This is a genomic window from Thioclava sp. NG1, assembly GCF_003122275.1.
In the GTDB taxonomy this organism is placed as follows: domain Bacteria; phylum Pseudomonadota; class Alphaproteobacteria; order Rhodobacterales; family Rhodobacteraceae; genus Thioclava; species Thioclava nitratireducens.
This window is the reverse complement of record NZ_QFBB01000006.1, coordinates 1-56,541: the sequence shown is the minus strand read 5'-3', so window position 1 is coordinate 56,541 and position 56,541 is coordinate 1. Positions and strand designations below refer to the sequence as shown.

The window sequence follows — 56,541 nt, the reverse complement described above, 5'->3', positions numbered from 1 at the left end:
GTCGTCTGGATCTTCTCGGTCGCGATCGTGTTTCTGGGCCTCGCCGCGGCCTTCGCGGGCAAGTGGCTGGAAGACGTCGGGCCGCGCATGGTCGGCGTGGTGGCCGCGTTCCTTTGGGGCGGCGGTTTCATCATCGGCTCGTTCGGCATCGCCGCGCACCAGCTTTGGCTGATCTATCTGGGTTACGGCGTGCTGGGCGGTTGCGGGCTGGGGCTGGGCTATGTCTCGCCGGTGTCGACGCTGATCCGCTGGTTCCCCGACCGGCGGGGCATGGCGACGGGCATGGCGATCATGGGCTTCGGCGGCGGCGCGATGATCGCGGCTCCGGTGCAAGGCTGGCTGCTGGGCGTGTTCCAGAAGGCCCCCGACTTCCTCGGCGCGCGAGACGCTGTCGCGACCGTGGTCGAGAACGGTCGTGTCTTTGCCGAAACCGCCGCGGGCAAGGTCGAGGTCGTGGTGGCCAGTGCCGCGCAAGCAGCGGATTTCGGCGGTCAGGCGGGTGTCTATGTCGTGGGCACCGGCAATACGGGTGCGGCACAGACTTTCATGACGCTGGGCATCGTCTATTTCATCGTCATGATCCTGGCCTCGTTCCAGTATCGCGTGCCTGCCGAAGACTGGAAGCCCGCCGGATGGCAGCCCAAGCCCGTCGCCTCGGGCATGGTGTCTCAGAACAACGTCCATATCGATCAGTCGCTGAAGACGCCGCAGTTCTGGCAGATGTGGCTCATGCTGTGCTTCAATGTGACCGCCGGTATCGGCGTGATCGGCGTGGCCAAAACCATGATGTCGGAAATCTTCGGCACGGTGATGCCTTTGGTGGTCACGGCAGCGTTCGCCTCGACCTACGTGCTGATGATCTCGGTCTTCAATATGGTGGGGCGTTTCTTCTGGGCGTCGACCTCGGACTACATCGGGCGCAAGGCGACATACATGTGCTTCTTCGTCTTGGGCACGATCCTGTATCTGTCGATCCCCTATTTCGCCACAGCCGTGGCCACCAACCCGTCGATCGTCTACCTGATCGGCTTCTACGCCGCGACGATGATCATCTTCTCGATGTATGGCGGCGGGTTCGCGACGATCCCGGCATACCTCGCGGACATGTTCGGAACCATGCATGTGGGCGGTATCCACGGGCGGCTGCTGACGGCGTGGTCCACCGCAGGCGTGCTGGGGCCACTGGCCATCACCTCGCTGCGGCAGATGTCGGTGACGAACGCGATCCAGGATCTGGCCGCCAAGGTCGATCCGGCGGCCTTTGCCGAGAAATTCGGCGCCCCGTTGACGCAATTGGATCAGCTGGCCGCGGCCAAGACCGTGACTATCGCCAAGCTGATGGAAATCGCGCCCGCCGGCACGATTGACCCGACCCCGTCGCTCTACAACACCACCATGTATTGCATGGCGGCGCTGTTGGTCGTGGCGTTCTTTGCCAACCTGATGATGAAGCCCGTCAAGGAACACCACCACCACGACGAACCGGAACTGCAAGCCGTTCCGGGTGAATGATGAAATCGGGCCGGGGCGTGCGTTGCGCGCCCCGGCCTTCTATGTGAGCGCCGCAGGAAAGACCGCCGATGCTGGAAAAGCTGGAAATGTTCATCGCGCTGGCCAAAGAGGGGCATTTCGGGCGTGCGGCCGAGCGGATGAATATCGCGCAACCGACGCTGTCCGCCGGGATCAAGCAGCTGGAAGCGCAGCTGGGCGTGCAGCTGGTGCATCGTGGCTCGCGGTTTGGCGGGCTGACACCTGAAGGCCAGACCGCCTTGTCCTGGGCCAAGCGCATCGTCGAGGATGCGCGGCAATTGCAGGACGAGATGCGGAACAGTCGGCACGGCTTGACTGGCGAGGTGCGGCTGGCGGTGATCCCCACCGCGCAGACCTGGGCCGGGCGGCTTTGCACCACCTTCGCCAAGCGTCATCCGGGCGTGCGCTTCACCATACTGTCGCGCAACTCGCGCGAGATCCTGCAAATGCTCGACGATTTCGAGGCCGATGCCGGGATTTCCTACTTGGAAAACGAGCCTCTCGGCCGGGTCGATACCGCAGAACTCTATGACGAAAGCTATATACTCGTCTGTGCCCGCAATTCTCCATTTGCGGATAAGCCCAAGATGTCGTGGTCCGACCTGAAAGGGCAGACGCTGGCACTGCTGACACCTGACATGCAGAACCGGCGGATCATCAATCGGCTCTTTGCCGAAAGCGGCGTCACCCCGGCGACCTGTATCGAGGCGAATTCCATCATCGCGCTCGTTGCGAGCGTGGCGTCGGGCCACTGCATGACCGTGCTGCCCCAGGACGTGGCCGAGTTCGTCGCGGGCGGCAAGGACGTCGCGCTGGTGCCGCTCGAAGGCGCGTCGCGTCCACAGAAGGTCGCGCTGATCCTGCCGCAGCGTGACCCGCGAACCCCCGTTCTGTCGGCGCTTCTAGCCGAAGCCCGGCGCCTGCCCGCCGCTTGATCCAAAATCCCTATCGCCCCACGGAACGCCGTTATTGATCAGGGCTCCCCACCGTGTGCCAACGTATGCCAAATTGGAGGACGACAGCCATGGCCCAGCCTGCCACCGTTATCGACGGCGACGAGATCGCTCGGATCGTCGACGCCCACCGCGCCCTCGAAGGGCCGCTTCTGCCGATGCTGCATGCTTTGCAGGAGGCGTTCGGGTATATCCCGACGCAGGCTCACGGGCCGATCTGTGATGCCCTGAACATCACCCGCGCCGAATTGCATGGCGTGATCACTTTTTACCATGACTTCCGCGAAAAGCCCGCCGGGCGTCATGTTCTGAAAATCTGTCGCGCCGAGGCCTGCCAGTCGGTTGGCGGCGCGGCGGTGGCCGATGCGCTGCTGGCCAAGCTGGGGCTCGAATGGCACGACACCACCGCCAATGGCGCGGTGACGATCGAGCCGGTTTATTGCCTTGGGATGTGTGCCTGTGCGCCCGCCGCGATGGTGGATGACCGGGTGGTGGGGCGCGTCGATGCCGCGAAACTGGACAAGCTGCTGGCGGAGATGGACGCATGAAAATTTACGTTCCGATGGACAGCGCGGCCAAGGCACTGGGGGCCGAGGAAGTGGTTTCCGCCCTGCGCGCTGCGGCCCCCGAGGCACAGATCGTGCGGACCGGCTCACGCGGGATGATCTGGCTGGAACCGCTGGTCGAGGTCGAAGTGGATGGCGTGCGCCACGGTTTTGGTCCTGCCGAGCCGTCCGATGTGGCGGGGATTCTGGATGGTAGCGGCGCCAAGGCGCTTGGCCCGGTCGAAAACCTTGACTGGATGAAGCGCCAGACCCGCCTCACCTTTGCCCGTGTCGGCGTGATCGATCCGCTGTCGCTGGCCGATTATCGGGCGCATGGTGGCCTTGCCGGGCTGCGCCGCGCGCTGGCGATGACCGGGCAGGAGATCGTTGACGAAGTCAAGACGTCCGGCCTGCGCGGAAGGGGTGGCGCTGGCTTCCCGACCGGCATCAAGTGGCAGACCGTGCACGATGCTGACGCGCCGCAGAAATACATCGTCTGCAACGCTGACGAAGGCGACAGCGCGACCTTTGCCGACCGCATGCTGATGGAAGGCGACCCCTTTACCCTGATCGAGGGCATGACCATCGCCGGGATCGGCGTCGGTGCCACCAAGGGCTACGTCTACCTGCGCTCGGAATATCCTGACGCGATTGCCGTGATGACCCGTGCGGTGGAGGTCGCCCGGGCCGAGGGGCTGCTGGGCCCTGACGTTCTGGGCTCTGGCCGCGCCTTCGACATGGAAATCCGCAAAGGCGCGGGCGCCTATGTCTGCGGCGAGGAAACGTCATTGCTCAACTCGCTCGAAGGTAAGCGCGGCGTGGTCCGTGCCAAGCCGCCGCTGCCCGCGCTCGAGGGGTTCCTTGGACGCCCGACCGTGGTTAACAACGTCATCAGCCTCGCTACGGTGCCGGTAATCTTCGAAAAGGGCGCGCAGGCCTATGCCGATTTCGGCCTTGGCCGGTCGCGTGGGACCGTGACGCTGCAGATCGCAGGCAACGTGGCGCGCGGCGGGCTGTTCGAAACCGCCTTTGGCATCAGCCTCGGAGAGGTGGTCAACGATCTCGGGGGCGGCACTCTGTCGGGCCGTCCGGTCAAGGCGGTGCAGGTTGGCGGGCCGCTGGGGGCCTACATGCCGCTCAGCAAGTTCGACACACTGCTGGGCTACGAGGAGTTCGACGCGGCGGGCGGGTTGATCGGCCATGCGGGCCTGACCGTCTTTGACGACACCACCGACATGCTGGGCATGGCGCGCTTCGCGATGGAGTTCTGCGCCGTCGAAAGCTGTGGCAAATGCACCCCCTGCCGGATCGGCGCGGTGCGCGGTGTCGAAACCATCGACCGCATCGCACAGGGCGACGCCGACGCACTGCCGCTGCTGGCCGACCTGTGCGAGACGATGAAGGACGGTTCGCTCTGCGCACTGGGGGGCTTTACGCCGTTTCCGGTCATGTCCGCCGTCACCCATTTCCCCGACGATTTCGCTCGCCTGAAGGAGGCCGCCGAATGAAGGATTTCATCATTCCAGTCGACCGCGACATGGGCACACCCGCCAGGAAGGGCAAGCCGGTCACCCTGACCATCGACGGGTTCGAGGTCACGGTGCCCGAGGGCACGTCGGTGCTGCGCGCCGCTGCCGAAATCGGCATCCAAATCCCCAAGCTCTGTGCTTCGGACAATCTTGAGGCGTTCGGATCCTGCCGCCTTTGCGCTGTGGAAATCGAAGGCCGCCGGGGCACCCCGGCCTCCTGCACGACGCCGGTCGCGCCGGGCATGGTGGTGGACACCAACTCGACCAAGGTGCGCAAGATCCGCAAGGGCGTGATGGAGCTTTATATCTCCGACCATCCGCTGGACTGCCTGACCTGCTCGGCCAATGGCGACTGCGAGTTGCAGGACATGGCGGGCGCTGTCGGGCTGCGCGACGTGCGCTACAAGGCGCCGGAAAACGGCGGCTTGGCCAATCACTTCTCCGCCCGCAACACCAGCGGCGAAGCCAATCCCGAATGGCTGCCCAAGGACGACTCCAACCCCTATTTCAGCTACGATCCGTCCAAGTGCATCGTCTGCAACCGCTGCGTCCGCGCCTGCGAAGAGGTGCAGGGCACCTTTGCTCTGACCATCGCGGGGCGCGGGTTTGACAGCCGCGTGTCGGCGGGTGGCGCCGGCGATGACTTCCTGTCGTCGGATTGCGTGTCCTGCGGAGCCTGCGTGCAGGCCTGCCCGACCGCGACCTTGCAGGAAAAATCCATCATCGAGATGGGCACGCCGGATCGGTCCGTCGTGACCACCTGCGCCTATTGCGGCGTGGGCTGCTCGTTCAAGGCGGAAATGCAGGGCGACGATCTCGTCCGGATGGTCCCCTACAAGCACGGCAAGGCCAATCGTGGGCACAGCTGCGTCAAGGGCCGCTTTGCCTATGGCTATGCCAACCACCGCGACCGCATCCTCAACCCGATGATCCGCGACACCATCGACGAGCCGTGGCGCGAAGTCAGCTGGGACGAGGCGCTGACCTTTGCCGCGAACCGCCTGCGCGCGTTGCAGGACACCTATGGCAAGAAGTCCATCGGAGTGATCACCTCCAGCCGCTGCACCAACGAGGAAACCTTCCTCGTGCAGAAACTGACCCGCGCGGTGTTCGGCAACAACAACACCGACACCTGCGCCCGCGTCTGCCATTCGCCGACCGGCTACGGGCTGGGCCAGACCTTTGGCACCAGCGCTGGCACACAGGATTTCGACAGCGTCGAGCAAACCGATGTGGTGATCGTCATCGGCGCGAACCCGACCGACGGCCATCCGGTCTTCGCCAGCCGCCTGAAAAAGCGCCTGCGCGCCGGGGCCAAGCTGATCGTGATCGACCCACGCCGCATCGACCTTGTGAAATCGGCGCATATCGAGGCCTCTCATCATCTGGCCCTGACGCCGGGCACCAACGTCGCCGTCGTCACCGCCCTGGCACACGTGATCGTCACCGAAGGCCTGATGGACGAGGCGTTCATCCGCGAACGGTGTGACTGGGACGAATTCCAAGTCTATGCCGAGTTCGTCTCGGAGGCCCGACACAGCCCCGAGGCGACCCAGCTTCTGACCGGCGTTCCCGCCGAGGAACTGCGTGCTGCGGCCCGCACCTTTGCCCGTGGCGGCAACGGCGCGATCTATTACGGGCTGGGCGTGACCGAGCATTCGCAGGGCTCGACCACCGTTATGGGGATTGCCAACCTCGCAATGCTGACCGGCAATATCGGCCGTCCCGGTGTGGGCGTGAATCCGCTGCGCGGGCAGAACAACGTGCAGGGCTCGTGCGACATGGGGTCCTTTCCGCATGAGCTGCCGGGCTATCGCCACGTGAAACTGCCCGAGGTGCGCGAGATTTTCGAAACCACCTGGGGCGTTCAGATCGACCCGGAGCCCGGCCTGCGCATCCCCAACATGCTGGATGCGGCAGTCGAGGGCAGCTTCAAGGGGCTCTATTGTCAGGGCGAGGACATCCTGCAATCCGACCCCGACACCAAACATGTGGCGGCCGGGTTGGCGGCTATGGACTGCGTTATCGTGCATGACCTCTTCCTGAACGAGACGGCGAATTACGCGCATGTCTTCCTGCCGGGATCGACCTTCCTCGAGAAGGACGGAACCTTCACCAACGCCGAACGCCGCATCAATCGCGTGCGTCGGGTCATGGCACCCAAGAATGGCTACGCTGACTGGGAAGTCACGCAACTCCTGGCGAATGCCATGGGGGCAGGGTGGTCTTATACCCATCCCAGCCAAATCATGGACGAGATCGCTGCGACGACGCCCTCTTTTGCGGGTGTGGACTACGCCCTTCTGGAGGAAAAGGGCTCCGTCCAATGGCCCTGCAACGAAGACCACCCGGAGGGCACACCGTTGATGCATGTCGACGGCTTCGTGCGGGGTAAGGGGCGTTTCATCGTCACCGAATACGTGGCCACAGACGAGAAGACCGGCCCGCGCTTCCCGCTGCTGCTGACCACCGGGCGCATCCTGTCGCAATACAATGTGGGGGCCCAGACCCGGCGCACCGACAACGTGGTGTGGCATGACGGCGACGTGCTGGAGATCCACCCGCATGACGCCGAGAACCGTGGCCTGAACGATGGTGACTGGGTAAAGTTGGCCTCGCGGTCGGGCGAGACGACGTTGAAGGCAAAGGTGACTGATCGCGTCAGCCCTGGCGTTGTCTACACGACCTTCCACCACCCCGATACGCAGGCCAACGTCATCACCACCGACTATTCCGACTGGGCCACCAACTGCCCGGAATACAAGGTAACGGCAGTCCAGGTCTCGCCCTCGAACGGGCCGACGGACTGGCAGGAGGATTACGCGGCACAGGCCGAACGCTCGCGCCGCATCCTGCCCGCGGCGGGATGAGTTTGCGGACGCATGTCGGGGCGCCGGGCCGGGCGCCCGCGCAAAGTGGCGCTGATCCAGGCGGGCCACGGCGCGGTTGCAATGAGCTCCCAGCTCTCTGTCGAGCGGGCTGGGATCACACTTGCCGCGTTCACCCGCGGCCGGTGTCTGGCCTTTATTCCCATCCAATTCGTATCAATGAAGAGGCTGCAAATGTCGCCTGACAAGATGATCCGCATGGCGAACCAGATCGCCACCTTCTTCAAGACCCAGCCGGGCGACGATGCCCCCGCCAAAGTTGCCGCGCACATCACCGACTTCTGGGAGCCGCGCATGCGCGCGCAGTTGCGGGACTATGCAGCCGCCGGCGGCGAGGGGCTGGACGACATCGTCTTGAAAGCGGTCCCACTGGTCTGAAAGGTCATGAATGGCGTCTTCGTCGAAAGCCGGCCTGCACCGGCTCGGCGGACGCCGGACACACCTTTGATATCGCTCCGTCAATAGGCGCCCGAGGTCGGTGCTTGAATGCCAGCTTCCACCGTTGGAGGGATGTGTCCGAGAGGGTCAGACCGGAGTGAAGGCTCCATGGAAGCGTGATGCCAGCCGAAGCGTGGCTTTAATCGGTCGTGAGTGGCGCTCTCAAATGCGACTGCCGCGCAACGAAAGGACAGGCCATGCGCTCGACGCGCGGAAGCAGGGTCGATTTCGTCCGCAGCTGCCGGGCGCACCATCGTCCCATCTCGCCATGCGGAAGAAGCACCGTCGAGAGCGCGGGCGAGAGGTGCTGCGCAATCTCCTGGTCGTCGTAGCCGACCACGGCGATATCCGCTCCGACGCGCACGCCGTGTTCCTTCAGCGCTTCGTAACACCCGAGCGCGGTCAGGTCGTTGGCGCAGAAAATCGCCTCGGGGGGCGCATCGAGGGAGAGCAGCTCGCGGGTTTCGCGGTAGCCGCCGCTCGGCATGAAATTCCCCTGTCGGATCAACTCGGGTTCAGGCTCCAGACCGCTTTCGCGCATTGCGCGGATGAAACCCTCCTGACGCTGCTCGGACGCCTCCATCCAGGCTTCGCCCGCGATGAAGGCGATCCGTCGATAGCCCTCGCCGATCAGAGCCATGGTCGCGGCGTGGCCGCCGCGCCGCTCCGCAGGCACCACCGCGCGGAACAGGCCTTCCTTGTCATGGCAATTGAGCAGCACAGCGCGATGCTTGCGAAGCGCGAGATGTGGTGACACCTCGCGCGTCAGGATCGAGGCATAGACCACCCCGTCGATCCCATCGCGTTGCCATTTCTGCAGGACCTGCTGCTCGTAGCCCGGATCGCCACCGGTCATTGCGATCTCGACGAGCGCGCCGTCGGACCAGGCCTGCTCCTGGAACGCCTCGATGGAGATGGACGCGAAGGGGCTCGTCGCGATTTCGTCGATCATGAAGCCGTAAGTCGTCGGGCGGCTGCGCGACGGCGGGCGCCCGGCAGAACGGTATCGGTAATCCAATGTCTCGGCGGCCTTGAGAACCCGATCCCGAGTCTCCTTGCCGATCCGCATGTCTTCCTGCCCGTTCAGCACGAACGATACCGTCGATTGCGACACCCCGGCTGCGAGAGCCACGTCTTTCATCGTCACTTTCGCTTTTTTTTGCTTTTTCTTTTCAGGCTCTTGCATCGGGGAAATCCAGGGTCCGAGGAAAATTTGTTGACAGGCGACGGTCTCTATCTGACATTGCTAATATTATTAGCACAAGGGCTAATGCGAGCTTTGGGAGGAGGCGCATGGCACGGCAAACGCTCGGGAAACGCAAAAGGACGCTCTCGCAGCAGCAGGCGGCATGGGCGCTTCTGGCCCCATTTCTCGCCACCTATTGCGCCTTTCTCGTCTACCCTTTCTTCAAAGGCGTCTGGATCAGCCTGCATGACTGGAACCTCCTCGCAGTGGCGATGAACCCCGCGGCGGCGAAATGGGTCGGGCTGCACAATTACGTTCACATGCTGTGGGGACGAAACATCACCTGGGGGCCGGTCTCGCACCCCCTCATTCAGCTTCTCGCGCTTGCCGTTCTGGCCGGTGCGTTTGGACTTCACCGGGCGGGTCGTTTGAGTGGCCGCAGCGCGATCCCGGTCGCGATCGCGGCGCTACTCATCTTTCTCCTCCTCGGCTTCACGCCCGGTGAAGGCGGTCGCTGGTTCGATCGCAGGTTCTGGCCGACCGTTGGCAACACGGTGCTGTTCGTGGCGCTCGCAGCCCCCGGCACCACGATTGCGGCGCTTCTGCTGGCGGCAGCGCTCAATCGCGAGACCCGGATGATGGCCGTGTTCCGCACCTTGTTCTTCCTGAGCCAGGTTCTCTCGGTGACGGTCGTAACCCTGATCTGGCAGATCATGTTCTCGCCTACGCAGGGGCTGATCGACAACGTGATCCAGGTATTCGGCGGGTCTCCGGTCAGCTGGCTCACGGATCCGCATTTCGCGATGCTGGCGATCGTGGTCACGACGATCTGGTGGTCGCTCGGCATCGCCATGATCCTGTTCCTCGCCGGGATGCAGGACATCAACCGCGAAATCTACGAGGCGGCGGCCCTCGACAATGCGCGAGGATGGAAATCGTTCTGGTTCATCACCCTGCCGAACCTCAAACGGACCATCACGCTCGTCGTCGTCTTGCAGATCATCCTGCATTTCCAGGTCTTCGGGCAGTCGCACCTGATGACGCAGGGCGGCCCGGATGACCGCACGCAGGTGCTGGTGCGCTACATCTACCAGTCGGCTTTCCGCGACAGCGAGATCGGGCGCGCCTCGGCCATGGCGGTCTTTCTCTTCGCGATCATGAGCGTCTTCGCCGTGATCCAGTTCCTCATCGGTCGGGAGAAAAGCGAATGACGTCGAAACGTAGCTATTACTGGCTTTGCATAGCGCTCGCCGTTCCCGCCTTTATCTGGCTCGTGCCGACGCTGTGGATGGTATCGCTCTCGTTCCAGCCGAACGAGGTTCTGGCGCGAACCACCGCTTCGACCTGGCTGGGGATGATTCCGATCCCCTTCACGTGGGACAATTACGCGAAGCTCTTTTCCTTCGGGGATACGCCGCGTTGGTTTCTCAATTCGATCGTCGTGGCGGGGGGCATGACCTTCGCGGTGCTCGCCGTCTCGACGACTGCAGGTTATGCGCTCGCACGGCTCCAATTTCGGTTCAAGACGGCCATCACCATCTTCATCCTGCTCGGTCTGATGGTGCCGGAACAGGCGATCTTCATTCCGCTCTATACGATGTTTGCCAATTTCGGTTGGCACAACAGCTATGGCGCGCTGATCCTGCCGCGGGTGGCAGTGCCGATCGGCGTCTTTCTGATGATGCAGTTCTTCAAGGCCGCGCCGAAGGATATCGAGGATGCTGCGCGCATCGACGGGGTGGGACCGTTCCAGATCTTCTGGTTCGTGATGCTGCCCCTCGCCCGGCCCGCGATGATGACCCTCGCGATCCTGACGTTTCTCTACGCGTGGAACGACTATCTCTGGCCGCTGGTTTCGGCGAGCCACAAGGAGATGTTCACCATCACGCTAGGCCTTGCGAGCCTGCAATCGAACTTCGCGCAATCGGAAGGGCTGGGCCGCGTGATGGCCTCGGGTGTGATCGCCTCGCTTCCGGTCGTCGTCCTTTTCCTGATCTTCCAGCGCTACGTCGTGCAAGCGATGACCGTAGGCGGAAGCAAGGGATAACCGGGGCGCGCTTGCCCCATTCAAACGGGAGGAAATCATGAAACATCTTGCTCTGGGCCTGGCGCTTGCGGCGGGGCTGGCAAGCCCGGCTGCGGCCGAGCCCGTCACCGTCAATCTCGCGCGGTTCTTCGGCGCCTGCGAGGATGCGGGAACCGACACGCATACCAGCGTCGGCGAAGCCTGCATCATCCAGTCGATCATCAATGCGGCCAGCCAGGAAATTCCCGATGTGACGGTGAAGACTCTGCCGACCGATTGGGGAAATTACTACGACCACGTGAAGGCGATGTTCGCGGCGGGCGATCCGCCCGATATCTTCGTCATTCACCGCTCCTCGATCCCCGAATTCGCCTCGCTGGGCGCTCTGGCCGATATCGGGCCGGACCTCGAAGCCGCGGGCATCGACACGTCCGACTGGACCGAGGGTGCGAAAGAGGCCGTGACCTATGACGGCAAGATCGTCGCCGTGCCGATGGATTTCCACGCCAACCTCTGGCACGTGAACATGGACATCATGAAGAAGGCGGGCCTCGTGAAGGACGGCAAGCCGATCCTTCCCCACAGCCCCGAGGAACTGCTCGCCCAAGCCAAGAAGGTGAAGGAAGCGACCGGCAAGGACTATCTCGCCGCCGATTTCTCGCAATTCCCGATCGGTGTGCGGCTGGTCCTGTCTCTGATCTGGCAGCAGGGCTCGAACATTTTCGACGGCGATACTGCGACGATCGATACGCCCGAGGCCCTCAACGCGGTCAAGGCGATCACCCAGCTCTTCGATGGCGGCTATGCCAACCCCAAGCTGAACTATGCCGACAGCCAGCAGGAATTCCTCAATGGCAATGCGGCGGTGCTGGTCAACGGCACTTGGGTGGTCAACGAATATACCAAGCAGGCTGAGAACCCCGATACCGGGCTGAAGGACTACTACGTCTCCGATTTCCCGCAGCTCTTCGACCAGCCCGCCACCTGGGCTGACAACCACACCTGGGCGATCCCCTCGACGCTGAAGGATCGGAACCCCGAGAAATACAAGGCCGCGCTGAAGGTCGCAGCCTTCATCTACAATCACGACGCGGATTGGGCGCGCACGGGCCACATGGCGGTGCGTAAGTCGGTGCTCGAGAGTAAGGCCTATCGCGATTTGCCGCACCGTGCCGAATACGTGGGCACCGAGAAGATCGCGCGCGATACGCCGGCGTCGCCGGAATACAGCAAGATTCAGGACGCGCTGAACCGCAACCTGCAATCGATCTGGCTGACCGGAAAGGACCCGAAGAAGGCCCTCGCCGAAGCGCAGAACGAGGTGCAGGACATCCTCGACCAGTAACCGGCTGCGTTCGCAGTCACCCCCGGAGGCGTCCGACCGGCACGCCTCCGGACCTCCCAGCCCCATGAGGATATGATGAAAGACGACAGGCTTGAGCAGGCAGACCGGTGGAGCGTTGAACGCGCCTGGGCATGGCGCCGCGAGATCGGATGGCTTTGTGGCTTCAACTACCTGCCGAGCGTCGCGGTCAACTTCGTCGAGTTCTGGCGCGGCGCGGATTTCGCCCCCGAGGTCATCGAACGCGAACTGGGCTGGGCGCGCGAGATCGGGTTCAACGTCGTGCGCGTCAACCTGCCCTTCGTCGTCTGGCAGGCCGAGGGGACCGGGCTGCTCGACCGGGTGGACCGCTTTCTGGCCATCGCGGCTTCGCACGGTCTTGGCGTCATCCTCTGCCCGTTCGACGATTGCGAATTCTCTGGCGAGCCGGCCACGCCCGGACCACAGCCCGACCCCGTGCCCGCCGTCCATAACAGTCGCGCCGTGGGTAGCCCCGGCAGAGCGATCGTCGAGGATCCGTCCCGTCGGCCCGAGCTGGAAACCTATCTGCGCGCGATCGTCATGCGGTTCCGCGCAGATTCCCGCGTCATCTTGTGGGATCTCTATAACGAGCCGGGAAACCGGATGATTTTTCGCTCCGGTCGCTATGAGAGCTACTCAGAAAGGCTTGAGCAAGCGAGCCTGTCGCTGATGCGTGATTGCTTCGCCTGGGCGCGGGAGTGCGCCCCGAGCCAGCCGCTTACCGTGGCCGCGTGGTCGGTGCCTGGAGAGGGCACATCCTACGCGACGGAGATTGACCGAACCGCGCTCGCGCTCTCCGATGTCGTGACCTTCCACGCCTATGTGCCGCGCGCGAGAATGGAGGCGACGATCGCGGCGCTCAACGCGCTGAAGCGGCCCTTGATCTGCACTGAATGGATGGCACGCAGCCTCGACAGCACGATCGCCGAGCAGATCCCGCTGTTTCGCGAAACCGGCGTCGGAGCGCTGCAATGGGGCTTCGTGCGCGGGCGCAGTCAAACCTGGCTGCCTTGGCCCGACGGTGTGTCAGGCACGGCCAAGATTGGCGAGGACGGCGCTTGGTTCCACGACCTCGTGGACCAGACTGGACAGCCCTACTCGCCCGCGGAAATTCTGGAAATCAACGCCGCCACCCGATCAGGGTAATGTCAGAGGTGCCCGGGTGTCGGCAGGGGGTGATAGCAGGCGACCCTCTGATCGGCGCCCATTTCGGTCAGGGGCGGGGGAGCGCCGAGGCATTGCTCGCTCGCATAAGGACAGCGTTTTGCGAAGGCGCAGCCCTTCGGCGGATTGAGCGGGTTCGGCAGTTCCGCTTGGCCCTGCTCCGGGTCCGATAGCGCGCGACCGACTACGGGCGCACTTTCCGCCAGCAGCTTCGTGTAGGGGTGGCGCGGATGGGCGAAAATCTCCTCGGCCCGGCCTTCCTCGACCACCGAGCCAAAATAGAGAACCGCGATCCGGTCGCTGACCGCCTCGACCACTGCCAGATCGTGGCTGATGAACAGGTAGGTCAGTCCGAATTCGCGTTTCAGATCGGCCAGCAGGTTCAGCACCTGTGCCTGCACCGAGACATCGAGCGCGGAGACGGGTTCATCGAGGATCAGGATACGGGCCTGCGCCGCAAGCGCGCGTGCGATGCCGATGCGCTGCGCCTGACCGCCGGAGAACTCATGCGGATACCGATCGAGGAAATCGGCGCGCAGGTTCACGCTGTCGAAAATCTCGAGAATACGTTTCTCGCGCGCGGCGCGGTCCATTCCGTACAATAGCTTCAGCGGCGCATCCATGATCTGCCGGATCGTCTTGCGCGGGTTGAGACTGCTGATCGGGTCCTGAAATACATATTGGATGCGCTTGCCGAATTCGGCCGGGTCCGCGTTGTCGAGGGCCGAGCCCTCGATTTCGATCGTGCCTGTGGTGGGCGGCAGGAGGCCCACCAACATCCGCGCCAGCGTGGACTTGCCGCAGCCGGACTCGCCCACGATGCCGAGCGTCTCGCCTGTCTGCACGCTCAGCGTCATCGGGTGGACCGCTTTCACGGCTCCTTTCGTGCCGCCGAACAGCTTCTTGCCGACGGGGAAGGTCTTCGACAGGTCGGTGATCTGCAGGGCGATGCTCATGCGGTCTCCTCCGCGAAACGGGGCTCGGGATAGAGGCAGCGCACGGTGCGCGATCCGGTCCCCTCGAGCGGTATCTCGCCTTCTTTGCAGGCTGGTTGCGCCTTCAGACAGCGATCCGCAAAGGCACAGCCTGCCGGCAGATTGTCAACCGAAGGCGGCAGGCCCGGGATCGCCTCGAGCTTGCGTTTGCCCTCGCCCAGTTCGGGCACGCAGGCGATCAGGCGCGACGTGTAGGGGTGGGCGGGCGCGCGCAGGATCTCCATCGTCGGGCCTTCCTCGACGATCCGGCCCGCATACATCACCGCCACGCGGTCGCACAGCTGGGCCACGACGCCGAAATCATGGGTAATGAAAATGATCGCGAGCCCGCGTTCCCGCCGCAGATCGTCGAGCAGCGAAAGGATCTGCGCCTGCACCGTCACGTCGAGCGCGGTGGTGGGCTCGTCCGCGATGATCACGTCCGGGTCGTTGGCCAGCGCCATCGCGATGCCGACGCGCTGACGCATGCCGCCCGACATCTCATGCGGATAGCTGTCCACGCGGCTCTCCGCATTGGGGATGCGCACGGATTTCAGGAGTTCGATCGCCTTTTCGCGCCCTTCGGATTTCGAGATCGGGTGATGACACGAGATCGCTTCCACCAGTTGATCGCCAACTTTGTAGAGCGGGTGGAGCGTCGCCAGCGGGTCCTGGAAGATATAGGCGACGCGGCGACCGCGTAGACTTCGCAGATCGCCATAGCGCGCGCCGATCATGTCGCGGCCTTCAAGGCGTGCAGCGCCCCCGGTGATGACGCCGGGCGGTGACGCCACGAGCCCCATGATCGACAGTGCCGTCACCGATTTCCCCGAGCCGCTCTCGCCGATCACCCCGAGACATTCGCCAGGTTTGACCGAAAGCGAGACGCCCGAAACAGCCTTGTAGATGCGGTCCTTCACTTGGAACTGGGTGTGCAGGTCCTCGAGGCTCAGGATGCCGTCGGTCGGCTGTTCGGGCGCAGGACGGTCCTTGCGTTCAACGCGGGTCGCGGCCATCGGACGGCTCAGCGCGCCCGATTTCAGCCGCGGGTCGAGCGCGTCGCGCACGCCGTCGCCCAGCAGGTTGATGCTCATCACGATAATCAGGATCATGAGGCCGGGAAAGACCGAGGTATGCGGGTTGGTAATCAGCGCCGAGCGCGCCTCGCCCAGCATGCTCCCGAGATCGGCTTGCGGCGGCTGCGAGCCGAGGCCGAGGAAGCTCAGGCCGGCGGTCTCGAGGATCATCCAGCCGATCGTTGTGGACATCGCGATCACGATGACGGGCACCACGTTGGGCAGGACCTCCGAGGTGATGATGCGTGCATTGGACATGCCCGCGAGCTTCGCCGCATCGACGAATTCCTTATGTGCGAGGCCCACGGTGATGCCGCGGATGTTGCGCGCAAAGAAGGGGATATTGACCACCGCCACCGCGATCAACGCATTCACGAGGCCGGGGCCGAGAGCGGCCACGATCGCCAGCGCCAGCAGGATATACGGGAACGCCATCAGCATATCGACGGCGCGCATGATGATGTTGTCGGTCCGCCCGCCATAGAAGCCCGCGATGATGCCGACCGCAGCGCCCGCGACGGCCGCGAAAAGCGCGGCGGCAAAGCCCACGGCCAGCGACAACCGCGTGCCCCAGAGAAGCCGAGAGAGCAGATCGCGCCCCAATGCATCCGTGCCCAGAAACGCGCCCTCGGAAAACGGCGGCAGGAAGCGGTTCGCGGTGTTCGTCGCATCCGGATCGGCGAGCGGCAGCAGCGGCGTGATCAGCGCCATCAGAACCACCAGTCCCATCACGATCAGCCCCCCCAGCGCCAGACGGTTGCGCGCGAGAAGTTTGAAGAACGCGCTCATGTCTTGATCCTCGGGTCTAGAAGGCTCTGGGCGACATCGACGATGATGTTGAAGATGACATAGCAGCTGGCGACGAAGACGACGCCGCCTTGGACGAGCAGGATGTCGCGCTGCAAGATCGCATCGACCAGCATCCGCCCGATGCCGGGCCACTGGAAAACGATCTCGATATAGACCGCGCCCGACAGCACGAAGCCCGCCTGAATGCCCAGCACCGGAATGATCGAGACCATCGCCGCACGGAGCGCATGGCCCCAGATCACGCGGCCCTCTTTCACACCCTTGGCGCGCGCGGTGCGGATGAAATCCTGCCGCAGCACCTCCAGCATGGCCGAGCGCGACAGCCGCGCCACCACGCCGGTCGCCACTACCGCAAGTGCCAGCGCGGGCATCGTGAGATGATGGATCAGGTCGGGCAGGTCGCCGCCGCCATAGATCGCATACATCCCCGAGACCGGCAGCCATTGCAGGTCCACCGCAAAGATCAGGATCATCATCATTCCGAGGAAGAAGGACGGGATCGAGATGCCCAGAAGCACCACGAAGGTGATTGCCTTGTCGGCGAATCCATACTGACGCGCGGCCGAAATTACGCCTGCGAGAATGCCGAAAACCGTGCATAGAACGAAGGAGGTGCCCGCGAGGATCAGCGTGTTGTTGAACCGCTCCAGCACCTCGTCGATAACGGGACGGTTGAGCGAGAAGCTCTGCCCGAAATCGCCGTGGAGCATGTTCCCCAGCCAGATGAAATAGCGCGCCACCAAGGGCTGATCGAGGCCCAGATCGCGGTTCAGCCGCGCCACGTTCTCGGGGGTGGCATAGCTTCCAAGGATCGCGGTGGCCGGGTCGCCCGGGATCATCGCCATGATCAGGAAAACGATCACCGTGATCCCGAGGATCACCGGCACCGCCAGCAAGAGCCGTTTGAGGATATAGCTGCCCATTGGTCTCCCTTTGGGTGACGCGCAAAGGATGGAAAAAGGGGTGCGCGGGCCTGTCGTGGCCCGCGCACCCCGGAAAGATCAGGCCTTAGTCACGTCCTTGAGGAGCAGGAAGAACGAGGGCTGCAGCGTGAAGTCCGACACCTTGTCATTGGTCACCGCGTTCTGCTTCCAGTTCGCCACGAAGACCCAAGGCGCGTCGTCATGCACGATCTGCTGCATCTTCTTGTAGAGCTCGGCGCGCTTGGACTGATCGGTCGCGGTGCGCGCCTCTTCAAGCAGCTTGTCGACCTCGGGGTTCGAGTAATAGCCCGAGTTGAACCCGCCCTTGTCGGGCCAGGCATCGGTGCGCAGCGCAAGATAGGGCAGGGTGTCGGGGTCGTTCGTCATCCATGCCATCTCGGCCATGTCGACATGTTGCCCGTTCGAGTCGAGCCCCGGGTTCACCTTGCCTAGGAAGGTGTTCCACTCGAAGGTTTCGATCTTTGCGTTCAGCCCCACCGCCTTCAGGTCGGCCTGGATCGCGGTGCCCATCGCCACCGGGTCGAGCATCCCCGAGCCGCCATCGGTGACGTAGAAGGTCACCTCCGTGCCCTCGGCCACGCCAGCCTCTTTCAGAAGCGCCTTGGCTTTCTCCGGATCGTAGGGATAGGGGTCGAGGCTGTCGTCATGCGCCCAGGCGAAGGCCGCGGGCGTCGGGCCGTTGGCGACCGTCGCCGTGCCTTCGAGCACGTCGTTGACGATCGCTTCCTTGTTGATCGCGTAGTTCGCGGCCTGACGGGCCTTCTTGTCCTTGAACGGCCCCTTGGCGCAATCGAGGATCAGGAACCACAGATGCGGCCCCGCCTGCTCCACAAGGTGATACTTGTCGTTCTGGAACTCCTTGAGCGCCACGGGCGGCACCTCGACCATCAGGTCGATCCCGCCCGCCAGCATCTCGGCCACGCGGGTATTGGCATCCGTGATCGGGCGGAAGATGACCGCCTTTAGCGAGGTAGGCGTGTCCCAGTAGTCGGGGTTGCCCTCGACCACGACGGCCTCGTTGGGGCGCCATTCCTTGAAGGTGAAGGGTCCCGTGCCGACCGGGTTGCGGCCGAAATCCTTGTCGAATTTCTTCACCGCCGTCGGCGAGACGATCAGCCCCGTCGGATAGGCGAGGTTCGACAGGAAGGGCGCATAGGGCTCTTTCAGCGTGAACACCACGGTTTGGGGGTCTTTCGCGTCGATCGTGTCCACGCTCGAGAAGAAGAAAGCGAGCGGGAAGGGGCCGGTGTGGTAATAGGGGTGGTTCTCGTCGAGCATCCGCTCGAAGTTGAACTTCACCGCCTCGGCGTCGAAATCCGAGCCGTCATGGAATTTCACGCCCTGACGCAGATGGAACGTGTAGGTCTTGCCATCGTCGGAGATGTCCCAGCTCTCGGCGAGGGCCGGTTCGACTTCGAGCGTGCCGGATTTGTAGCGCACCAGCCCGTCATAGAGATTCATCAGGATGCGGAAGTCGTTCACAGCGGTGACGGCCGCCGGATCGAGCGCCTTGGGTTCCGCGATCTGGCCGACGACCAGAACGCCTGGCGGGGTCGCCGCCATCGAGGGCAGACCGGTTCCCATCAGGACGCCCGTCGCCACGCCCGAGATCAGAAGACCGCGCCGCGTAAGGGTGAGTTTCGTCATGTTACCTCTCCTGTTCAGCATGGCTGATTTTTATTGGTGATGATTGCATGAGGGCAAATTATCATGATAAATGCAAGAGCGCAGATCAACGGAGTTCCGCCGTGACGATATCAATTCTGGCATATGACGAAAAATCAGGCACCTTTGGCGGGGCGGCCATGACGGGCAGCCTGTGCGTCGGCGGCTGGGTGCTGCGCGGCGGGGCCGAATCGGGATTGTCGGCAAGCCAGGGCACCGCGCCATCGACACTCTGGGGCGAGGATGTGCTGGAGAAGATGAAGACAGGGATGTCCGCCGGCGACGCCGTGGCCCAGGTGACGGACCCGGATACCGGACGCGCCCACCGCCAACTGGCCGCGATCGATCTGCACGGGAACACGGGCCATTTTACCGGGGAAATGTCGGTTCCGGTCTGTGGTGCGCTGGAAGGGCCGGGCGTGGTGGTCTCGGGCAATATGCTCGCCGATTGGTCGGTAATCGCCGCGGTGCGCGATACCTACCTGTCAACGAAGGGCGCGATGCCCGACCGGTTGATGGCGGCCCTCGTCGCGGGCGCGCGGGCAGGGGGCGACAGTCGCGGCTTGCTCTCGGCAGCGTTGCTGGTTGCCTCGCGTGCAGTCACGCCGCTGACGCTGCGCATCGACCGCTCCGCCAAACCGCTCGAAGATCTGGCCGACCTGCTCGCCGCCGCCCGGGCCGAGCCCTATCACGGCTGGACGCGTGTCGTGCCGACCCTCGACGATCCCTATCGTGCACCCGATCTGGTCGAGCCCGAACCCCTCCCGCTGCCCGAGACCGGGACGGAATAGGTCGGAACTTGGCGCGGGGCGACCGGCCCCGAGCCGCGCCCAACCCTCCCCCCCCCCCCCGGAAGGGCGCATTGGCGGCGTTGGCGCAGGCATCACCGATTCTCGGATTTGCGAAAAAAGTCACTAAGCGACACGAGTTGCAAAGCGCCCACCCGAGGCTCGGGCGCGGCGCTCGGCGCGAAAACCCGCGTCACTCGGCGATGAACCGTTTCATCACCTCCGCCTCCTGCGCCTCCATGAAGCGCTGGGCGGTGGCCATGTGATCGGCCATGATCTTGCGGGCGTCCTCGGCGCGGCCCTCGCGCAGGGCGTCGATCAGGGCGATCTGGTGGTTGCGCCCGCTCTCCCAAAGCTCGCGATTGGGCGGGGCGTATAGTTTTTTGTAGACCGTCAGGTCCGACAGGATCTGCGCCATGAAGCGGATCAGGAAGGACAGGAGCGGATTGTCTGAATGCCTTGCCAGCGCTGCGTGGAACTGCAGAGATTGCACATGCTGCTCGCGTTCTTCCTCGGGCGTGGATGCAGGGACGGAGTAGCGCGCGACCAGCGCTTCCAGCTCGGCCAGATCGTCGGGGGCCAGCCTGCCGGCAAGACTAGCCGCCACCTCGGGCTCCAGCGCACGGCGGATCTGGTAGATATCCGCGACGGTGAGATCCTTGAAATAGAAGTAGTTGCCGAGAAGCGCTCTGGCGCGTTCTTCGCTGACTTCCCCCACGAATGAACCGCCGCCCGGCCCGGTGCGCGTGGTCACCAGTCCCTGGGCCTCCAGCAGTCGCATCGCCTCCCGGATCGTGCCCTTGGCCATGCCGAACCGTTCGATCATCTCCGTCTCGCCAGGCAGGCGATCGCCCTTCTTCAGGCGCTGCGCGACAACCCAGTCCTTGATCTGATCGGCGACGCGGGCGGGGCGAGAGCGTCTCGGTTCGGTGGCGGGCTTGCGGGGCATCGGATCTCTGTTGGGGAAACACACTGGCGTTTCTCCTAGACCAATTCACATCAAAAGAGTAGACAACTATTTATCATGATAAATAGAGGTGGTGCCATGCAGGATTGGGGTGCAGTAGCGCAAGAGCGGCTGGAGACGATCGCGAAAGTTTCCGAGCCCGGTCCCGGCGTGACCCGGCTGCCTTTCGGTCCCGAGCACGAGGCGGCGCTGGAGATCATCACGGATTGGATGCAGAAAGCGCGCTGCAAGGTCACGCTCGATGCGGCGGGCACGCTGATCGGGCGGAAGGAAGGGCCTGAGGGGGCACCCACGCTGCTGATCGGCTCTCATCAGGACAGCGTGCGTCACGGTGGTGCGTTCGACGGGATCATGGGGGTGGCGCTGGGATGCCTGGCGCTCGAGGCGATTGGCGATCGAGCGCTGCCGTTTTCCGTGGAAGTGCTGGCCTTCGCTGATGAGGAAGGCGTGCGTTTCCCGACCGCGCTGATCGGACCGCGCGCCTTGGCCGGCACGCTCGACCCGTCCGTTTTCGCGATGGTGGACAAGACGGGCGTAAGCCTCGGCGCGGCGCTCGAGGCCTTTGGCGGAGACCCGGAGGGCACGGCGGCGCTGGCGCGCGATCCGGTCAGTGTCGCGGGCTATGTGGAGTTGCATATCGAACAGGGCCCGGTGCTTGAGGGCGAAGACAAGCCGCTCGGCGTCGTCACCGCGATTTCCGGGATCGAGCGGCATCGCGTCACGATCACCGGCGAGGCGGGACATGCGGGCACCGTGCCGATGGAGATGCGCCACGACGCGCTGCTGGCAGCCTCGAATCTGGTGCGCGGCGTGCACGATATGGCGCGCGATCACGGTATCCGGGCGACGGTCGGGCAGCTCGATGTCTCGCCCAACGTGGTCAACGCGATTCCCGCGCGGGTTGATCTGACTATCGAGATCCGCGCCGCCGAAGACCCGGCCCGTGCCGCAATGGGCGCGGCGCTTGGCCCGCTCTGCGCGCAGATCGCGGAGGCGACGGCTACGCAGATCGAGATCGAGAAGACCTATGCGCAGCCCGCCCAAGCCTGCGATGCAGCGCTGCGAGAGGGGCTCGCCGCAGCTGTGCGCAACGTGACCGGAGAGGCCGCGCCGGAGCTGCCCTCGGGGGCCACGCATGACGCTTCCGCCATGGCCGATCTCTGTCCGATCGCGATGCTGTTTTTGCGCTGCAAGGGCGGGATCAGCCATAACCCGGCCGAATATGCGAGCGCCGGCGATATGGGGCAGGCGGTCTCCGCGCTGGCCGCTTTCCTGTCCGATTTTCGTCTCAAGGCCTGAAACGGAGTCCCGAACCACGCTAACTGCGTCGGATGAAAAGCCTTCGCGACAAGAGGCGCAGCCAATCTCCCTGCAAACCCCCATATCGAACCGATCCGTCCGTCAACAGACCAGCGCAATCCGGCCCGCCCCCGGCCTTGCCCCTTTTCCCCGCTCGAGGAGGCGGGTATTGCTGGCGGCCCGACTTTCAGGAGACAGCCTTGGCCCACACCGATTCCGCCCCCGTCCAAGCCCGCATCGCGCAGACCATTGCCACGGATATCGCGGCGCAGCCCGCGCAGGTGACCGCGGCGATCGGGCTTCTCGATGGCGGGGCGACCGTGCCCTTCGTGGCTCGCTACCGCAAGGAGGTCACGGGCGGGCTCGACGATACGCAGCTGCGGACGCTCTCGGAACGGCTGGGTTACCTGCGCGAGATGGAGGCGCGGCGCGAGACGATCCTCAACTCGATCCGCGCGCAGGGCAAGCTGACCGACGATCTGGCGCGCTCGATCGCGCGGGCCGAAAGCAAGGCGGCGCTCGAGGATATCTACCTGCCCTTCAAGCCCAAGCGCCGCACCAAGGCGATGATCGCGCGCGAGAACGGGTTGGAGCCGCTGTTGCGCGCCATTCAGGAAGACCGGCACGCCGCGCCTGAAGTGCTGGCGGAAGAATACGTGACCGAGGCGGTGCCGACGGTGAAGGACGCCCTGACCGGCGCGCGCGACATCCTGACCGAGGAACTGTCGGAAAACGCCGAGCTGCTTGGCAATTTGCGCGATTTCATGCGCGCCGAGGCCTTCATCGCCGCGCGCGTCGTGCCGGGCAAGGAAGAGGCGGGCGCGAAGTTTTCGGATTACTTCGACCATCGCGAGAAATGGGCCGACATTCCCGGCCACCGGGCACTCGCCATCCTGCGCGCCGCGAAGGAAGAGATCGTGACGATGGAGATCGCGCCCGATCCGGAGACCGGTGAAGACCGCGCGATCGGCAAGATCGCAGCGACCCTCGACACGCAGGCCGGACGCCCGGGCGATCTGTGGCTGCGCGACGTGGCGCGGTGGGCGTGGCGGGTGAAATTCTCGGTCTCACTCTATGTCGATCTGCTGGGCGAGCTGCGTCAGCGCGCCCATGACGAGGCGATCAAAGTCTTCGCGCGCAACCTGCATGACCTGCTGCTGGCTGCCCCGGCCGGTCCGCGCGCGACGCTCGGCCTCGATCCGGGCATCCGCACCGGGGTGAAGGCGGCGGTGGTCGATGCGACCGGCAAGCTTCTGGAGACCGCGACGCTCTACCCGTTCCAGCCGAAGATGGATCTGCGCGGCGCCGAGGCGAAGATCATCGACATGGTCAAGCGCCACGGGATCGAGCTGATCGCGATCGGCAACGGCACCGCCAGCCGCGAGACTGAACGGATGGTTGCGGATACCCTGAAGCTGCTGCCGCCGGGTGTGCGCGCACCGACGAAAGTGGTGGTCTCGGAAGCCGGGGCGTCGGTCTATTCGGCTTCGGAACTGGCCGCGCGCGAATTCCCCGATCTGGATGTCAGCTTGCGCGGCGCGGTCTCGATCGCGCGGCGCTTGCAGGACCCGCTCGCGGAACTCGTGAAGATCGAACCGCAGAGCATCGGCGTCGGGCAATATCAGCACGACGTGGATCAGCGCCGCCTGTCGCAGGCGCTGGAGGCGGTCGTCGAGGATGCGGTGAACGCGGTGGGCGTGGACCTGAACATGGCCTCCGCGCCGCTTCTGGCGCAGGTGGCGGGGCTTGGTCCCGCGCTGGCTCAGGCCATCGTCGCGCATCGCGACGCGCATGGCGCCTTCCCCTCGCGCCGCGCGCTGATGGAAGTGGCGGGGCTCGGCCCCAAAGCCTTCGAGCAATGCGCGGGCTTCCTGCGTATCCGCGATGGCGAAGAGCCGCTCGATGCCTCGTCCGTCCACCCCGAAGCCTACGCGGTCGCGCGCCAGATCGTGCAAAGCTGCGGCCGCGACATCCGCGAGATCATGGGCCAGCCGACGGCGTTGAAAGGCCTGCGTGCAGAGCAGTTCGTGACCGACGAGTTCGGCCTGCCCACCATTCGCGATATCTTCGCGGAACTGGAAAAACCCGGTCGCGATCCGCGCCCCACCTTCAAGACCGCGCAATTCACCGACGGGGTCGAGGACATCAAGGATCTCAAGCCGGGTATGAGCCTCGAGGGCACCGTGACCAACGTCGCAGCCTTTGGCGCTTTCGTGGATATCGGCGTGCATCAGGACGGTCTGGTGCATGTCAGCCAGCTCGCCGATCGCTTCGTGAAGGATCCCCATGAGGTGGTGAAGGCGGGCGACGTGGTGCGCGTGCGCGTGACCGAGGTCGACATCCCGCGCAAACGGATCGGCCTGTCGATGCGCAAGCAATCCGAGGGCGGCGCTCCTGCGCGGGGCAACGGCCCGGCGCGGCAAGACAAGGGGCAGGATCGGGGTAAACCCGGCCCGCAAGGCCCCCGTGGCAAAGGGGCCGGCAAGGGGCAAGGCAAGGCGCCAGCAAAAGACAGCGGCAATGGTGCCTTCGGCGCGGCGCTGCGCGATGCGATGAACCGGCGCTGAATCCGGGCAGGCGGGGCAGGGCGTGAGGCGCGGCTGTCTCGCGGGTCTATGCTATGCTCGCGGAAGGCTCCGCGGGACGAAATGACCACGGAGCCTCCGCCTGCAGCACGCCTTTCGCAAAGTGGCGTCATCGCGAGGCTTCGCTCGCCGTCTCCACCAGGCTATGCGAACCTTTGCCATGGCTCCGCGCCCGATGCGCCACGGGGCCGGACCCAGGCCAAGGAACCTTCGGCCCCTTCCGTCGTTGCCTCCACGAGCTCAGCAGCAACGCCGGAACACGCGCCGACATGGCACACGACCACAGTCACAGCCACGACCATGGACATGGCGGACCGGGGCATTCTCATGCGCCGGCGACATTCGGCAAGGCGTTTGCCATCGGCATTGCACTGAATACGCTCTACGTCTGTCTTGAGGCCGCCTTCGGTCTGATCTCGGGCTCGCTCGCGCTGCTGGCCGATGCCGGGCATAACCTGTCGGACGTGTTCGGCCTCGCCATCGCCTGGTTCGCGACCTGGCTGGAGCGCAAGCCGCCCTCGGGACGCAAGACCTATGGCTACAAACGCGCGCCGATCCTCGCCTCCCTGGCGAATGCGGTCATCCTTCTGGTCGCGGTCGGCGCCATCGTCTGGGAGGCCGTTCGCCGCCTGCTCGACCCGCAGCCCGTGGGCAGCGACACCATCCTCTGGGTCGCCGTGGTGGGGCTGATCGTCAACACCGGCACCGCCCTTCTGTTCATGCGCGGCCGCAACAGCGACCTCAACATCAAGGGCGCCTTCCTGCACATGGCCGCCGACGCCGCCGTCACCGCAGGTGTGATCGTCGCGGCGCTGCTGATCATGTGGTTCGGCTGGCAATGGCTGGACCCGGTTTTCAGCTTGGTGATCGCCGCGGTGATCCTGGTGGGCACATGGGGCCTGCTGCGCGACAGCGTGAAGCTGGCGATGGATACCGTGCCTCCGGGGATCGATCTGGAGGACGTGCGGGCCCGGCTGGAGAACCTGCCCGGTGTCGCCAGCCTGCACGATCTGCACGTCTGGGCGCTGAGCACGACGGACACGGCCCTTACCTGCCACCTGGTGATGCCGGAGGGTCGGCCCGATGACGCTTTCCTGCTGAACGCGGCCGATGAGCTGCACGAACATCACGGGATCGGACACGCTACCTTGCAAGTCGAGACAGACCCCACCAAGGCCTGTCGCCTTGCGCCCGAGGACGTGGTGTAGGCGGAGGCGGGGGAGGCCGGATCAAGCGATCCTTGGCCCGAACTGGTGCTGCGATTGCGGCTCAGAGCATCAGCCAGACGGCGCCGCCAGCGATCAGGAGCAATGCGTAACCGACGGCCACGATCACCCCGTCACGCGCCAGAATCCCAAGCGAGAACGCCGCGATCGGAAGCCCGACCAAGGGAACCGTTACCGGGATGGCCCCGAGGATAAGCAAGGATCCCCCGGTCACGATGAGGATCACCGCGATCGCGGAGATCGAGACGTTGCCGCGGGCGAGGGGCTCCCATCTGCGATGCATATGCCTGCGCAACCAGTCAGCGGCCGGACGCAGTCTTTCGGCCGCCTTGCGAACGCGGTCCGCCGGGATCTCGCGTTTGGCCAAGAAGCCCGGCAACCAGATGCCGTTTCGACCGAGGAGCGTGTAGAACCCGATAAGCGCGACCAGAGTCCCGAGCGCACCGCCAATGCCGGGGATCATGCCGACCGGGAGGATCATGAAGATCGCGGCGATCATCAGCAGCGGCGCATGGCCCTGCGAGCCGATTTCCCTGGTCAGTTCGCCGAGCGTAATGGTCTCTTGCCCCTCGGTGAGCCGCTGCAGCCGCTCGATCATTGTCGGGACAGCTTCGGGCCCCGCTTGAGCGTCATTCGAGGTCGCCGCGGACCTGTCCGCGTGGCTTGCCGATGGTTCGATCTTCTTGCTCATTCAGAAACAACAGGTCCGGAGGCCGCGTGTTCCCTAAGACAGGCCTCGTGCCGGTCGGTTTCGTGGCGATCGCGTTCATATCGCTTCATGCAAAGGCCCCGGCGCGACAGTTGCGCCGGGGCCAAATCATCCAAAACGGGTCGGTCGCTCAGACCTTGTCTTGGGTCTTCGTCTCGAAGTCGCGCGCGGAATGGCGTTCGTGGAGTTGGTCCGCCGGATCGCCGTTCGTGCGGTTGACCATTCGGCCCCGCTTCACCGCAGGACGTTCGAAAATCGTGTCGGCCCAACGTAGCACGTTCTTGTATTCATGCACCGACAGGAACTCCGCCGCGTCATAGAGCCATCCCTTCACCAGCCCGCCATACCACGGGAAGACCGCGATATCGGCGATGGTGTACTCGTCGCCCCCCAGATAGGCCGTTTCGGCGAGGCGGCGGTCGAGAACGTCGAGCTGGCGTTTGACCTCCATCGCGAAGCGGTTGATCGGGTATTCCATCTTGGTCGGCGCGTAGGCGTAGAAATGCCCGAAACCTCCGCCCAGATAGGGCCCGCTGCCCATCTGCCAGAACAGCCAGGACAGGCATTCGGCGCGCTTGGCCGGCTCGGTCGGCAGGAACGCCCCGAATTTCTCGGCCAGATAGGTCAGGATCGCACCGGATTCGAAGACCCGGATCGGCTCGGGGCCGGAGCGGTCCATCAGGGCCGGGATCTTGGAGTTCGGGTTGATCTCGACGAAGCCGGAGCTGAACTGGTCACCCTTGCTGATATCAATCAGCCAGGCGTCGTATTCCGCGTCCTCGTGACCAAGTTCGAGAAGCTCCTCGAACATGATCGTCACCTTCTGACCGTTGGGAGTCGCGAGGGAATAGAGCTGGAAGGGATGCTCGCCCACGGGCAGCGACTTGTCACGGGTCGGCCCCGCAATGGGGCGGTTGATGCTGGCGAAACGTCCGCCGCTTTCCTGAGACCAAGTCCATACCCGGGGAGGCACGTAATCGTCGCTATCACTCACCTTGAAATCTCCGTCTTGTTGGTGCGTCAGGCTCGGCAATGCACAGCCGGACGCCGCAATTCCATCGGCACGACGATCTTCCGACCGGCGCCCCGTTTCTGTCTCTCCGCCTTCGCATCGCCTCGAAGAGTCCTCGTAGACATAGCGGGACTTTGGCGCTGTCCAAGGAAAGAGCCGGGAAGATCCGTGTGATCCGCGCGCTATGACCTTCCTCGGGGCGGTGGCCCCGGTCTGCGGATGTCGCTCACTGGGGCGTGACGAACCTTTTGAGATGGAGGCGCGGACGCCTCAACGAAGGCTGGTATCTTCGGAACGATCGGCGAGGTCGTTCCCTGCTAGGCGGCGATTTCTTCCCAGTCGTCTTTCGACAGAACCTTGCAGAGATCCTCAATGGCCGCTTGTGTCATCTTTTCCGGTGCGAAGCTGCCGTCGATTTCGTAGCGGCTCAGGATCTCCCGTTTTATCCCGGACGTCTGGATCAGGTGCATGCTCCATCCCGCGAAGAGGCGATGTTCCGCGTCCCCTGCACATAAGATACGGATATCGTCGTGCCGAGGATCGCCCAGCAGGCGGAGCAGACATTTTGCGACCGCGTCCCGCTCACCCTCGAGAAGTTGCATGAAACTGCGATCACTGACGATCAGGGCGCCCGTGATGCCATCACGCAAATTATTGATGCGGGATTTCTCGAGGATATCGTCGACGGTTTCAGGCTGCAGATCGCGGTGCCTGGATGAATAGACAAGTCTGGTCAACTGCAAGATGCAAACCCTCCGGCATTTTCGTTTTTTTTAGACCGAATGCTCGCGCGCGCCGACGCTGTCAAGCGCCATGGCTGCGCACGTCCCCGCTGAACGCGCTGAATGTCGCGGGCTGCCGATCGTGGCGATCGGTGAACGTTGAGGGGGGCACCTGACAGGCAGATACTCCAGCGCGCTACCTCTTCAGGTGCGTCCCGTCTGACAAGAGCGCCTCGTCCATCGGCACGTCCCAGGGCATCGGATAGATCGTGGGTAGTTGGCAGCCCGCAAACCCGACGCCGATGGTCCGCGGCGACGTCTCGATCCGTGCCAGCGTCCGGTCGTAATAGCCACCGCCGTTGCCGAGGCGGTGAAGGGTCTCGTCGACACCCACGAGCGGCGCGATCACCACGTCCGGGCGTCTGGGTTCGCCAGAAGCCGGCACGAGGATGTTCCAGATGCCGCGCGCCATCCGGCAGTCCGGGCTCCAAGTGTGGAATTCCAGCGGCGCATCTTTCGCGGTGACGACGGGCAACAGGATCTGCGTCCCTGCCTCGTGGACCCTGCACATCCACGGTCGCAGGTCCGGCTCGCCCCGGATCGGCCAATAGACGGCGACGGTCCGGCCCGCTCGGGGGGCGACGATCCGGTCGAGACCTTCGATCAGGCAGGCGGTCGCGCGCTCTCGATCGTCCGCGCACAGGGTGCGCAACTTGAGCAGCCGCGCGCGCTCGGCCCGTCTGAACCGCGCCACGTCGCGGGCGGTCTCGGGATCGACGGGGTGACCGTCGACCAGCAGATGGGCGAAGCAGGCGGGGCTGCCTCCGGCGCTGTCCTCTTCCATCGTCAAGCCATCCCTGCGTGCTGCGCCCTCGATAGTCGGACCCGCGCGCCGGATTTTCAAGCACGCCTCGCGGCGACCGCGCCGGAAGGGCACCGTTCAGACCTGCTGACCACTGGCGACGGGCTTCAATTATTCGTGTTCGGCGTTTTTCCGACAGGCACCCTTTCGCGATTTCGGTCATAAGGCGTTCGCGAAGGCGATATCGGGACATTCGGCGAAGGATCGTCGGCACCTCGTTCGCCTCAAAGTGACCCCCCTTACGAGTTCTCGGTGGCGCGATAGATCGCCGTCAACAAATCCCGACGTGTTGGATTGGCACCGGAAACAGGCGCTGTCGACGCGCGTGGGGACGTACAGGAACGCAGCTCCCATGCCGGCAAAGATGACCGGAATATCCTCTCAACGGGCTGAATTTTCAGCGAAAGGGCTTTTGATGAAAGGCGGATATTTGCTGGCGGCGACGGCTTTGACGTCGCTTGTCGTGACCGCGGCCCATGCGCGGGACCTCAGCGAGCGCATCCGGCTGGCGGGCCGTGCGACGGTCTCCTACGGGCTGGTGCAGGACCGTCCCGCGGCGCCCGGCGCCTCTTCGCTGGGAATCGCCGCGAATTCCACTACGGTGACCGGCTCCAACAGCATGCTGCTTCTCTTGGGTCTCGGAGCGGTGGGGCTGGCCGCGGCTGCGGGGGCGGGCGGCGGAGGTTCCTCGGGTTCTTCGGGCGCGAGCGACACACAGCCGCCATCGCCGGGCATTGCGCCGCGTCTTGGGACCGGCGGCAGCGTCAGCAGCTTCGAGACCAAGGAATATTACGCGAGCGGCGGTCTCGCTCAGACCGAGGCGGCGTATCGTTATGCTGAAGGGGCCTACGGGTTCGGCACACTCGTGTCGGTCTACGACACCGGGGCGGATGTGACCCATCCCGATCTCGCCGACAATATCGATGGTGCCCTCTCCTACAGCTATTTCGACAACAGTTCCGATGTCGCCGACACGGACGGGCACGGCACGCACGTGGCCGGGATCATCGCCGGTGTGCAGAACGGGCAGGGGATCGAGGGGATCGCCTGGGGGTCCAACTTGATGATCCTGAAAGGCGTCGGAGGCTCGGTTCGCGCGGGCAGCTATGCGGATGCGATCACGCGGTCGGTCAAGGCCGGGGCCGCCTCGATGAACAACAGCTGGTCCTATGTGGACAGCACGGACAAGACGCTTACGATCGACCAGTTTTCGAGCGCCGACCAGATCCGTCTGCAGCTCGGGTCGGCCACGATCGACGCGCTCGATGCAGCCGCGAAAGCGGGCATGGTCAGCGTGTTCGCTGCGGGTAACGACGGCGGCGCCAATCCCAGCGTGATGGCCGGCCTGCCGGAATACTTCCCGGAAATGGACGGCTCGATCCTCGGCGTCGTGGCCGTCGACAGCAACCATCAGATCGCGAGCTTTTCCAACCGCTGCGGCGAGGCGATGAATTACTGCCTCGCGGCGCCGGGCGTGAACATCCTCTCGACCTATCCGAGCGATCTCGGCGGCGATTACGCCTACATGAGCGGGACTTCCATGGCGACGCCCTATGTCACCGGCGCGGTCGCGGTGCTCAAGAGCGAATTCCCCGAGCTGACAGGTCAGCAAATCGTGCAGATCCTCGAGACCAGCGCGACCGATCTCGGCGCGGTCGGAATCGACCCGGTTTATGGCTGGGGAGAGCTCAATCTGCGGCAGGCACAGGCACCTGCCGGGACGCTGAAGGTCGAGACGACCAGCTCTCTCGACGGCCCCTCCGTGCCCGCCGCCCTAAGCGCGATCAACGCAAGCCGCGGCGTGGCCGGGGCGCTGCGCGCGACGCTCTCCAACCAGCGAATGATCGTCACCGATGCCTTTGATCGGGGCTATCATGTGCCGACCAGCAGCTTCGTGGCGGATTACGCGGATGCCAGCGCCGCCCGAGCCGCGACGGAAGCCTTCGCGATGGGACGGACGGATGCGATCAATCTGAGCGCGGGCACCGGCACCTTGTCACTGTCGCGCGGCGACGGTTCCGCGATTGCCGGAACAGGCTGGGTCGACAGCGCCGCGATGGCCGCGCCATACCTGAAATCTTTCGATGCCACATCCGCGCTGCATTACGAAATCGGCCTCGGCGACGGGCTGTCGGCGTCGATTTCGCAGGCAGGCGGCGGGGCTGGAGATATCACCTCGCATTACATCGCCGGCTCGCTCAGTGCCCGGTTTGGCGTTGGCAAGCTCTCGATGACCGTCGGCAGCCTGCATGAAGACGGCGGCTTCCTGGGAACCTCGGTGGGCGGCGCGTTCGGTGGCGGCCTGTCCAGCGATACCCGCTTCGTTCAGCTCGGCATGAACGTCGCCCTCGGTGACGGCACCTCTCTCGCGTTCACCGCGGCCAATGGCAGTTCGAACTTCTCCGGAGACGGTTTGCTTCGCTCCGGCAGCGGGCTGCACTCGAACGCCTATGCCTTGGGCCTGACAAAGCGAGGGTTTCTGTCCGGCGATGATCGTGTCTCCATCGGGATTTCGACGCCGATCTCGCTTGCCTCGGGCAAGATGACGATGAGCGTGCCGACCGCCGTCGGGGCCGCCGTCGGAAACACGCGCTCCGACAAGGTGGTGATGACGGCCTCCTCGGTGAATATCGAAAGCGCAGCACCCGAGCCCGACCTTCAGTTCGGCTATTCGCGCACGGCCGGGATCGGTCGTCTCGGCGCGGGGCTTGTCTACGAACCCGGGCAGCGTTCCGCGATGGGGGTTTCGCTGGGATGGACGGCGCGCTTTTGAACCGCTGACGCCGGGCGCGCCGATCACGACCGCCGGAAGTCGCGCGGACGCGCCTTGCCAGGTTCGAACTTGGCTCCTACAACAGGATCACGCAGGGGAGTCCCGCTTAGGGGACTGAGAGGCTGACAGGGTGAAAACCCGGTGACGCGACCCTTTGAACCTGACCCAGTTGATACTGGCGTAGGAAGCTAGGCGCGCAGACCGGGAAGAGTCTTTCTATCGTTGCGGGCCATGACAAAAGGCCGTTCGGCCTTTGGTTTCCCAAGCGTCTCTCAATTGGTGTCCTCTGAGATCGAATGCTTGAGGAGCACCGAAACGATGAACATTCCCAACCCCACGATCACCACCGGTCCGCTGCCGGCGTCGCGCAAGATCTACGTCGAGGGCGCTTTGCATGAAGGTCTGCGCGTGCCGATGCGCGAGATCGCCATGCACCCCACTGCCGGGGAAGCACCGCTGCCGGTCTATGACAGTTCGGGCCCTTACACCGACCCCGAGGTCACGACCGATATCAATGCCGGTCTCGCGCCGCTGCGCCGGGCATGGATCGAGGCGCGCGGCGATGTCGAGAGATATACCGGGCGCGATGTCCGACCCGAGGATAACGGCTTTGCCGAAGGGGCGCGGCTGACGCCGGAATTCCCGGTCAGGCGGCAACCGATGCGGGCCAAGGGCGACCGCGCGGTGACGCAGCTGGCCTATGCCCGCGCAGGCATCATCACGCCCGAGATGGAGTTCGTCGCGATCCGCGAGAACCAGCTGCGCGAGGCCGTGGGACCGCGCGACGGGCAGGACTGGGGCGCGAACCTGCCCGATTACGTGACGCCGGATTTCGTGCGCGACGAGATCGCCGCAGGCCGCGCGATCATCCCGGCCAATATCAACCACCCGGAAGCCGAGCCGATGATCATCGGGCGCAATTTCCTCGTGAAGATCAACGCCAACATGGGCAACTCGGCCGTCACCTCCTCGATGGAGGAAGAGGTCGACAAGTTGGTCTGGGCGATCCGCTGGGGCGCCGACACCGTGATGGACCTCTCGACCGGGCGCAACATCCACAACACCCGCGAATGGATCATCCGAAACAGCCCCGTGCCGATCGGGACCGTGCCGATCTATCAGGCGCTGGAGAAGGTGAACGGGATCGCCGAGGACCTGACATGGGAGGTCTTCCGCGACACGCTGATCGAACAGGCCGAGCAGGGCGTCGACTACTTCACGATCCATGCAGGGGTGCGTCTGCACATGGTGCCAATGACGGTGGAGCGCGTGACCGGGATCGTCAGCCGGGGCGGCTCGATCATGGCGAAATGGTGCCTGCATCACCACAAGGAGAGCTTCCTCTACGAGCATTTCGAAGAGATCTGCGACATCTGCCGCCGCTACGACGTCTCGTTCAGCCTCGGCGACGGGCTGCGGCCGGGCTCGATCGCGGATGCCAATGACGCTGCGCAATTTGCTGAGCTGGAGACGCTGGGCGAACTGACGAAGATCGCCTGGGCGAAGGACTGTCAGGTGATGATCGAGGGGCCCGGTCATGTGGCCATGCACAAGATCAAGGAGAACATGGACAAGCAGCTGGAGTGCTGCCACGAAGCGCCGTTCTACACGCTCGGTCCGCTGACCACGGATATCGCGCCGGGTTACGACCACATCACCTCGGGGATCGGGGCGGCGATGATCGGTTGGTTCGGCTGCGCGATGCTGTGCTACGTCACGCCGAAGGAACATCTGGGCCTGCCCGACCGCGACGACGTGAAGACTGGCGTGATCACCTACAAGATCGCCGCCCATGCCGCCGATCTGGCCAAGGGGCTGCCCGGCGCGCAGCGGCGCGACGATGCGTTGAGCCGTGCGCGTTTCGAGTTCCGCTGGGAAGACCAGTTCAACCTCTCGCTCGACCCCGATACCGCCCGCGAATTCCACGACGAGACGATGCCGAAAGAGGCCCACAAGGTCGCGCATTTCTGCTCCATGTGCGGGCCCAAATTCTGCTCGATGCGGATTTCGCACGACATCCGCGCCGAGGCGCAGAAAGAGGGGATGGAGAGCATGGCCGCCAAGTTCCGCGAAGGCGGGGAGCTTTATGTGCCCCTCAAGGGGTCGGGCGAATGATCACCATCGCAGGCGGCGGCCTCGCGGGGCTGTCCTCGGCGCTCGAACTGGCGCGCGCCGGGGCTGCGGTGCGGGTCTTCGAGGCGGCAGAGGAGATCGGGGCGGGCAGCGTGTCACGCTATGCGGGCGGGATGCTGGCGCCGTGGTGCGAAGCCGAAAGCGCCGAAGAGGCAGTGGTCACGCTGGGCGCGCGCGCGGCAGACTGGTGGGCCGAGATCACGCCGGTCACGCGGCGCGGCACGCTGGTCCTCGCCCCTCCGCGCGACAGTGCGGAACTGACGCGCTTCGCCCGCCGCACCTCCGGCCATCGCACGCTCGATCAGGCGGCGATCACAGAGATGGAGCCGTCCCTCGCGGGGCGGTTCGCACGCGGGCTGTATTTCGCGGAGGAGGCGCATCTCGACCCGCGCCGCGCGCTGCGCGATCTGGCGCGGGCCGCGCGTGACGCCGGGGTCGAGATCGTGTTGGGAACCACGGCCCCCGCGCAGGTGGATCTCGATTGCACCGGCTTTGCCGCCGACCTGCCTGACCTGCGCCCGGTGCGCGGCGAGATGGCCATCCTGCACTGCCCGGAGGTCGAGATCACCCGCACCTTGCGCCTGCTGCACCCGCGCATCCCGCTCTATCTCGTGCCGGGCGGGCAGGGCGTCTACATGATCGGCGCGACGATGATCGAAAGCGCCGCGACGCGCCCGATCACGCTGCGCTCGCTGACCGAAATGCTCAGCGCCGCTTTCACGCTGCATCCCGGCTTTGCCGAGGCGAGCGTGATCGAGACCGGGGCAGGGCTGCGCCCGGCCTATCCCGACAACCTGCCCCGCCTCGAGAGGCACGGCGGGACGCTTCATCTCAACGGGCTTTATCGCCACGGCTTCCTGCTTGCGCCTGCGATGGCGGCCCGTGTCACGCAACATTTCTTTCCGGAGGGCTCCGATGCAGCTCATCGTCAACGCGAAACCGCATGAGATTGCCGCGCAGGACCTCGCAGCCGCGCTGGCAGAGCTGGGCTTTGCCAATCCCGCCATCGCCACCGCGCTGAACGGAGAGTTCGTGCCCCGGGCCAACCGCGCGGCGACGCGGCTCACCGAAGGCGACCGGCTCGAAGTGCTCGCACCGATGCAGGGGGGCTGAGATGAAACTCTATGACACCGAACTCACCTCGGCGCTGCTTCTGGGCACGGCGCAATATCCCTCGCCCGCGATCTTGTGCGAGGCGATCCGCGCCAGCGGCTGCGAGGTCATCACCGTAAGCCTGCGCCGCGAGGCCACGGACGGCGCGGGCACGCAGTTCTGGGACATGCTGCGCGAGACCGGGATGCGGGTGCTGCCCAACACCGCGGGTTGCCATTCCGCGCAGGAGGCCGTCACCACCGCGCGGATGGCGCGCGAGGTCTTCGGCACCGATTGGATCAAGCTGGAGGTGATCGGCCATGCCGACACGCTGCAACCCGATGTCTTCGCGCTCGTCGAGGCGGCGGGGGCCCTCGCGCGCGATGGCTTCAAGGTCTTTCCCTACACGACCGACGATCTGGTCGTCGGCGAGCGGTTGCTGGAGGCCGGGTGCGAGGTGCTGATGCCATGGGGCGCGCCGATCGGCTCGGGGCAGGGGCTGCGCAACCCCGATGCGCTGCGCGCGATGCGGGCGCATTTCCCGACCGTGCCGCTGATCGTCGATGCGGGGGTCGGGCGGCCCTCGGATGCGGCGCAGGCAATGGAGCAGGGGATGGACGGGGTGCTTTTGAACACCGCTGTGGCGAAAGCCGGCGACCCGGTCGGCATGGCACGCGCGATGGCGCTGGCGGTGCGGGCGGGTCGTGCGGGGCATCTTGCCGATCCGATGGAGCGGCGCGACATGGCCGTGCCCTCGACCCCGGTTCTGGGGCTGGCGGAGTTGATGTGATGGAGCGGTTCTACCTGATCACCTCGAATGTCGCGCAGCTGGAGCGTCTGGTGCCGCAGGGCGTCCGGCTGGTGCAGCTGCGGCTCAAGGACGTCCCGCCCGCCGAGACCCGCCGCCAGATTGTGCGGGCGCGGGATATCTGCGCCGTGCATGGTGCGCAGCTGGTGGTAAACGACTACTGGCAGGAGGCGCTCGACCTGCGCTGCAGCTTCGTCCATCTCGGGCAAGAGGACATGGACACGGCGGACTTGCCCGCGCTGCGCCGCGCCGGGATACGCTTTGGCCTGTCGACCCATGATGAGGCGGAGTTGGACCGGGCGCTAGGGCAGGACCCTGTCTATGTGGCGCTCGGACCAGTCTATCCGACGAAGCTGAAGAAGATGAAATGGGCGCCGCAGGGGCTGGAGCGCGTGGCCCGCTGGAAGGCGCTGACGGGCGGCGTGCCGCTGGTCGCGATCGGGGGGCTGACGCCAGAGCGCGTGCCCGGTGTGTTTGCGGCAGGCGCCGACAGCCTTGCAGTCGTCACCGATATCCAGCAGGCGCCCGACCCGGAGGCGCGCGTGCGCGCGTGGCTGAGGGTCTGCGCACCATGAGCCGCTATGCCCGCCAGATGATCCTGCCCGAGATCGGCGCGGCTGGGCAGGCGAAGCTAACTGCCGCGCATGTTGCCGTCATCGGGGCCGGGGGCTTGGGCTGTCCGGTGCTGCAATATCTCGCCGGGGCGGGCGTGGGACGGCTGACGATCTTCGATCCCGACATGGTCGAGGAAAGCAACCTGCACCGCCAGCCGCTCTATCGGATGGCCGATCTCGGACGCCCCAAGGTCGAAGCCGCGCGCGACGCGCTGCGCGCCCTCAACCCGCAGATCGCGGTCGAGGCGCGCGCTACCGCGCTCGGGCCGCAACGGGCGGAGAAGATCGCGGCGGAGGTAGATCTGGTGATAGATGCCGCCGACAGTTTCGCGGTGTCCTACATCCTTTCCGATGCTTGCCTGAGGTGGCAGACCCCGCTGATCTCCGCGAGCGTTCTGGGCCAGACCGGCTATGTCGGCGGCTTTTGCGGTGAGGCACCCTCGCTGCGCGCGGTCTTCCCGGACCTTCCCGCCTCCGGCGCGAGCTGCGCCACGGCGGGCGTGCTGGGCCCGGTGGTTGGTGTGATCGGCTCGCTGCAGGCGCAGATCGCGCTGCGCGTGCTCCTCGGGGCCGACCCGCCCGCCTTGGGCCGGATGCTCACCGCCGATCTGGCGGAGCTTTGCTTCGGCGGGTTCAGCTTTCTCGGCACGCCCGAGCCGGAAAGGCCGCTGCGGTTTGTGTCGGCCGACATGCTGTGTGAAGGCGATCTTGTGATCGACCTGCGCGGTGAAGACGAAGCGCGCTCGCCGATTTCCGCCGGGGCCGTCAGGCTGCCCGGTTCGGAACTGACGGCGCTGGAGCCCGCCTCCGGTCAGCGGGTCGTTCTGTGCTGCGCCTCGGGCCTTCGGGCGTGGCGGGCCGCGCGCGTTCTTCAAGAACGCGGTTTCGAGGCGCTCGCCTTGCTTGCCGCCAAGGCGGATGGGTGATGCAGCGCCGGAGGTTCCCGCGTCGAGGCCGCGTGCGGCGCGGCCGGTTCAGTTCAGCCGCTGCAGATGGCGCGTCAGAATTGCGGCGGCGGACTTGGCGTCCTGACGCCGGATCGCGCTCATGATGCCGTGGTGATCCTTGTCGATGCGGGGGCGCCAGCGCGCGCGGTAATGAACGAGGATGTAGCGGGCCGCGAGGTTCTGCATGTTCTCGACCGATTCCAGCAGGCGCGGCATCTCGCAGGCCTCGTAGATCTTGATGTGGAACGCGCGATTCTGCTCTTCCCAGTCGTAGATATTGGAGGCCTGATCGCAGGCCTGACGCAGCTCGTCTGCCTGTTGCACCTGTGCGGGCGTCAGGTTGGGCACCGAGTGCAGAAGCGTGAGCGGTTCGAGCGCCAGACGCATGAGTTTCAGCTCGCGCTGCGCCAGCGGATCCAGCGGCGCGACGTGAACCCCCTTGTTGGGCCGGGACACCACCAGCCCGCGCGCGGACAGCTTGAGCAGGGCTTCGCGGACCGGCACATGGCTCACGTTGAACTCTGCGGCGACATAATCCTGCCGGAGACGTTCGCCCGCGATCAATTCGCCGCGAATGATGCGGCGGGCCAGTTCGTCGGCGATCAGGTCGGGGGTGGGCGCGGCAGGAATGGTCTCGGACTTTCAAGGGGGCGTGTGGGCCGAAGGTCAGGGCATGCGGGCAATACAGCAGGACGGATGGTAGGTCAAAGTCAGAGCGCCGTCTCGGTCCATCCGCGTCATCAGGTGACGCAGGCGCGGCGCCGACAGTTGCCCGCCCATCAGCCCGTTGACCCCGGTCGCGCGAAGATGGCCGAACAGGGCCCGCGCATCGGGGAAATCCAGACGGATGGTTTCGTCCCACGCGGCGATCACCTCCATGTGCCGGGGCATGTCGTGGCACAGTCCGTCCGCGTCACGATAGGAGGGGGCACCCGCGGCAAGCCCCAGCCGTGCGAGTTCCGGGAAATTCCCGGGACCGAAACTGGTGACGGCGAGAAGCCCGCCGGGGACGAGGGTGTCGGACGCCTTGCGAAGGAGTTCATGCGGCGCGGCCAGCCATTGCAGCATCGACGTCGAGGCGACCAGATCGAGGCGATCCGGCAAATCGATTTCGGTCGCATCCCCCCCGAGGGCGTGGACGCGGGTCCGCTCTGGCCAGTGCAGATCGGGCAGCGGCGCTGCGAGGTCGTTGAGCCAGATCTCCCGTGGCTCCAGCTGCAGAAGGTGGCGCGTCAGAAGGCCGGTGCCATGGCCAAGCTCGATAACCCGCCCCCCGCGTTGCATCATCGGGGTCAGGCGTTCGCTCAACCGTGCCGCGATCCGGGCCTGAACCGAGGCTGCCCCGTCATAGCTTGCCAAATGGCGCGAGAAGGCTGCGGCGATACGCTCTTTCATCCGATGATCTCCTGCCAGTTCCGCCACTGGGCGAACGGGAAATGGCCCGTGTCGACCCAGTCGATCGGCTGGCCTGGCCAGGCAGCGGTCATCGCGTCGGCGGGGAAGATGCGATCCTTGCGCGCCGCGATGATCCGGTCGAACGCGCCGACCGGCGCCGGGGGCCGAGCCCTGAGCGCGCGCAGCTCGTCGCCCAATGCGGCAATGTCGGGCGCCTGCGGTTGCGGGAGCCCCGCGCGGCGCGCGAAGCGGGCAAGGCTCTGGCGGTCAAGGCCGGCGAGGGTGCCGTCATAAATGTCCGCGCCGATGGTGCGGCGTGGGTTGGTCGCGCCGCAGATCGCGATGGCACGCTCGGGGCGCAGACCACCCAGATGCCGCGCCGCCACTGCCACCCCCATCGAATAGGCGACGAGCATGATCCGGTCATGCCTCCCTATCCATGCGGGATCGAGGGTCTCGTCACGGTAATCGCTCAGGATCAACAGGTCATTGTCGCCTGCCAGAAGTTCGATCTCGGCGGTTTCGGTGGTCCAGCCCGAATAGAACAACACCAGTTGGGGGCGCCCCCGCTGCCTGATCCAACGCGCTCGCATCAAAGCCCCTTCGCAATGGTGAGCATGGCATGGGTGACGCGGCTCAGCTCGTCGGGTTCGATGCTCAGGGGCGGCATGGCGTAAAGAAGGCGCCCCAAGGGACGCAGCCAAACACCGCTTTCCATGCAGAACCGGTGCACGCGACCGACGGGCAGCGGAGCCTCCATCTCGATGACGCCGATCGCGCCGAGCGTGCGCAGGTCGCGAACACCCGTCATGGCTCGGGCTGGGGCCAGTTCGGTGGCGAGCTGTGTCTCGATGGCGCGGGCTCGGGCCGACCAGTCGCTGCCTTTCCACAGATCCATGGCCGCCGAGGCCACGGCGCAGGCCAGCGGATTGGCCATGAAGGTAGGGCCGTGCATCAGGGCGCCGACAGTCGCGGCCAGCTCCTTGGTCGTGATCGTGGCGGCGAGGGTCATCATGCCGCCGGTGAGCGCCTTGCCGAGGCAGAGGATGTCGGGGGTGACGCCTGCCGTCTCCATCGCGAAATCGGCCCCCGTGCGGCTGAACCCTGTGGCGATCTCGTCGAAGATCAGGTGTATGCCGAAGTGGTCGCACAGGGCGCGCAATCCGCGCAGGTAGCCGGGGTGATGGAAATGCATTCCGCCGGCTCCCTGAACGACGGGTTCGATGATGAAGGCCGCGATGCGGTCGCCGTGGGTGCGGAACAGCGTCTCCACTTCTGCCAGCCCGTTGCACACGGGATCCTCGCTCCACTGCGCGTCGAAGGGGATCGGCGGGCGCGAGACGAAGTGCTGCGCCGAGAGGGCGCGTCCGAACTGGGCGTGCATGCCGGTCTCGGGATCGCTCAGGCTCATCGCCTTCCAAGTGTCGCCATGATAGCCGCCCCGCGCGGTTGCGAGGTCCGTACGGTGGGGATGGCCCCGGTTCACCTGCGACTGGGCGGCCATTTTCACCGCCACTTCGACCGCGACCGACCCGCTGTCGGAATAGAAGATCTGATCGAGCCCGGCGGGCATCGCCGCGACGAGCTGTCTGGTGAGATCGATCACGGGCTGATGGGTGAGGCCTGCGAACATCACATGCGGGAGAACCTCGGCCTGATCCTTCAGCGCCTGAACGAGGGGCGCCGGCGCATGGCCAAAGGCCGCGGCCCACCACGAGGACATGGCGTCGATCATCCGTCCCCCGTCGTCGCGGGTCAGCCAGATTCCCTCCGCCGCAACGATCCTGTGCAGGCGCTGCGGGCGGGCGCGCTCGGTATAGGGGTGCCAGACATGCGCCTGTTCGAAAGCCATATCCTTCATCACAGTGTTCCCCGGATGCGATCGAGATCGAGCCGCCGGGCCGCATCGCGCAATCCTTGTGTCGTCAGATCGGACATGACGGGTAGGCGGCCCAGCGACGGCAGCTCGGCGATGCGGCAGATGGTGTCCTGACTGTCGGCCACCTCGTCGCCGACGAAGGCGATACCGACGAGCGGCACGCGCCGGGCGCGCAGGGCTTCGATTGTCAGCAGGCTGTGATTGATCGTGCCGAGCGTGGTCCGCGCGACGACGATCACGGGCGCGCCCCAGTCCGCCATCTGGTCGGCATAGAGACGGTTGCCGTTCAAGGGCACCAGCGCACCGCCTGCGCCTTCGATGACGAGCGGGCCTTTCACCTCGGGCAGCTCCAGAGAACCGATCTCAACCCGGTCCAGCCTCGCCGCGAGATGGGGAGAGGCCGGGGTGCGCAGGCGCCATGCCTCCGGCAGGGTGGGCCGCCCCGTGAGCCGCTCGACGGTTTCGCTGTCGGTTTCCTCGTCCAGCCCGGCCTGCACAGGCTTCCAGTAGCTCGCCTGAAGCGTGAGTGTCAGCGCCGCGCTGAAGACGGTCTTGCCGATGCCGGTATCGGTGCCGGTGACGACGATGGGTGAGGTCATGGGGTAAGCTCCGGTGCAAGGGTGGACAGGGTGCTGAACAGGGTGTCGATGTCGCGAGGCTGCAACCCGCCCGTCAGCGAGATACGCAGCCGTGCCGTGCCTCTGGGGACCGTCGGCGGGCGCACGGCCCGCAGGTCGAGCCCCGCCGCCCGCAGCCCTTGCGCGAGACGGATAGCGGCATGATCTTCGCCGACGATCAGCGGTATGATCTGACTGCCGTGATGGTGCAGGCCGATGCTTTCCGCCGCACGATGGGCGTGCTGGCGGAGCGCTGCGGCATGGTTTCCCCATCGCGGCTGGGTTTGCAGCATATGCAGCGAGTGCCGGACGGCCGCCGCCATCAGCGGCGAGGGCGCCGTGGCATAGATGAAGGGCCGCGCCCGGTTGATCAGGGTTCGGATGACCACTCTGTCGGCGCAGATCAGCGCCCCGCTCGCGCCGAGCGCCTTGCCGCAGGTGTGGATCACGATCATCGGCACGTCGCAGCCCATCGGGGCGAGCCCTCGGCCATCGACGCCGTAGAGACCCGTCGCATGGGCTTCGTCGAGGATCAGGGTGGCGTCATGGTCCCGGGCGATCGCGACGAAATCCGCCAGCGGCGCGAAGTCGCCATCCATCGAGTAGAGCGTCTCCAGGGCCAGCCAGACCCGGCCTTTGCCGCCACGCTCACGCCAGCTCCGGATCTGGGCGGCGGCGTCCTGGGCGTCGTTGTGGCGAAAGCTGCGCAGGTCCGCCGCGCCGAGCCGCATCCCCTCATGCATGCTGGCGTGGACCAACGCATCGTGCAGCACCAGATCGCCGCTCATCGGCAGACAGGTGAGGATCGCCTGATTGGCCTGAAAGCCACCGCCCATGTAGAGACAGGCGTCCGCCCCGAAGAACGCGGCGGCTTCGGTTTCGAGCCGCTCGAATTCCGCGTCATTGCCCCGCAGCAGCCGCGAGCCGCCCGATCCCACTGGGATACCTCGTGCCAGCGCGTCCGTGATGCTTTGGGCGAGTTCCGCAGAGTCGCGCAGTCCCAGATAGTCGTTCGACGCGAAATCGAGCCCTTTGCCGGGGATCAGCTCCCGAAGCCGCCCTCTCGCCTCGAGCTGCGCGAGGCGAGAGTCGTGACGAGGATAGGCGCTCATGGCTGATCCGCAGTCTCTGGTAGCGCCTCGGGGACCAGTCCGAGACGGGCGAAGAGCAACGCGTCCTTGCTGTCCTCGGGGTTGTCAGCCGTCAACAACGTGTCGCCCACGAAGATCGAGTTCGCCCCCGCGAAGAAGCACATCGCCTGCAGCTCATCGGACATCGCGCTGCGCCCCGCAGAGAGACGGACATAGGAGCTCGGCGCGAGTATCCGCGTCGTGGCGATGGCCCGCACGAGCTCGAACGGATCGAGCGGCGGCGTGTCGGCCATCGGGGTGCCGGGCATCGGGATCAGCAGGTTGATCGGGATGGATTTCGGCGGCTCCGGCAGATCGGCGAGGGTCTGGATCATGCTGATGCGATCTTCCGCCGTCTCGCCCATGCCCAGAATGCCGCCCGAGCAGACATTGATCCCGGCCTGCCGCACGCGCTCGAGCGTCTCGATCCTGTCGGCGAAGCTGCGCGTCGACACGATGGCGGAATAGAACTCCTCGGAGGTGTCGATGTTGTGGTTGTAGTAATCGAGCCCCGCCTGCCTGAGCTGTACCACCTGTTCGTCGTCCAGCATCCCGAGGGTCATGCAGGTCTCCAGCCCCATCGCCTTGACCCCCTCGACCATGGCGATGACCGCGGGCATGTCGCGTGGCTTTGGCGAGCGCCACGCCGCCCCCATGCAGTAGCGCGTGGCGCCTGCCGCCTTGGCCTTGCGCGCTTCTGCAAGAACCCTCTCCACTTCCATCAATTTCGATGCGCTGAGCTCGGAGCCGTTGCGCGCCGACTGTGCGCAATAGGCGCAATCCTCGGGGCAGCCTCCGGTCTTGATCGAAAGCAGCTTGGCGCATTGGATCCTGTTCGGATCGAAATTCGCCCTGTGCACGCCATGGGCGCGGGACAGCAAGTCCATCAGCGGAAGATTATAGATTTTATGTGCGCGATCTTTCATGACGCCCCATCTTTTGACTGTGGTCGTCAGAAGATGACGCGGCGAGGCATATCTCAATTTGCAAAGAAATCTATTGTCGGCGCGCTTAGGTAGGCATCTAAGCATCTGAAATAAAATAAAAATCAATGAAGCGCCTGAGCGGTCGAGGCGCAGGGAGGCGTAAACGCTAACTATTATCTATAATCAGACCGGCGGTGCCGCGATGTGCGGATGAGCACCACCTCGCGGCCTCTGGTGCGCGGCGCCTTTTGCTATCGCTCGGAAAAAAGCGGCCCTTCGCCGCGTGGTCGGGTGGTCAACGGAGCCCGGGCTTCAAGCGCGGGGCCGGGGAAAACGATACACGCTTCTCTCGATACCGTCGGGGAATCTCTCTCTGGCGACCTGTTCGCCACCGAGCTTTTCGGTCAGGCGCTGAGCGGCTTCGTTCTCGTCTCGCATATGCGTTTCCACCGCGTCCCAGCCATTACCCAACGCCCATGTGATCACCCCTCGCGACGCCTCGGCGGCGATTCCGCGGCGCCGGGCATCGCGCGCGATCCACCATGTCAGCTCGTGGCGGGGCCAGCCGTTGGCGTGAACGATGCCGCATGTTCCGACACAGCGCCGTTCTTCGACGAGGTCGATCGCCCAGACACCGTGCCCCCGAAGCACCCAGTGGCCGACATCCGCCGTCAGTCTCGCCCAAGCCGCAGCGGGCGACAGCGGCCCGCCATAGAAGCGGGAGGCCGCCGCGTCGCCGAAGAAATCGCAATAGACCGGGAAATCCTCTTCGACCGGAGCCCTCAGCAAGAGCCGATCCGTCTCAATTCGGGGAACCCAGTCAGGGAATGTGTCTGTGCGAGCGCGCATGAAGATAACGCTACCGCCTCCTTTTGAACGACGGAAGCGATTGCCTGGCCTCTTGCGAGCGCGCGCCAGAAGTTGATCCTGTGTGATCTCGAGGCGTCGAGACTGGGATGCGATCTTCGCCCGGATTCAGGAGGAACGCCTATCGCCTCCGCATCGCTCGCAGCCAAGAAAAATTGGGCTAAAGCGCCGGTTCCAATTGGCCCGGTTTGCGGGGCGCTGCCCTCTTTGTGCGCCCGGATTTCCATCTGACGGACCAACGCGCGCGCCCTTGCGGCGGAGAGATCCTTCCTTTAGATGCCCGCTCAACCGGTCGCAGCCTACCCGGTCATCAAAACAAGGGTTCAAAAATGAAGACTCTCGTCATCTGCTCGGGCGGACTCGACTCCGTTTCGCTCGCTCATATCGTCGCCGCTGAGGGCAATCTCACGCGGCTCGTTTCCTTCGACTACGGCCAACGGCACCGCAAGGAGCTTGATTACGCGGCCGCCGCCGCGCGCCGTCTGGGCGTGCCGCATCACCTTATCGACATGCGCCCAATCGGGGCCGCGCTGACAGGTTCGGCGCTGACCGACGATATCGACGTGCCCGACGGGCATTACGCCGAAGAGACGATGCGCATCACTGTCGTCCCGAACCGCAACGCGATCATGCTGGCAATCGGCTTCGGCGTGGCTGCCGCAAATCGCGACCAAGCCGTGGCGACCGCGGTCCATGGGGGCGATCACTTCATCTACCCCGATTGCCGCCCTGCCTTCACCGAAGCCTTCGATGCGATGCAGCGCATGGCGCTCGACGGTTATGCCGATGTGCGGCTGCATACGCCTTTCGTGCATCGCTCCAAGGCGGACATCGTGGCGGAGGGCGCCAGACACGGCACGCCCTTTGCCGAGACCTGGTCTTGCTACAAGGGCGGCGAGGTGCATTGCGGGCGCTGCGGCACCTGCGTCGAGCGGCGCGAGGCGTTCCATCTGGCGGGCGTCGAAGACCCGACCGTCTATGCCGATCCCGATTTCTGGGCCAAGGCCGTCGCCGACAAGGAGGCCCGCTGATGTTTCGCATCCGCAAGGAATTCCACTTCTCCGCCTCGCACCAGCTTGCCCATCTGCCCGACGATCACCAATGCGCAAGGCTGCATGGGCATAATTACATCGTCGTCGTCGAGCTGGCTGCCGCGACGCTCGATGCGAACGGGTTCGTGCGCGACTATCACGATCTGAAACCGCTCAAGACCTATATCGACGAGAGTTTCGATCATCGGCACCTCAACGATGTGATGGACGTGCCTTCGACCGCCGAGAACATGGCCAAGCATTTCTACGACTGGTGCAAGGCGCGGTGGCCCGAGACCAGCGCGGCGCTGGTCAGCGAGACGCCCAAGACCTGGGCGGAATACCGTCCATGACGACGCTGCGCATCGCCGAGATTTTCGGCCCGACCATTCAGGGCGAAGGCGCGCTGATTGGCGCGCCCACACTCTTCGTGCGCGCGGGGGGCTGCGACTACCGCTGTTCGTGGTGCGACAGTCTCCACGCGGTCGAGAGCGCCTATCGCCATACGTGGGCTCCGATGAGTTCCGAGGAAGTCTGGGCAGAGCTGCGCCGCCTGTCGGGCGACCGCCCGCTGACGATCTCGCTCAGCGGAGGCAACCCGGCCATTCAGGATTTCGGACCGCTGATCGCGCTTGGGCGAGCCGCCGGCTACCGCTTCGCCTGCGAGACGCAGGGCTCTGTCACGCGGTCGTGGCTCGGCGATCTGGATACGCTGGTGCTGTCGCCGAAGCCGCCCTCGAGCGGGGAGCAGGTCGATTGGGACGTCTTCGCCGATTGCGTGGCGGCCGGACGCTCTGCCGGCAGCACCGTAATGAAGATCGTGATCTTCGACCGTGCGGATTATGATTGGGCCAAGGACGCCCATGCCCGTCACCCCGATCTGCCGCTCTATCTTCAGCCGGGCAATCCCGAGGTCGATCCGGACGTTCCGGTCGATCCGCAGGCGCTTGCCGACCGGCTGGGCTGGCTGACGGAAACCGCCATGGCGGACCGCTGGTTCGCCCCCCGTATTTTGCCGCAGCTGCATGTCCTGATCTGGGGCAACAAGCGCGGCGTCTGATCAATCGGAGACCCAAATGACCAACTCGATCTACAGCGATCTCAAGCAACTCGGTGGCGCGACCCGCATCCCGGCAAGCCCCGAGGAGGCCGAACTCGAACGGGTGAGCAACCCGCAGGCCGATATTAGCTACAACGTCCGCTTCACGGCGCCGGAGTTCACCTCGCTCTGCCCGATGACGGGGCAGCCCGACTTCGCGCATCTGGTGATCGACTACGTGCCCGGACAGTGGCTGGTGGAGTCGAAATCGCTGAAGCTCTATCTGACGTCGTTCCGAAATCACGGCGCGTTCCACGAGGATTGCACGATCTCCATCGCGCGGCGGCTGGCGGATTTCCTCGAGCCGCAATGGCTGCGCATCGGTGGCTACTGGTATCCGCGCGGCGGTATCCCGATCGACGTATTCTGGCAAACCGGGGCGATGCCCGAGGGAGTCTGGATTCCCGATCAGGGTGTTCCGCCCTATCGCGGGCGCGGCTGACCTTCGCCGCGTCCCGGCCTCGGGGTTTATTCTTAGAGCCTCGCCCTGGGGCCGTGCCTTTGCATGACGCTCGCCGGACCTGTCGAAGTTATTCTACACGGACCAGCGTCCACATCCCCATGACGTAGTGGCCGGGGATGTTGCAGTAGAGGATGTATTCGCCCGGTTTCAGCGTCACCGTGAGCGAACCGCTCTGACCGGGATCGAGCTCGGAGACCTCGCCGAGATGGCCGGCCTTCTCTTCGTCGACCCGCATTTCGTCCTTGTTATAGGGCAGTTCCTCGGTCGCGCTCTTGACCGGGGCCACGATCATCTCGTGCACGGTGCCCTTAGAGTCGTTCTTGACCTGGAAGGTGACCTTGCCCGCAGGCACGACCGCCGGTGTCGCGGTGACGCCCATCGTCGCCTTCGAGACCCGCTCGCCGGCGCCAGCCATGTTGAAGCCCATGGGCGGCAATTGTCCCAGATCGTCCATCGCGTTGTCGCCCTTGTCCCAGAGCGAGACCTGCACGGTGGCGGGATCGGCGGCCATTGCGGGCGTGATCGTCAGCGTCGGCAGAGCCGCGAGGGCGAGTGCGAGGGTGGTGCGTCGTGTGAGTTTCATCTTCTATTCCCTTCTCGGTGTTGAGGTTTCGACCTTCGAAAAGAGGGATAACGTGTTTGGCGGAGGGTCCGTTTTGACCCAGATCACCTCTCACGCCACTGTGACGGCCGGGCCGAAAACGGCGGAGCGCTGTCGAGATGGCTTCGCTCAAGCGAGGGTGCGCCGCGCGCCCTTGGGCATGCCCGTGCAGGGCGACGCGGCTCAGGAGGCCAGTTTTCGCTCGGTCGCGAAGGGGCTGAGGCCCAGCCAGCTCTGCATCGAGGCCACAACGTCTCGAGACCCGTCGAGATCGAGTTTCCGGGCGGCTTTCGACACGGTGGTGAGGCCCATCCAGATCTCTGTCATCGTGCGCAGATCCGTCGTGACGAAAAGATCCACGTCGAAGCCCGGATCGACCTGACACAGATCGACATCGCCGCTCGCCTCCACGATCAGCCACCATGAGGATTTCGACGCCGCAAGCTCGGGGAACCGGAAATTGAGGACGGTGCGCCCCGGCGGAAGCGGCGCCGGATCGAGATTGCGGCGCATGTCCCACATCAGCAAAGACACGTCGAGCCGTTCCAGAGACGGCTCGGATTCCACCCATTTCTGGCCCCAGATCCCGAAGGCCTCGACAACCGGCAGAAGGTCCTTTCCTGCGTCGGTCAGGAGATAGTCGACAGCCTGAGAGCCTTCGACAGGATGCCGTTCGACGATCCCGGCTGCTTCCAGTTCCCGCAGGCGCTGTGCGAGCAGGGTGCGCGACATCCGCGGAACGCCGCGCCTGATATCGTTGAAGCGCGTCGATCCCGCCACGAGCTCGCGCACGAGGACGATCGTCCATCGGGTGCAGAGGATTTCGGCTGCCATCGCGACGGGGCAAAACTGGAAGTAGCTGGCGTTGGACATCGGAGATCTCCTCCATGGCTGTTTCCAGCATAGCACGAATTGCGATTCCTTTATTCGGCCTCGTGCCCATGCTCTCCGCTCGGGCGGGCCGGTCCAGTTTCGCCACTGGTTTGAGACTCGCCGCGCGCTCATCCTTTCAGAACCGCAAGCAATCGAAACGCGGCAGACGCGCAAGGGGTAGATCGCGTCGCCGTGCGCCATGGTCTCAGAGGGAGGAAGACATGTCGGATATCATTGAAATGAACGGGCTGGACGGCACGCGCAAGAAGATCACCGGCGCGGACCGGGAGGCCCTTGCCGCCGCCTTGCGTGGCGAAACCCTGATCGAGGGAGACGCAGGCTATGACGCCGCGCGGTCGATCTGGAACGGGATGATCGACCGCAAGCCGGGGTTGGTCGTGCATGCGATGGGGGCCAGCGACATCCAGAGCGCGGTCGCCTTTGCCAAGGAAAAGGGACTTCGGATGGCCGTGCGGTCCGGCGGCCACCAGATCGCCGGTCTCGCGGTCGAAGAGGGCTCGCTGATGCTGGACCTGTCGGGCATGCGCTCGGTGCACGTCGATCCCGAAGCCGGGACCGTCCGGGCCGAGCCGGGTGCGACACTGGGCGACGTCGATCGCGAGTCGCAGGTGCATGGGCTTGCCGTGCCCGTCGGCGTGAACTCGACAACCGGGATCGCGGGGCTGACGCTTGGCGGTGGCTTCGGCTGGATCACCCGGAAATACGGGATGACCGTGGACAATTTGTTGTCGGCTGATGTGGTGCTCGCCGACGGGCGCTGCATCCGGGCCTCGAAGACGGAGCATCCGGACCTCTTCTGGGCGCTGTGCGGCGGGGGCGGGAATTTCGGGGTGGTGTCCTCCTTCGAATTCCAGGGTCACGCCATCGGCACCGAGGTTCTGTCGGGCCTCGTGATCCATCCCTTCGCGGAGGCCGCCACTCTGCTGCCGAAGTTCCAGGAGATATGCGACAAGGCGCCGGACGAGCTGACGGTCTGGTCGGTCCTGCGCAAGGCGCCGCCGCTGCCGTTCCTGCCGGAGGACTGGCACGGGCGCGAGGTGCTGATCTTCGCGGCCTGTTACGTGGGTGATATGGCCAAGGGCGAAGAGGCGATGCGGGAGCTGCGCGCCCTCGGCACGCCCATCGTCGACGTGATCGGCCCGCATCCCTTTACCGGATGGCAGGCGGCCTTCGATCCGCTGCTGACGCCCGGCGCGCGCAATTACTGGAAGAGCCGGGACTTCCTGAAGCTCGGCCGCGGCACGATCGAGGCGATACTCGGCGCGGTCGACGAGCTTCCCGATCCGCAATGCGAGATCTTCATCGCCCATGTCGGCGGCGCAATGGCCCGCGTCCCGTCGGACGCGACCGCCTATCCGCAGCGCGACAGCCACTTCACCATGAACGTCCACACCCGCTGGGACGACCCGGCGAAGGATGCGGACTGCATCGGCTGGGCGCGCGACCTGTTCGACGCCACGGCGGCGGATGCGGCGCCGAGCGTCTATGTGAATTTCCTGCCCGCGGATGACGCGGGTCGCCTCGCCGAGGCCTATGGCGGAAACCTGAACCGGTTGCAGGAGATCAAGGCGCGCTACGACCCGACGAACCTCTTCCGGGTGAATCACAACATCCAGCCGCAGCAGGTGCGGCAGGCCGCGCAATGAGCCGTCGCGCCCCGGACGCGAATGCGCCCGGGGCCACGGCCTCCAGACAGCAAGGAGCTAGAACGATGGAACAGACTCTCTACGAACGGCTCGGTGGAAAGCCCGGGATCAAGGCGCTCGTCGACGATGTCCTCGAGGCGCATATGAAAAACCCCGCGATCAGCGCCCGCTTCCTGCCGTATCGCGAAAGGCCGGACGACCTGAACGACGCCAAGGCCCAACTCTGCGCTTTCTTCGGCGCAGGCAGCGGCGGCCCCGAGCAATATACCGGGCGAGACATGGTGGCGGCGCATCGCGGCATGAATATCAGCATGAGCGAATACATGGCCGCGATCGACGACATCATGTCGGTCCTTGCGGCGCATGAGGTCGACGAGACGACCCGCAAGGACGTGCTGATGATCGGCTATTCGCTCAAGGGCGATATTACCAACCAATGAACGTGTCGGACGGGCGGGGGGATTTCCGCCGCTCCCGCGCGATCGCGCGCTGCCTTTTCAGGCGCGCCTACGCCGCTGCGCGGTCGTCGGCCCCGTCCAGCAGCAGACGGATGATATCGGAGCGGGTGAGAATACCTGCGAGACTGCCCTCCCGCGTCACCGGCACGACCTCGGTTCCCTGCGCCGCGAGACGGTTGAGAAGGGTGCCGACGGGCAGGTCATGGGCGACCGCGCGGTCGGGCGAACGCATCACCTCCGAGACGGTGCGGGGCCGCGCCGGCCGCGGCAGGGCGCGCGGCCGGCCCTGCGCGGCGACCTCGTCGAGAAGATCCGCTTGAAGCACGAGGCCGCAGAGCCGGGTCTCGGCGTCGATGACAGGAAGGCTCTTGATGGCATGGGCGCGAAACAGGCGCGCGGCCTCCGGCAGCGGTGTGTCACGGCGCACCGTGATGAGATCGGTGGTCATGATGTCGGCGCACGTCGTGCCGTCGAAGCGATGCTGCGCCGCCTCGGCCTCGGCGGCGGCCAGCAGCCGCCCGAGATCCACCACCCCGAGATTGGCCGTCTGGTTGAACCGGTCGAGCAGTTCGCCCAACTGGGCGCTCGACAATCCCAGCCGCGGCGGCGCATCCGCCGCCCGCTCCGCCTCGGGCTGGCGGAACGGGTAGACCCGCCCGGTGGCCCGGTTATAGACGATCGCGGCAAGGACCAGCGTGGCGGTCGTCAGTCCGACCGGCACCAACGCAAAGAGCGGTCCGATCTCGAGCGCATGTGTCGGATCGAGCGCGGTCAGCAAGGCGACGGCACCGCCCGGCGGGTGCAGCGCGCGCACGAACATCATAGCGGTGATCGCGGCGCCGACGGCAATCCCCACCGACCATGAGCCGGGCAGGCTGCGGACCACGAGCAGCGCGACCAAGGCCGAGGTTACGTTGCCCACGATCGCCGACCACGGCTGCGCAAGGGGCGAGTTCGGAACGCCGAACACCAGCACCGCCGTCGCCCCGAGAGGCGCCACGAGATAGAGCGAGGAAAGCCCGAACCGTGCGCCGAGGCTCACCACGAGGGCGCAGAGGCTGATGCCGAGCAGCGCCCCGAGGCCAGCCCGGATCTGTTCGCGCCCGTGGAATGCCGGCAGCGCCGGAGCGAGATGATGCCATGCCCGCATGGGAAAGCCCTTCCAGCTGGCCGAAAATCAGTCGAATCGCGTTTGTATGCGTCAGAAATGGACGGGAAGGGAACGGGCGCGCCCGCGGAAAAGGACGCTGATCCGCGCGCCACGCAGAATTCGGGATGCCGGTTCCGCGTGGCGTCTGCGGCGGCAAACAATGTTTGCCCGGGGCCGCTCGTGCCGGCTCGCGGGTGGCCGCGTCATGCGATGGGGGGGTTACCGCGCCAACTGCCCGGGAGGCGCTTTCCGGAGCAAGGTATTCTGGTCGATCATGAATTCGGTCGAAATTGCGTAAGCAGCGGCGCCCATGGCGCGGATGACCGATCCGAAATGCCCTGCGTGGATTTCGGGGTGATAGACTCCTTGCAGATCGAGGCGCGAGAAATGCCGGTCGACCTCCGCCACCAGCCTGTCGCGGATATCTTGCGGAAACGCGCCGTCGATGATGACGGCTTCGAAGTCGATCACAGCCTGGGCGGAGACAATCGCATGGGCGAGGCTTCTGGCCGCGCGCGTGATCCAGAGCGAGAGCGCAGGCTCGAGGGGCGACCAGTCGGCACGGTCGTCCTGAATCCGTTCGGGGTCGCTCTGCCGTTCCGCCAGAAGGCGCTCGAGCACAGAGAGCGAGGCATGGTCGATCAGGCGGTGGCCGCCGGGCTCGTCGGGAATTCGCAGCGGCCCGAAGCCGCCTGAGTTTCCCGACCGCCCGGAAAACACGCTGCCATTGAGAACGACGCCGCCCCCGATGAAGGTGCCGACGAAGAAATAGATGTAGTCCTGCTTGTCGGTGGGCGGTCCGAAAACCAGCTCTCCACGACAGGCCGCGGTGCCGTCATTCTCGACGGAGATCGGCCCGGGAAGCAGCGATGCGAGCTCGGTGCGGGCGTCGAAACTGCGCCATTTCTCCAGCTCGTCGGTCGGCGCGTCGAAGTCCTCGGCCCAGTGCCACAGCTCGGAGGGAATCGCGATTCCGCTGGCATCCACGTCCTCGCGCTTCAGTTTCGCCGAGCGTAGCAGCGGGCGGAGATTGTCCTTGATGAAGGTGACCAACGCCGTCCGGGTCGGGAAGCCGTGGCGCGCCGAGCGGCGGGCCATGACGGCGCCGGTAAAGTCGACCACGACCATGTCGAAGCTGCTTCGGCCGATCTTCAGGCCGAGGTAGTGTTTCGCTTCTGGGTTGAGGCGCATCGGCACGGAGGGCTGGCCCACGCGGCCCCGGACCGGATCGCCGCGCAGCAACAGGTCGTCCTGCTCGAGCGCCTTGAATATCTCCGAGACCGCGTTGGCGGACAGCCCGGTTGCGCGGGTCGCCTCGGCTTTCGTCAGCGTGCCGTGGCGGCGGATCAGATGGAGCACGAGACGCTCGTTAAGGTCTCTTACCGTGAGTTGGTTGGTGCCCATGAGCGGCACGGCATTCAGGGTTTTGTCGGGGCGTGCTGTCGTCATCTCTCACCGGCGGGGAAGGCCACGCAGCTTAGTCCTGCGTGGTTCGTGGGTGATCGGATGCTACGCGGCGGCCCGGAGGGGCGCAAGCAACATCGAAAATTTGACCTAAATAAAAATTCATCTGGAAGTTTTTATTGACAGACGGAAGCTCCGGGCGCTAGCTCTTGGTGACTTCGAGGAAGGGAGGAGGCTTCGCCGGCGGTGCCGCGGCATCGTGAATGCGGGTGCGGCACGCATCCCGATCGGACGCGAGAAAACTTTTCCATGAAGTTTCAATGGATGCACTGAATGCATCTCAGCAAGGGAGGAGACCTGACATGAAGAAGACAACCGCGATTCTGGGAGCGACGGCGCTCGGTCTGATGGCGACCGGGGCCTGGGCGGAGACGACCGCCTGCCTGATCACGAAGACTGACACCAACCCGTTCTTCGTGAAGATGAAGGAGGGGGCGACGGCGAAAGCCGAGGAGATGGGCATCAAGCTCAACACCTATGCGGGCAAGCTCGACGGCGACGTGGAAAGCCAGGTCGCGGCGGTCGAGAGCTGCATCGCGGCGGGCGCCAAGGGCATCCTGATCACGCCGTCCGACAGCCGCGCGCTGGCGCCGGCGGTGACGAAAGCGCGCGACGCGGGGGCGCTGGTGATCGCGCTCGACACCCCGTTCGAGCCCGCCGACACCGCCGATGCGACCTTCGCCACCGACAACTTCAAGGCCGGCGAGCTGATCGGGCAATGGGCCAATGCGAAGATGGGTGACAAGGCCAAGGACGCGAAGATCGCCTTCCTCGACCTCAACCCGAGCCAGGTCTCGGTCGATTACCTGCGCGATCAGGGCTTCATGAAGGGCTTCGGCATCGACGTCAAAGACCCCAAGAAGATCGGCGACGAAGACGATCCGCGCATCGTCGGCCATGACGTGACCAACGGCAACGAAGAGGGTGGCCGCACGGCGATGGAGAACCTTCTGCAGAAGGATCCGGGCATCAACGTGGTCTACACGATCAACGAGCCCGCCGCCGCCGGCGCCTACGAGGCGTTGAAATCGGTCGGCATGCAGGATCAGGCGATCATCGTCTCGATCGATGGTGGCTGCCCGGGCGTGCAGAACGTCAAGGAAGGCATCATCGGCGCGACCTCGATGCAGTTCCCGCTGAAGATGGCCTCGATGGGCATCGAGGCGATCGCGGCTTTCGCCAAGGACGGCACCAAGCCGCAGAACTCCGAAGGTCTCGACTTCTACAATACCGGCGTGACGCTGATCACCGACCAGCCGGTCGACGGGGTCGACTCGATCTCGTCGGAGGAAGGCCTCAAGCAGTGCTGGGGCTGATCCCCGCCTGACAGATCGGAGGGGCCGCCCGCGCGGCGGCCCGTCCTCTTCGGGCCGGATCACGGCCCCTCACCCCATATTGCACAAAGAGGATGACGGACATGACCCAGACCGCTCCGCCTCGCGGCCAGTCCTTCGAGCACGATCTCGATAAGAGCGACAAGACCGTCGCGGCCTTCAAGGGAAAGAAGCGCGGGCTTCTCGGCACGATCCAGCACGGGCTGCACGGCAACCCGACGATGGTGCCGGTGATCGTGCTGCTGTTGTCCATCGCCGTGTTCGGCCTTGTGGCGGGGGGCAAGTTCTTCTCGGCCTTCAACCTGACGCTGATCATGCAGCAGGTCTCGATCATCGGTATTCTCGCCGCGGCGCAATCGCTGATCATCCTGACCGCGGGGATCGACCTGTCGGTCGCGGCGATCATGGTGCTGATGTCGGTCGTGGCGGGCAACCTCGCTGTCTACATGGGCGTGCCGGCACCGCTGGCGCTGCTGATCTCCTTCGCGGGCGGCACCGGGGCGGGGCTGATGAACGGCTTTCTGGTGACCAAGGTGAAGCTGCCGCCCTTCATCACCACGCTGGGCACCTGGTCGATCTTCTACGCGCTGAACCTGTGGCTGTCGGGGGCGCAGTCGATCCGCTCGCAGGATATCGACAAGTTCGCGCCGCTTCTGAAATTCTTCGGCAACACGATCGCGGTGGGCAATGCCCGGCTGACCTATGGCTCGATCCTGATGGTCGCCGTGTTCCTGGTGCTCTGGTATCTGCTGAACAAGACCGCCTGGGGCCGCCACGTCTACGCGGTGGGCGACGACAAGGAAGCGGCGGAGCTTGCGGGCATCCGCACCGACCGCACGCTGCTGTCGGTCTACGGCATGGCCGGGCTCGTCTGTGCGATCGCCGCCTGGGCCTCGATCGGCCGGGTCGGGTCGATCTCGCCGCAGGCCTTCTACGAGGCGAACCTGCATTCCATCACCGCCGTGGTGATCGGGGGGATCTCGCTCTTCGGCGGACGCGGTTCGATCCTCGGGGCGCTGTTCGGCGCGCTGATCGTGGGCGTGTTCCAGTCCGGTCTGCGGCTCGCGAATGTGGACGTGCTCTGGCAGGTCTTCGCGATCGGCTGGCTCATCATCATCGCGGTCGCCATCGACCAATGGATCAGAAAGGTATCGGCATGACGCAAGAGCCCATTCTCACCGCGCGCGGTCTGGTCAAACGCTATGGCCGCGTCACCGCCCTCGACGAATGCGACTTCGATCTCTATCCGGGCGAAATCCTCGCCGTGATCGGGGATAACGGGGCCGGGAAATCCTCGCTCATCAAGGCGATCTCCGGCGCGGTTTCCGCCGACGAGGGAGAGATCCGTCTCGAAGGCAAGCCGATCAGCTTCCGCAGCCCGCTCGAGGCGCAGGATGCCGGGATCGCGACGGTCTACCAGACGCTCGCGCTGTCGCCCGCGCTCTCGATCGTCGACAACATGTTCGTCGGGCGCGAGCTGCGCAAGCCGGGCGCGATGGGCAAATGGCTGCGGATGCTCGACAAGCCCGCGATGCGCGCCTTCGCCCGCCAGAAACTGAACGATCTGGGCCTGATGACCATTCAGGACATCGATCAGGCGGTGGAGACCCTCTCGGGCGGTCAGCGCCAGGGCGTGGCGGTCGCACGTGCGGCGGCCTTCGGCTCGAAGGTGATCATCATGGATGAGCCCACCGCGGCGCTCGGCGTCAAGGAGAGCCGCCAGGTGCTGAACCTGATCCTCGATCTCAAGGCGAAAGGGCTGCCGATCATCCTGATCTCGCACAACATGCCCCATGTCTTCGAGGTCGCCGACCGGATCCACGTCCACCGGCTGGGCAAACGGCTCTGCGTCATCGATCCGAAGCAACACTCGATGTCGGACGCCGTCGCCTTCATGACCGGCGCCAAAACCCCCGACGGCGCGACAGAGGCGGCCTGAGCGATGAGCACGACCGAGGC

Annotated in this window: 52 protein-coding genes and 1 riboswitch (1 of these 53 only partly in view); of the genes, 30 read left to right on the top strand and 22 right to left on the bottom strand. The window is 65.1% G+C overall.

The genetic code is table 11. The features are described from left to right. The 6 genes from DEM26_RS12630 to DEM26_RS12605 form a co-directional block, all read left to right on the top strand. On the top strand, positions 1–1,512 hold the 3' portion of the coding sequence (locus DEM26_RS12630; RefSeq protein ID WP_075777247.1) for an OFA family MFS transporter. The gene continues 210 nt to the left of window position 1, outside the view; the window shows 1,512 of its 1,722 coding nt (coding positions 211–1,722); the start codon falls outside the window, past its left edge; it ends in the stop codon at positions 1,510–1,512. 68 nt (positions 1,513–1,580) lie between these two features. Further along, positions 1,581–2,465 (top strand): LysR family transcriptional regulator, encoded by an 885-nt coding sequence (locus tag DEM26_RS12625; RefSeq protein ID WP_109172559.1) that lies wholly within the window; start codon positions 1,581–1,583, stop codon positions 2,463–2,465. A gap of 89 nt (positions 2,466–2,554) precedes the next feature. Then, the gene (locus DEM26_RS12620; protein ID WP_075777249.1) at positions 2,555–3,031 is read left to right on the top strand and encodes a formate dehydrogenase subunit gamma; all 477 of its coding nucleotides are present in this window, start codon (positions 2,555–2,557) and stop codon (positions 3,029–3,031) included. Continuing rightward, positions 3,028–4,536 carry a formate dehydrogenase beta subunit gene (locus tag DEM26_RS12615; RefSeq protein ID WP_109172558.1) on the top strand — a complete coding sequence of 503 codons (1,509 nt, stop codon included), beginning with the start codon at positions 3,028–3,030 and terminating at the stop codon, positions 4,534–4,536. Before DEM26_RS12620 ends, DEM26_RS12615 begins: the two co-directional genes overlap by 4 nt. Next, positions 4,533–7,427, top strand: coding sequence for a formate dehydrogenase subunit alpha (gene fdhF, locus DEM26_RS12610; protein WP_109172557.1), 2,895 nt, complete (start codon positions 4,533–4,535; stop codon positions 7,425–7,427). Before DEM26_RS12615 ends, fdhF begins: the two co-directional genes overlap by 4 nt. Positions 7,428–7,619: 192 nt before the next feature. Continuing rightward, on the top strand, positions 7,620–7,823 hold the full coding sequence (locus DEM26_RS12605; RefSeq protein ID WP_088728148.1) for a formate dehydrogenase subunit delta: 204 nt from the start codon (positions 7,620–7,622) through the stop codon (positions 7,821–7,823). Positions 7,824–8,022: 199 nt separating this feature from the next. Here the strand turns inward: DEM26_RS12605 and DEM26_RS12600 are convergent, their stop codons facing one another. Then, complete coding sequence (locus DEM26_RS12600) at positions 8,023–9,024, bottom strand: LacI family DNA-binding transcriptional regulator (RefSeq protein WP_158275122.1); 1,002 nt, start codon at positions 9,022–9,024, stop codon at positions 8,023–8,025. A gap of 152 nt (positions 9,025–9,176) precedes the next feature. Between DEM26_RS12600 and DEM26_RS12595 the strand changes: the two genes are divergently transcribed. From DEM26_RS12595 to DEM26_RS12580, 4 genes are all read left to right on the top strand, one after another. Beyond that, on the top strand, positions 9,177–10,280 hold the full coding sequence (locus DEM26_RS12595; protein ID WP_109172555.1) for a carbohydrate ABC transporter permease: 1,104 nt from the start codon (positions 9,177–9,179) through the stop codon (positions 10,278–10,280). Next, on the top strand, positions 10,277–11,116 hold the full coding sequence (locus DEM26_RS12590; RefSeq protein WP_088720603.1) for a carbohydrate ABC transporter permease: 840 nt from the start codon (positions 10,277–10,279) through the stop codon (positions 11,114–11,116). The genes DEM26_RS12595 and DEM26_RS12590 overlap by 4 nt, the downstream gene beginning before the upstream one ends. A 37-nt stretch (positions 11,117–11,153) precedes the next feature. Then, positions 11,154–12,440, top strand: coding sequence for an ABC transporter substrate-binding protein (locus DEM26_RS12585; protein WP_109172554.1), 1,287 nt, complete (start codon positions 11,154–11,156; stop codon positions 12,438–12,440). 75 nt (positions 12,441–12,515) lie between these two features. Further along, on the top strand, positions 12,516–13,604 hold the full coding sequence (locus DEM26_RS12580) for a cellulase family glycosylhydrolase (RefSeq protein WP_109172553.1): 1,089 nt from the start codon (positions 12,516–12,518) through the stop codon (positions 13,602–13,604). A 2-nt stretch (positions 13,605–13,606) separates the two neighbouring features. Here DEM26_RS12580 and DEM26_RS12575 read toward each other — a convergent pair whose 3' ends face one another. The 4 genes from DEM26_RS12575 to DEM26_RS12560 form a co-directional block, all read right to left on the bottom strand. Next, positions 13,607–14,578 carry an ABC transporter ATP-binding protein gene (locus tag DEM26_RS12575; RefSeq protein WP_109172552.1) on the bottom strand — a complete coding sequence of 324 codons (972 nt, stop codon included), beginning with the start codon at positions 14,576–14,578 and terminating at the stop codon, positions 13,607–13,609. Then, the gene (locus tag DEM26_RS12570) at positions 14,575–16,461 is read right to left on the bottom strand and encodes a dipeptide/oligopeptide/nickel ABC transporter permease/ATP-binding protein (protein ID WP_109172551.1); all 1,887 of its coding nucleotides are present in this window, start codon (positions 16,459–16,461) and stop codon (positions 14,575–14,577) included. The genes DEM26_RS12575 and DEM26_RS12570 overlap by 4 nt, the downstream gene beginning before the upstream one ends. Continuing rightward, on the bottom strand, positions 16,458–17,405 hold the full coding sequence (locus DEM26_RS12565; protein WP_075777258.1) for an ABC transporter permease: 948 nt from the start codon (positions 17,403–17,405) through the stop codon (positions 16,458–16,460). The genes DEM26_RS12570 and DEM26_RS12565 overlap by 4 nt, the downstream gene beginning before the upstream one ends. Before the next feature lie 78 nt (positions 17,406–17,483). Next, on the bottom strand, positions 17,484–19,073 hold the full coding sequence (locus DEM26_RS12560; protein WP_088720597.1) for an ABC transporter substrate-binding protein: 1,590 nt from the start codon (positions 19,071–19,073) through the stop codon (positions 17,484–17,486). Positions 19,074–19,120: 47 nt separating this feature from the next. Between DEM26_RS12560 and DEM26_RS12555 the strand changes: the two genes are divergently transcribed. Then, complete coding sequence (locus DEM26_RS12555) at positions 19,121–19,882, top strand: DUF1028 domain-containing protein (protein ID WP_255415030.1); 762 nt, start codon at positions 19,121–19,123, stop codon at positions 19,880–19,882. Positions 19,883–20,072: 190 nt separating this feature from the next. On the opposite strand, the gene DEM26_RS12550 is transcribed toward DEM26_RS12555, so the two are convergent. After that, positions 20,073–20,828: a FadR/GntR family transcriptional regulator gene (locus DEM26_RS12550; protein WP_109172549.1), complete on the bottom strand. Its 756-nt coding sequence runs from the start codon at positions 20,826–20,828 to the stop codon at positions 20,073–20,075. A 96-nt stretch (positions 20,829–20,924) separates the two neighbouring features. Between DEM26_RS12550 and DEM26_RS12545 the strand changes: the two genes are divergently transcribed. From DEM26_RS12545 to DEM26_RS12535, 3 genes are all read left to right on the top strand, one after another. Then, complete coding sequence (locus tag DEM26_RS12545; RefSeq protein WP_109172548.1) at positions 20,925–22,145, top strand: M20 family metallo-hydrolase; 1,221 nt, start codon at positions 20,925–20,927, stop codon at positions 22,143–22,145. A 200-nt stretch (positions 22,146–22,345) separates the two neighbouring features. Beyond that, the gene (locus DEM26_RS12540) at positions 22,346–24,712 is read left to right on the top strand and encodes a Tex family protein (protein ID WP_109172547.1); all 2,367 of its coding nucleotides are present in this window, start codon (positions 22,346–22,348) and stop codon (positions 24,710–24,712) included. Positions 24,713–24,999: 287 nt separating this feature from the next. Then, the gene (locus DEM26_RS12535; protein ID WP_109172546.1) at positions 25,000–25,938 is read left to right on the top strand and encodes a cation diffusion facilitator family transporter; all 939 of its coding nucleotides are present in this window, start codon (positions 25,000–25,002) and stop codon (positions 25,936–25,938) included. A 61-nt stretch (positions 25,939–25,999) separates the two neighbouring features. Here the strand turns inward: DEM26_RS12535 and DEM26_RS12530 are convergent, their stop codons facing one another. The 4 genes from DEM26_RS12530 to DEM26_RS12515 form a co-directional block, all read right to left on the bottom strand. After that, on the bottom strand, positions 26,000–26,647 hold the full coding sequence (locus tag DEM26_RS12530) for an exopolysaccharide biosynthesis protein (RefSeq protein ID WP_109172545.1): 648 nt from the start codon (positions 26,645–26,647) through the stop codon (positions 26,000–26,002). Positions 26,648–26,795: 148 nt separating this feature from the next. Continuing rightward, the gene (gene yghU, locus DEM26_RS12525; RefSeq protein ID WP_109172544.1) at positions 26,796–27,659 is read right to left on the bottom strand and encodes a glutathione-dependent disulfide-bond oxidoreductase; all 864 of its coding nucleotides are present in this window, start codon (positions 27,657–27,659) and stop codon (positions 26,796–26,798) included. 335 nt (positions 27,660–27,994) lie between these two features. Further along, entirely contained in the window at positions 27,995–28,420 is a 426-nt protein-coding gene (locus DEM26_RS12520) for a BLUF domain-containing protein (protein WP_158275121.1), read from the bottom strand. 175 nt (positions 28,421–28,595) lie between these two features. After that, entirely contained in the window at positions 28,596–29,243 is a 648-nt protein-coding gene (locus DEM26_RS12515; protein ID WP_109172542.1) for a 5-formyltetrahydrofolate cyclo-ligase, read from the bottom strand. A gap of 433 nt (positions 29,244–29,676) precedes the next feature. On the opposite strand from DEM26_RS12515, the gene DEM26_RS12510 reads away from it, so the two are divergent. From DEM26_RS12510 to DEM26_RS12480, 7 genes are all read left to right on the top strand, one after another. Continuing rightward, complete coding sequence (locus tag DEM26_RS12510; RefSeq protein ID WP_158275120.1) at positions 29,677–32,034, top strand: S8 family peptidase; 2,358 nt, start codon at positions 29,677–29,679, stop codon at positions 32,032–32,034. Positions 32,035–32,117: 83 nt separating this feature from the next. Continuing rightward, a riboswitch (TPP riboswitch) is annotated at positions 32,118–32,238 on the top strand. Between the two features lie 114 nt (positions 32,239–32,352). Continuing rightward, positions 32,353–34,149 (top strand): phosphomethylpyrimidine synthase ThiC, encoded by a 1,797-nt coding sequence (gene thiC, locus DEM26_RS12505; protein ID WP_109172540.1) that lies wholly within the window; start codon positions 32,353–32,355, stop codon positions 34,147–34,149. Beyond that, a complete protein-coding gene (locus DEM26_RS12500) occupies positions 34,146–35,114 on the top strand; it encodes an FAD-dependent oxidoreductase (protein WP_109172539.1) in 969 nt (322 codons plus the stop codon). The genes thiC and DEM26_RS12500 overlap by 4 nt, the downstream gene beginning before the upstream one ends. Next, a complete protein-coding gene (gene thiS / locus DEM26_RS12495) occupies positions 35,083–35,280 on the top strand; it encodes a sulfur carrier protein ThiS (protein WP_109172538.1) in 198 nt (65 codons plus the stop codon). The genes DEM26_RS12500 and thiS overlap by 32 nt, the downstream gene beginning before the upstream one ends. A gap of 1 nt (position 35,281) precedes the next feature. Next, positions 35,282–36,049: a thiazole synthase gene (locus tag DEM26_RS12490; RefSeq protein WP_109172537.1), complete on the top strand. Its 768-nt coding sequence runs from the start codon at positions 35,282–35,284 to the stop codon at positions 36,047–36,049. Next, positions 36,049–36,642 (top strand): thiamine phosphate synthase, encoded by a 594-nt coding sequence (locus DEM26_RS12485; protein WP_109172536.1) that lies wholly within the window; start codon positions 36,049–36,051, stop codon positions 36,640–36,642. The genes DEM26_RS12490 and DEM26_RS12485 overlap by 1 nt, the downstream gene beginning before the upstream one ends. Then, complete coding sequence (locus DEM26_RS12480; RefSeq protein WP_109172535.1) at positions 36,639–37,607, top strand: HesA/MoeB/ThiF family protein; 969 nt, start codon at positions 36,639–36,641, stop codon at positions 37,605–37,607. Before DEM26_RS12485 ends, DEM26_RS12480 begins: the two co-directional genes overlap by 4 nt. 48 nt (positions 37,608–37,655) lie before the next feature. Here DEM26_RS12480 and DEM26_RS12475 read toward each other — a convergent pair whose 3' ends face one another. The 8 genes from DEM26_RS12475 to DEM26_RS12440 all read right to left on the bottom strand — a co-directional run bounded on the left by DEM26_RS12475 (position 37,656) and on the right by DEM26_RS12440 (position 44,364). Next, entirely contained in the window at positions 37,656–38,219 is a 564-nt protein-coding gene (locus tag DEM26_RS12475) for a GntR family transcriptional regulator (RefSeq protein WP_255415034.1), read from the bottom strand. A gap of 75 nt (positions 38,220–38,294) precedes the next feature. Continuing rightward, positions 38,295–39,023: a methyltransferase domain-containing protein gene (locus DEM26_RS12470; RefSeq protein WP_109172534.1), complete on the bottom strand. Its 729-nt coding sequence runs from the start codon at positions 39,021–39,023 to the stop codon at positions 38,295–38,297. Continuing rightward, positions 39,020–39,616, bottom strand: coding sequence for a pimeloyl-ACP methyl esterase BioG family protein (locus DEM26_RS12465; protein ID WP_109172533.1), 597 nt, complete (start codon positions 39,614–39,616; stop codon positions 39,020–39,022). Before DEM26_RS12465 ends, DEM26_RS12470 begins: the two co-directional genes overlap by 4 nt. Beyond that, the gene (gene bioA, locus DEM26_RS12460; RefSeq protein WP_109172532.1) at positions 39,616–40,884 is read right to left on the bottom strand and encodes an adenosylmethionine--8-amino-7-oxononanoate transaminase; all 1,269 of its coding nucleotides are present in this window, start codon (positions 40,882–40,884) and stop codon (positions 39,616–39,618) included. The genes DEM26_RS12465 and bioA overlap by 1 nt, the downstream gene beginning before the upstream one ends. After that, complete coding sequence (gene bioD, locus DEM26_RS12455; protein WP_109172531.1) at positions 40,884–41,501, bottom strand: dethiobiotin synthase; 618 nt, start codon at positions 41,499–41,501, stop codon at positions 40,884–40,886. Before bioD ends, bioA begins: the two co-directional genes overlap by 1 nt. Continuing rightward, on the bottom strand, positions 41,498–42,631 hold the full coding sequence (locus DEM26_RS12450; RefSeq protein WP_109172530.1) for an 8-amino-7-oxononanoate synthase: 1,134 nt from the start codon (positions 42,629–42,631) through the stop codon (positions 41,498–41,500). Before DEM26_RS12450 ends, bioD begins: the two co-directional genes overlap by 4 nt. Next, positions 42,628–43,575: a biotin synthase BioB gene (gene bioB / locus DEM26_RS12445; RefSeq protein ID WP_109172529.1), complete on the bottom strand. Its 948-nt coding sequence runs from the start codon at positions 43,573–43,575 to the stop codon at positions 42,628–42,630. The genes DEM26_RS12450 and bioB overlap by 4 nt, the downstream gene beginning before the upstream one ends. 312 nt (positions 43,576–43,887) lie before the next feature. Continuing rightward, on the bottom strand, positions 43,888–44,364 hold the full coding sequence (locus DEM26_RS12440) for a GNAT family N-acetyltransferase (protein ID WP_233243094.1): 477 nt from the start codon (positions 44,362–44,364) through the stop codon (positions 43,888–43,890). Positions 44,365–44,771: 407 nt separating this feature from the next. Here DEM26_RS12440 and queC point away from each other — a divergent pair, with 407 nt between their 5' ends. From queC to queF, 4 genes are read left to right on the top strand one after another with little or no spacing between them, the layout of a single operon-like run. Further along, positions 44,772–45,473 (top strand): 7-cyano-7-deazaguanine synthase QueC, encoded by a 702-nt coding sequence (queC, locus tag DEM26_RS12435; RefSeq protein WP_088720574.1) that lies wholly within the window; start codon positions 44,772–44,774, stop codon positions 45,471–45,473. Next, positions 45,473–45,826 (top strand): 6-carboxytetrahydropterin synthase QueD, encoded by a 354-nt coding sequence (gene queD, locus DEM26_RS12430; protein ID WP_109172527.1) that lies wholly within the window; start codon positions 45,473–45,475, stop codon positions 45,824–45,826. Before queC ends, queD begins: the two co-directional genes overlap by 1 nt. Next, positions 45,823–46,533, top strand: coding sequence for a 7-carboxy-7-deazaguanine synthase QueE (gene queE, locus DEM26_RS12425; protein ID WP_109172526.1), 711 nt, complete (start codon positions 45,823–45,825; stop codon positions 46,531–46,533). The genes queD and queE overlap by 4 nt, the downstream gene beginning before the upstream one ends. 16 nt (positions 46,534–46,549) lie before the next feature. Then, positions 46,550–47,014, top strand: coding sequence for a preQ(1) synthase (gene queF, locus DEM26_RS12420; protein WP_075777284.1), 465 nt, complete (start codon positions 46,550–46,552; stop codon positions 47,012–47,014). Between the two features lie 88 nt (positions 47,015–47,102). On the opposite strand, the gene DEM26_RS12415 is transcribed toward queF, so the two are convergent. Together DEM26_RS12415 and DEM26_RS12410 are read right to left on the bottom strand one after the other, a co-directional pair. Next, positions 47,103–47,618: a plastocyanin/azurin family copper-binding protein gene (locus DEM26_RS12415; protein ID WP_109172525.1), complete on the bottom strand. Its 516-nt coding sequence runs from the start codon at positions 47,616–47,618 to the stop codon at positions 47,103–47,105. Between the two features lie 201 nt (positions 47,619–47,819). Continuing rightward, on the bottom strand, positions 47,820–48,509 hold the full coding sequence (locus DEM26_RS12410; protein ID WP_088723052.1) for a winged helix-turn-helix transcriptional regulator: 690 nt from the start codon (positions 48,507–48,509) through the stop codon (positions 47,820–47,822). A gap of 221 nt (positions 48,510–48,730) precedes the next feature. Between DEM26_RS12410 and DEM26_RS12405 the strand changes: the two genes are divergently transcribed. Together DEM26_RS12405 and DEM26_RS12400 are read left to right on the top strand one after the other, a co-directional pair. Beyond that, complete coding sequence (locus tag DEM26_RS12405; protein ID WP_109172524.1) at positions 48,731–50,176, top strand: FAD-binding oxidoreductase; 1,446 nt, start codon at positions 48,731–48,733, stop codon at positions 50,174–50,176. Positions 50,177–50,241: 65 nt separating this feature from the next. Beyond that, positions 50,242–50,616 (top strand): group I truncated hemoglobin, encoded by a 375-nt coding sequence (locus DEM26_RS12400; RefSeq protein ID WP_109172523.1) that lies wholly within the window; start codon positions 50,242–50,244, stop codon positions 50,614–50,616. Positions 50,617–50,683: 67 nt separating this feature from the next. Here the strand turns inward: DEM26_RS12400 and DEM26_RS12395 are convergent, their stop codons facing one another. Together DEM26_RS12395 and DEM26_RS12390 are read right to left on the bottom strand one after the other, a co-directional pair. Beyond that, positions 50,684–51,784, bottom strand: a complete 1,101-nt coding sequence (locus tag DEM26_RS12395; RefSeq protein WP_109172522.1) for an HPP family protein — start codon at positions 51,782–51,784, stop codon at positions 50,684–50,686. A 219-nt stretch (positions 51,785–52,003) separates the two neighbouring features. Beyond that, positions 52,004–53,233 (bottom strand): ROK family transcriptional regulator, encoded by a 1,230-nt coding sequence (locus DEM26_RS12390; protein ID WP_109172521.1) that lies wholly within the window; start codon positions 53,231–53,233, stop codon positions 52,004–52,006. Between the two features lie 317 nt (positions 53,234–53,550). Here DEM26_RS12390 and DEM26_RS12385 point away from each other — a divergent pair, with 317 nt between their 5' ends. The 3 genes from DEM26_RS12385 to DEM26_RS12375 all read left to right on the top strand — a co-directional run bounded on the left by DEM26_RS12385 (position 53,551) and on the right by DEM26_RS12375 (position 56,521). Then, positions 53,551–54,564: a sugar ABC transporter substrate-binding protein gene (locus DEM26_RS12385; protein ID WP_077701105.1), complete on the top strand. Its 1,014-nt coding sequence runs from the start codon at positions 53,551–53,553 to the stop codon at positions 54,562–54,564. Positions 54,565–54,665: 101 nt separating this feature from the next. After that, positions 54,666–55,742, top strand: coding sequence for an ABC transporter permease (locus tag DEM26_RS12380; RefSeq protein ID WP_088723673.1), 1,077 nt, complete (start codon positions 54,666–54,668; stop codon positions 55,740–55,742). Next, complete coding sequence (locus DEM26_RS12375) at positions 55,739–56,521, top strand: ATP-binding cassette domain-containing protein (RefSeq protein ID WP_075777669.1); 783 nt, start codon at positions 55,739–55,741, stop codon at positions 56,519–56,521. Before DEM26_RS12380 ends, DEM26_RS12375 begins: the two co-directional genes overlap by 4 nt. The last annotated feature ends 20 nt before the right edge of the window (positions 56,522–56,541 follow it).

Coding starts and splice junctions, on each gene's coding strand:
- DEM26_RS12625 (WP_109172559.1), top strand. CDS start 1,581: ATGCTGGAAAAGCTGGAAATGTTCATCGCGCTGGCCAAAGAGGGGCAT.
- DEM26_RS12620 (WP_075777249.1), top strand. CDS start 2,555: ATGGCCCAGCCTGCCACCGTTATCGACGGCGACGAGATCGCTCGGATC.
- DEM26_RS12615 (WP_109172558.1), top strand. CDS start 3,028: ATGAAAATTTACGTTCCGATGGACAGCGCGGCCAAGGCACTGGGGGCC.
- fdhF (WP_109172557.1), top strand. CDS start 4,533: ATGAAGGATTTCATCATTCCAGTCGACCGCGACATGGGCACACCCGCC.
- DEM26_RS12605 (WP_088728148.1), top strand. CDS start 7,620: ATGTCGCCTGACAAGATGATCCGCATGGCGAACCAGATCGCCACCTTC.
- DEM26_RS12600 (WP_158275122.1), bottom strand. CDS start 9,024: ATGAAAGACGTGGCTCTCGCAGCCGGGGTGTCGCAATCGACGGTATCG.
- DEM26_RS12595 (WP_109172555.1), top strand. CDS start 9,177: ATGGCACGGCAAACGCTCGGGAAACGCAAAAGGACGCTCTCGCAGCAG.
- DEM26_RS12590 (WP_088720603.1), top strand. CDS start 10,277: ATGACGTCGAAACGTAGCTATTACTGGCTTTGCATAGCGCTCGCCGTT.
- DEM26_RS12585 (WP_109172554.1), top strand. CDS start 11,154: ATGAAACATCTTGCTCTGGGCCTGGCGCTTGCGGCGGGGCTGGCAAGC.
- DEM26_RS12580 (WP_109172553.1), top strand. CDS start 12,516: ATGAAAGACGACAGGCTTGAGCAGGCAGACCGGTGGAGCGTTGAACGC.
- DEM26_RS12575 (WP_109172552.1), bottom strand. CDS start 14,578: ATGAGCATCGCCCTGCAGATCACCGACCTGTCGAAGACCTTCCCCGTC.
- DEM26_RS12570 (WP_109172551.1), bottom strand. CDS start 16,461: ATGAGCGCGTTCTTCAAACTTCTCGCGCGCAACCGTCTGGCGCTGGGG.
- DEM26_RS12565 (WP_075777258.1), bottom strand. CDS start 17,405: ATGGGCAGCTATATCCTCAAACGGCTCTTGCTGGCGGTGCCGGTGATC.
- DEM26_RS12560 (WP_088720597.1), bottom strand. CDS start 19,073: ATGACGAAACTCACCCTTACGCGGCGCGGTCTTCTGATCTCGGGCGTG.
- DEM26_RS12555 (WP_255415030.1), top strand. CDS start 19,121: ATGAGGGCAAATTATCATGATAAATGCAAGAGCGCAGATCAACGGAGT.
- DEM26_RS12550 (WP_109172549.1), bottom strand. CDS start 20,828: ATGCCCCGCAAGCCCGCCACCGAACCGAGACGCTCTCGCCCCGCCCGC.
- DEM26_RS12545 (WP_109172548.1), top strand. CDS start 20,925: ATGCAGGATTGGGGTGCAGTAGCGCAAGAGCGGCTGGAGACGATCGCG.
- DEM26_RS12535 (WP_109172546.1), top strand. CDS start 25,000: ATGGCACACGACCACAGTCACAGCCACGACCATGGACATGGCGGACCG.
- DEM26_RS12530 (WP_109172545.1), bottom strand. CDS start 26,647: ATGAGCAAGAAGATCGAACCATCGGCAAGCCACGCGGACAGGTCCGCG.
- DEM26_RS12515 (WP_109172542.1), bottom strand. CDS start 29,243: ATGGAAGAGGACAGCGCCGGAGGCAGCCCCGCCTGCTTCGCCCATCTG.
- DEM26_RS12510 (WP_158275120.1), top strand. CDS start 29,677: ATGAAAGGCGGATATTTGCTGGCGGCGACGGCTTTGACGTCGCTTGTC.
- thiC (WP_109172540.1), top strand. CDS start 32,353: ATGAACATTCCCAACCCCACGATCACCACCGGTCCGCTGCCGGCGTCG.
- DEM26_RS12500 (WP_109172539.1), top strand. CDS start 34,146: ATGATCACCATCGCAGGCGGCGGCCTCGCGGGGCTGTCCTCGGCGCTC.
- thiS (WP_109172538.1), top strand. CDS start 35,083: ATGCAGCTCATCGTCAACGCGAAACCGCATGAGATTGCCGCGCAGGAC.
- DEM26_RS12490 (WP_109172537.1), top strand. CDS start 35,282: ATGAAACTCTATGACACCGAACTCACCTCGGCGCTGCTTCTGGGCACG.
- DEM26_RS12485 (WP_109172536.1), top strand. CDS start 36,049: ATGGAGCGGTTCTACCTGATCACCTCGAATGTCGCGCAGCTGGAGCGT.
- DEM26_RS12480 (WP_109172535.1), top strand. CDS start 36,639: ATGAGCCGCTATGCCCGCCAGATGATCCTGCCCGAGATCGGCGCGGCT.
- DEM26_RS12470 (WP_109172534.1), bottom strand. CDS start 39,023: ATGAAAGAGCGTATCGCCGCAGCCTTCTCGCGCCATTTGGCAAGCTAT.
- DEM26_RS12465 (WP_109172533.1), bottom strand. CDS start 39,616: ATGCGAGCGCGTTGGATCAGGCAGCGGGGGCGCCCCCAACTGGTGTTG.
- bioA (WP_109172532.1), bottom strand. CDS start 40,884: ATGAAGGATATGGCTTTCGAACAGGCGCATGTCTGGCACCCCTATACC.
- bioD (WP_109172531.1), bottom strand. CDS start 41,501: ATGACCTCACCCATCGTCGTCACCGGCACCGATACCGGCATCGGCAAG.
- DEM26_RS12450 (WP_109172530.1), bottom strand. CDS start 42,631: ATGAGCGCCTATCCTCGTCACGACTCTCGCCTCGCGCAGCTCGAGGCG.
- bioB (WP_109172529.1), bottom strand. CDS start 43,575: ATGAAAGATCGCGCACATAAAATCTATAATCTTCCGCTGATGGACTTG.
- queC (WP_088720574.1), top strand. CDS start 44,772: ATGAAGACTCTCGTCATCTGCTCGGGCGGACTCGACTCCGTTTCGCTC.
- queD (WP_109172527.1), top strand. CDS start 45,473: ATGTTTCGCATCCGCAAGGAATTCCACTTCTCCGCCTCGCACCAGCTT.
- queE (WP_109172526.1), top strand. CDS start 45,823: ATGACGACGCTGCGCATCGCCGAGATTTTCGGCCCGACCATTCAGGGC.
- queF (WP_075777284.1), top strand. CDS start 46,550: ATGACCAACTCGATCTACAGCGATCTCAAGCAACTCGGTGGCGCGACC.
- DEM26_RS12415 (WP_109172525.1), bottom strand. CDS start 47,618: ATGAAACTCACACGACGCACCACCCTCGCACTCGCCCTCGCGGCTCTG.
- DEM26_RS12410 (WP_088723052.1), bottom strand. CDS start 48,509: ATGTCCAACGCCAGCTACTTCCAGTTTTGCCCCGTCGCGATGGCAGCC.
- DEM26_RS12405 (WP_109172524.1), top strand. CDS start 48,731: ATGTCGGATATCATTGAAATGAACGGGCTGGACGGCACGCGCAAGAAG.
- DEM26_RS12400 (WP_109172523.1), top strand. CDS start 50,242: ATGGAACAGACTCTCTACGAACGGCTCGGTGGAAAGCCCGGGATCAAG.
- DEM26_RS12395 (WP_109172522.1), bottom strand. CDS start 51,784: ATGCGGGCATGGCATCATCTCGCTCCGGCGCTGCCGGCATTCCACGGG.
- DEM26_RS12390 (WP_109172521.1), bottom strand. CDS start 53,233: ATGACGACAGCACGCCCCGACAAAACCCTGAATGCCGTGCCGCTCATG.
- DEM26_RS12385 (WP_077701105.1), top strand. CDS start 53,551: ATGAAGAAGACAACCGCGATTCTGGGAGCGACGGCGCTCGGTCTGATG.
- DEM26_RS12380 (WP_088723673.1), top strand. CDS start 54,666: ATGACCCAGACCGCTCCGCCTCGCGGCCAGTCCTTCGAGCACGATCTC.
- DEM26_RS12375 (WP_075777669.1), top strand. CDS start 55,739: ATGACGCAAGAGCCCATTCTCACCGCGCGCGGTCTGGTCAAACGCTAT.